The organism is Pseudonocardia ammonioxydans (genome assembly GCF_900115005.1).
Classification (GTDB): domain Bacteria; phylum Actinomycetota; class Actinomycetes; order Mycobacteriales; family Pseudonocardiaceae; genus Pseudonocardia; species Pseudonocardia ammonioxydans.
On sequence record NZ_FOUY01000009.1, the window covers coordinates 1 to 56,786 of the forward strand.

The following is a 56,786-nucleotide window of genomic DNA, read 5'->3' on the forward strand; positions in this document are numbered from 1 at the left end:
CCCCGCCGAGTCGGCGACTACGTCAAAGCAGCACTCGCCCTCACCCACATCGAACACCTACACCTACGGGCTTCTTGTTGAGATCACTTCAATAGTTGCCGCATGCGCCGGGCGCGCCACAGATGAGGTCGGCCCGGCCGGCACACGGGTCGAACCGACCGGGCCTGAGACTTGACCCGTGCGCACCCGGGCCACGTCCTGCCGCGTGCCTACCATCGATCCGGTCGCACGAACATCACGTCGCCAATATCCTCGGACCATGCCCGACGATCACGACATGGCGGAGATGTTCGCGCGCATGGCCCGTGAGCTCGAGTCGGCGACCGACCCCAGCGATACCCGCGACGTGATCACACGCTCGGCCGTCGAGACCGTGCCGGGGTGCGACCATGCCGGCATCTCGCTGATCCAGCGCAACGGCCGGGTCGTCACCGCTGCCGCCACCGACCCCGTCGTCACCCGGATCGATGCCATCCAGTACGAGCTCCAAGAGGGCCCAGGTCTGGGCGCCATCGCCGACCACGCTGTCTATACCATCGACGACGTGGCCGAGGTGTCGACGAAGTGGCCTGAGTTCACCCGGCGGGCCGCCCAGGAGTTCGGTGTGGCCAGCATGCTCTCGTTTCGACTGTTCAGCTCGGGTCAGACCGTCGGCGCCCTGAACCTCTACGGCCGGCACCCGCATGCCTTCACCGACGGCTCCCGGGCGATGGGTGCAATCCTCGCCGCACATGCCGCGCTCTCGATGGTGGCCGCCAATGAGCACGACGAGGCCGTCAACCTGGGGAAGTCGCTGGTGTCGAGCCGTCAGATCGGAACCGCGATTGGCATCGTGATGGTGCGACAGGGGCTCGACCAGGAGACGGCCTTCGCGTTCCTGGTCGACGCCTCCCAGCGGGCCAACAAGAAGCTGCGCGAGCTGGCCGACGTGATCGTCGAGGCGGGAGACATCCCCGGCCGCAGACCCTGACCGGCGCGATCCGGGCCCCCTCCCCCTCTCAGTCGATGTGAGGGGCGGTGCCTGTGACCGCCTGCTCGATCCGGCGACGGGTCGAACCCGAGACATCGAGCGACGGCAGGGCGTCGAGCGGAACCCACTCGACGCGCTTGCTCTCGCTGCTGGTCTGCAACTCACCTCCAATGGCGCTGCCGGTGAGACAGAGCGCGAACTCCTGGCGGACTTCGCCATCGTCGTAGGCGATCACGTGGCGCGGATCGGAGTAGATCCCGACCACGCCGGTGACCTCGATATGGAGCCCGGTCTCCTCCCAGGTCTCTCGCACTGCGGCGTCCCGAACCGACTCGCCGAGCTCCTGGCCGCCCCCGGGCAGGGCCCATCGGCCGTTGTCGGTGCGTTGAATCATCAACACCCGGTCACCGTCGAGCACGACGACGACCACGGCAACGACGAGGCTGTTCGCCGGCGGTGCGGAGGGATCGTCGTAGTAGTCGGTGCGGCCCACCTGCTCAGGATTACCACTTGGGCGGCTTGGCTGTCTCCCAGACGGCGTCGAAGCTGCGCCCATAGGTCTCGAACAACGAGCCGGCCGAGAGACGGCGCAGGTGCAGAGCCGGTGCGTGCGGTGCGGTCAAGCCGTAGACGTGCGGATTGACGATCATCTCGTCGTCGTAGCGGTAGATCGAGTTGTAGAGCGTTGTCGCGTGGCAGCGGATCTCGACTCCCGGGCCGTCGGCGATCCGCTGGAAGTAGGCGAGCGCATTACGGATCTTCGCTGCGATCGCCCCCTTGCCGATGCCCTCGTCGGTGCTGCGTCGGGTGACCTCGCGGCTGGCCGGGTCACCGAACAGGAACCTGATCCGGCCGCCGGCGGCTCCCTTCGCTTCGAGCGCCGGAAGGAGGTTGGGCGTCTCGGTCAGAAACATGCCGACGTAAACGAGGACGTCGATCCGCCCGGTGGCCTGGTCGAGCAGCCGGTCCCACAGCTCGCGCGGGATGGCGCTGCGGCTCGGGTAGACCTGCACCACCTCGGATCCGGAGGCCTCGGTGAGCTTGGCCTCGGACACCGCCGACGGCCACAGGTAGCTCTCGGACTCCCGCAGGAATGCCGCGACCACATGCCGGTTCTTGGGGTAGGGAACCCGGCCCTGGGTGATCCACCGCTCGGCCGACTTGGGGTCGACACCGACATGTTCGGCGAGCGCATCGACGGTCAGGCCGCCTCGGTTGAGTGCGTCACGGAGCCGGTCGTTCGCCACTGCGCCTCCTAGGGACGTCTTGGACGTCCCAGTATTCGATAGACGTCCCCAGAAGTCCAGCGTTGCGGTAGGGCCGTCTCACTGAGCAGCGGATTCTCGGTATCGCCCCAAGCCCGGGGCCATTCATCGAGTCCCTGGAGGACGGTCATGGCAATGATCAAGGTCGACATCACCGGTACCCGCTTCACCGTGGGCGCTGCTCCGCGTCCGAAGAACGACATGGAGGGCCGGCAGCGGACCGACCGTCAGACCGGGACGCCGCTGTTCATCACGCAGCTGGTCAAGGTCGACGCCGAGGGCGCGGAGATCCTCTCGATCACCACCCCTGGTGCCCCGCAGGTCGAGCAGGGCGCCGAGGTGCGTCCGGTGGCACTGGTGGCGATCCCGTGGCAGCAGGGCCAGCGCGCGGGCGTGGCGTTCAAGGCTGACCGGATCGAGCCCACTCAGACGCCGTCGGCCAAGGCCTCCTGACCCGCTGCTCGTCCGCTGCCTGGTCGGTGGAGAGGGCCGGGACTCGCTTCCCCGGTGCCTCGGCCCTCTCCCCGGCGCTGCTCGCGCTCCCCGCTCGCTGCTCGTCTGCCTCGTCCGGAAGGCCACTCGTCATGCCTCGCAACGCCGCACCCGCCCGCACCTTCGGTGCCGGGAAGTCCCGTGTCGATTCCTTCGAGATCATCTCCGCACCGCCCCGCAACCCCGTCATCCGCGTCCTGGCCCTGCTCCTGCGGCTCCGCGCGGAACTGTTGGTCGCCGCCGTCCTGATCACAGCGTGGGTCGCACTCGGCCCGGACCACGTGACCGGTACCGACGGCGTCGCCATCGAGGTCACCGGTACCGGCCTCGACACAACGACCCGTGCCGCGCTGTTCGCCGCCGTGGCGCTGCTGCTGGCCGCGGTGCCGTGGACTCGGCGGTTCCTGTTCCACCGCGCGCAGGCGGTTCTGTCTCGGCATCGGGTCCGCCAGGTCCTCGTGGAGCGCCGGGTCCTCAACTCCCGCTCCCGCGCCTGCCCGCTCACCGTGTGGGCGCGCCCGAACCGGGTCGGCGAGGTCGTGTGGCTGTTCCTGCGCGCCGGCCTCGCCCCGAAGACCATCGAGGAGGAAGCCGAGGAACTGGCCTCGGCGTGCTTCGCCCGCGAAGCCCGGGTCACAGCCTGGTCTTCCACAACCAATGTGGTCCGCGTCGAGATCATCCGCCGTGACCCGTTGGCGCCGAACCTGATCCGCTCGGACCTGTTCCGCTGGGCCGCCGGCAACCCCAGCGACGACGGTTGGCCCGCGCCTGACGCCGGCCAGGACGCGCCGATCCCGGCTCCGCGCCCGGAGCAAACGCGTCCGGTCATCCCGCCGGCCCCGCGCCCAGCGATCGACGGTCCGGCTCCGGATGCCCGTGGTGGGGACTGGTCGGAGTATGTCTGAGCACCCGCACACGCTGCCCTACCCCCTCCAGTCCGCCGATGGGTCGGAGCCCGGTCGTCTGGTACGCCCGCTGCTGGCCCTGGCCCGCTGGGTCGACGAGTACGCGGCTCGCCACCGCGAAGACCGCACCGCCGCGGGCCCGTCGATCTGGGAGCCGATCCACCTCGGCGTCGGCGAGGACGGCCGCCCCCTGCGCCTCCCGCTGATCTATCGCAACATGCTCCTCGCCGGGGAGCCCGGCGCCGGCAAGTCCGTGGGCTTGAACAACATCGTCGCCCACGCCGCCCTGTCGGCGGACTGCCGGTTGTGGCTGTTCGACGGCAAGATCGTCGAACTCGGGCTCTGGCGCTCGTGCGCGGAGCGGTTCATCGCCAACGACCTCGACGACGCCATCCAAGCCCTGCTCGACCTGCAGTCCGAGATGGACTCCCGGTACGCGGTCCTCGACGAGCAGCGGCGCCGCAAGATCGCACCCTCCGATGGGGTGGAGCCGATCGTCGTGGTGCTCGACGAGCTGGCCTACTTCGCCGCCACCGTCGGCACCAAGCGCGAGCAAGAGGCCTTCTCGGTACTCGTGCGCGATCTGGTGGCCCGCGGTCGCGCTGCCGGGATCATCGTCATCGCGGCCACGCAGCGCCCGTCGGCAGACATCATCCCGACGTCGTTGCGGGACCTGTTCGGCTATCGGTGGGCGTTTCGCTGCACCACCGACACCTCCTCGGACATCGTGCTCGGACACGGCTGGGCCGCCCGCGGCTACAGCTCGGCGAGCGTGGCACCGGAGGCCAAGGGCATCGGGTTCCTGCTCGCCGAAGGCGGCATCCCGCGGCGGGTCAAGGCCGCCTACCTCTCCGACGCCGAGGTCTACGCCCTCGCCGATCGTGCCGCTCTGCACCGACTCGCCACGGGCCTCGCCCACCACAACGCCGATGGCCAGGCCGTCGACGACACCCGGAGCCGGTCATGACCGCCACCGGAAGCCGGTCGTCGGTGCCGAACCTGGTGGAGGCCGGGCTCCGCCGCACCAGTGCGGCGATGCGGCACGCCGGCGCCCGCTACGACCGCGGACAGATCACCCTCGATCACCACTGGCAGATGCTCGCCGCGCTGCACACCCGCCGGGTCCGCTGGTGGACGGTGCTCGAACGCCACGTCCTCGACGACCACACCACCCCGATCGTGCTCTACCGCGCTGTCCTCGATGCTCGCGACAACGCCGACCGCGACGCCCGCTACTGGACCCAGCAGGCCGCCACCGCCGCCGAGCGCGAGACCGGGATCGCCGGATGAGCACGGCCGGTCGGGACCACGCCACCGTCGACGCCCTCGCGGCCCGACGGCTGTCCCGCCTGGCCGCAGACACCCCCGGCGCCGAGCTCGTCGCCTCCGCCGGCCGCCGGGACAACCACACGGCCTGGCTCAACCATGTCGCCCCGGCCGCCGGGTGCGCGCACCCGGTCAAGCTCTCCGGCACCGTCTACCGAGTCGAACAGTCCACCGGCCGGATCACCGATGAGCGGCACACCGCACAGATGCCCGACGGGCTGATCTACACCGCCTGCGGCAACCGCCGCGCCTCGGTCTGTCCCTCCTGCGCCGAGACCTACCGCGCCGACACCTTCCAGCTCGTCACCGCCGGCCTGGTCGGCGGCAAGGGCACCCCGGCCACCGTCGCCGGGCATCCGTGCGTGTTCCTGACCGTCACCGCCCCCTCGTTCGGACCCGTGCACGCGCACCGGGTCGACTCCCGCGGCCGGCTGCTCCCGTGCCGCCCGCGCCGGGACGAGACAGCCTGCGCGCACGATGTGTCGCACGCCTGCTGGGAACGCCACCGCGAGGACGATCCGCGGGTCGGGCAGCCGCTGTGTCTCGGCTGCTACGACCACCCGCACCAGGCGGTATGGAACATGCACGTCGGCGAACTCTGGCGGCGCTCGATGATCGCCGCCAACCGCGGACTGCGCCACCTCGAGAAACTCACCAAGGCGAAGCTGCGGCTGAGCTACACGAAGGTCGCCGAGTTCCAGGCCCGCGGTGCGGTGCACCTGCACGCCCTGGTCCGCCTCGACGGCCGCGACCCGGACCCGAATCTGTCCCACCTGACCCTGCCGCCACCACCCGGCGTCTCGGCGGCGCAGGTGGCACTGTTGCTGCGCTCGGCGGTATCCGGGACCGGGTTCGCGACCGAGCCGCACCCCTACCGGCCGTCCGGGTGGTGGATCGAGTGGGGCGCCCAGGTCGACCCGCGCCCGGTCCGGCTCGCGCCGAGCGATCTCGACGACGGTGCTGAGATCACCACGACCGCCGTCGCAGCCTACCTCGCCAAGTACGCCACCAAGGCCACCGAGACCGCCGGGCATCTCTCGACTCGGCTGCGGCCGGACACGGTGCGCTCGTACGCGAACCTGGCCACGCACACCGGCCGCCAGATCGACGCCTGCTGGCGCCTCGGCCAGCGTCCCGGCGGCTGGGACCCCGACGAGTGGTCGACCTCGTGGGGCCGGCTGTGGCGGTGGGCGCACATGCTCGGCTTCGCCGGCCACTTCTCCACCCGCTCCCGGCGGTACTCGACGACGCTGACCGCGCTGCGGCAGGCCCGTCGCGATTGGCAACGCGACCACGCCAGCCCCGGCCCGAACGCCGACGACGTCGAGCGCCTGGACGACGGCGAGGACACGACCGAGGTCGTCATCTCCTCGCTGCACTTCGCCGGCATCGGCTGGCACACCACCGCCGACGCCCTCCTTGCGAACACCGCCGCCGCACAAGCCAGGAATCGGAGGCGTGCCGCTCGGGAGGAACTGACCACGACAGCCGGATGAGAGGAGACGAGGACATGGAACGGCTGTTGCTCACCGCGGAGGAAGTCGCCGAGTGCCTGCACATCGGGCGATCGCGGGTGTACATGCTGATCGCGGCGAAGGAGCTGACCTCGGTCAAGATCGGCAGCCTGCGCCGTATCCCGGTCGACGCCGTGCGCGAGTACGCGGCCCGGCTGGTCGAGCAGGAACGCGAGGCGTCCTGATGCCGCGCAAGATCCGCAAGCGCGCGAACGGCGAGGGGACGATCGCGAAACGTTCGGACGGCCGGTACACGGCGGCCGCGTTCGTCCCGGTCTCCGGTGGCGGCCGACGCCGGGTCTACGTCTACGGCCGCACCAGGGACGAAGTCCGGGAGAAGCTCGACGACCTGATGCGGCAGGCGGACGACGGCATCCCACGGGCCAAGGAGCGGCAGACCGTCGCTGCGTACCTCGACTACTGGTTGGAAAACGTCGTGCGCCCGGAGAAACGGGCGACCACGTTCAACGGCTACGAGTCGATCGTGCGGCTGCACATCGTGCCGGTGATCGGGAAGAAGAAGCTCGACGAGCTGGGGCCGGCCGACGTCCGCAAGCTGCTCGCCGCACTGCGCGAGAAGGAGATCAGTGGCAGCGGTGGCGGTCCGCGGAGGCTATCGGCGCGCATGGTTCAGTTCGCTCACGCCGTCCTGCGGAACGCGCTGTCGAACGCGGTGCGGGAGGAGCTGATCGGCCGCAACGTCGCCAAGCTCGTGCAGGTCTCCAACCCGGAGTACGACGTCGGGACCAGCCTCGATCCGGTCGCGGCCCGCGCGCTGCTCGCCCGGATCGCCGACGACCGGCTGTACGCGCTGTACCTGTGCGCGATCGTGCTCGGGATGCGGCGCGGCGAGCTGCTGGGCCTCGCATGGGATGCCGTCGACCTGGACGCCGGCAAGCTCGCGGTCCGCCAGTCGCTCACCTGGGCCAACGGCCAGGCGCATCTCGGTCCGCCGAAGTCCCGGGCGTCCCGGCGGATCGTCCCGCTGCCTGCGACCGTCGTCGACGCGCTGCGGGAGCACCGGAAACAGCAGGATGACGAGCAGGAGATCGCCGGTGACCGCTGGACGGAAACCGGTCTCGTGTTCACCTCGCCGCTGGGCGGGTCGGTCTCGCCACGCACGCTCGCCGCGCAGTGGCATCAGATCCGCACCGCGGCCGGCCTCGGGCGGATGCGGTTTCACGACCTCCGGCACACCGCCGTGTCGTTGCTGCTCGCGCTCGGCATCCCGCCGCACGTGGTCCGGGAGATCGTCGGGCACAGCGACGTCAAGGTCACGATGACCGTCTACGCGCACGGCAACCTCGACGAGAAAGCTGCCGCGCTTTCGCAGCTCAGCACCGCCGTCACCGGCGGGTTGTTGTCACCGGTTGTTGTCAACGAGGACGAGCAGGACGAGTCGTGATCGGCGATCATGCCGCTGACCTGTGGCGGAAGCGGCGGGATTCGAACCCGCGGTCCTTTCGGACGCCCGCTTTCAAGGCGGGTGCATTCGGCCGCTCTGCCACGCTTCCGCCCGGAAGGGTAACGGGTGCGGCTGGGCGGTCAGCGATCAGCGCGGTGGTAGGTGAGCGCCCCCATCCGGGTCCGCCCGTGCCCGACGACGACCGGGTCGGCGAATCCCGCCTCGGCCAGCAGCTCGGGCACCGGCCGGCCTGCGTCGTGCCCGTGCCCGTGACCGGCTCCTGGGCCGTGCCCACCGCCGAAGCCGAGCCGGCGCGCCGCCGGGTCCAGCCGGTGCAGCAGGGACAGCACCCGGTTCACCGGCTTCATCCGGCCGGCGACACGAGGGTCGTCGTCGAGGTCGACCAGGTGCAGGCTGCCACCGGGCGCGAGCACCCGCCGCACCTCCCGCAGGGCGCCGACCTGCCGATCGGCATCGAGGTGGTGCAGCATCAGCGACGAGAGGACGCGGTCGACGCTGCCGTCGTCGTAGGGCAGCTCCTCGGCGACGCCGACGTCGAGCCGGAGCGCCGCGCCCTCGTCCGCCGCCTTGCGCCGGGCGATCTCCACGGCCTCGGGGTCGGGATCCAGACCGATCACCGTCGCGGACGGCACGGCCCGCTTCGCCCGCAGCACGACGTTGCCCGTCCCGCAGCCGATCTCCAGCACGGTCGAGCCGGGCTGGATCCCGGCCTGGGCGACCAGCCGCCAGTACATCCCGTTCGTGCCCATGATCGTGGCAAAGGCGTCATAGCCCGGCAGCAGCCGCGGGTTGACGAGCGCAGGCAGGTAGTCGGTCGACATGACCCCTCCGTGGTACGAAATTCGTGTGTCGACACCAGCTTCCGGCCGTCTCGAGCGGGACACAATGAAGATTGTGCGGGCCTGATGGGACGATCTTCCGGTGTCCCGCTCCTGGGATTCGCGCACGCGCCGGTCCCGATCGCCGTCGAGCACCGGTCCGGCGCGGGGCTCGCCGAGCTGCCCCGGGTGCGCGGCGCGCACGCCCACGACTTCCTGTGCCTGTTCTACGTCGTCGACGGCCGGTGGGGCCGCCGCGTCGACGGACGGGACTGGACGCTGGAAACCGGCGACGCGTTCGTCGTCGCACCGGGCGCCGTGATCGGCGCCGACGACGGGCGCCCGACCGACGGGGAGGCCTACACCGTCCTGTTCCCGGCGGAGGCGATCGACCCGGACGCCGCCGCGCCGCTGGTGTCGTGGCGCGGGCACCCGCTGCTGGCGCCGTTCGTCGGCAGCCATCGCGGTGGGGCGCAGCGCCTGGTCGTCCCGCCCGCGGACCGGCCCGGCTGGCTGACCCGGCTCGCCGCGCTGGACGCCGAGCTGACCGCCCGTCACGACGGTTTCGCCGAGGCGGCACGCGCCCACCTGACCCTGCTGCTGGTGGCGCTCGGGCGGCTCCAGGACGACGTCCCGGCCGAGGCCGCCGACCCGCTGCTCGCGGCGGTGTTCGAGCAGATCGAGCAGCGGTTCCGGGACCCGGTCTCGCTGCGCGACATCGCCACCACGGTCGGGCTCACCCCCGGCCACCTGACGACGGTGGTCGGCCGCGCGACCGGCCGGACCGTGCAGCAGTGGCTCACCGAGCGCCGGATGCGGGAGGCCAGGCGGCTGCTGGTCGGCACGGACCTGACGGTCGCCGAGGTCGGCAGGCGGGTCGGCTACCGGGACCCGGGCTACTTCGTCCGGCGGTTCCGGACCGCGCACGGCACGAGCCCGGCGGCCTGGCGCGCCGCGTGAAAGTCCCACCGCGCCGGGGTGTCGGTGCGGTGTGGTGGGATCTCCCCGATCGGCAACGGGAGGTCAGCGTGCGGTTCGACGAGAACGCCCGGCTGGACACGTCCGGCGTGGACGACCTGCGCGGCGCCGGTGGCGGCCGTCGCGGCGGCGGGGTCGGCGGCCGGGTCGCCGGTGCGGGCGGCGGGCTCGGCATCGTCGGCATCGTCATCTACCTGCTGCTGTCGAACCTCACCGGCGTCGACCTGGGCGGTGGGCTGGCGGCAGGCGGTGGTTACCCCGGCCTGGACCAGGTCGGGGCAGGGCAGTCCGCGGACGGCTCGTCGCTGGCACAGAACTGCGCGACCGGCGCGTCGGCGAACACCTCCACCGACTGCCGGATGGTCGCCGTGGTGAACTCGCTCGACGACTACTGGGAGGGCCAGTTCTCCTCCGGTTTCGTCCGGCCGCGGACCAACTTCTTCGCCGGCGGCGTCAGCACCGACGGCTGCGGGTCGGCGACCTCGGACGTCGGCCCGTTCTACTGCCCGGCCGACTCCGAGATCTACATCGACCTGTCCTTCTTCGACGAGCTGGAGAGCCGCTTCGGCGCCCAGGGCGGGCCGTTCTCGCAGGCCTACGTGATGGCCCACGAGTACGGCCACCACATCCAGAACCTGCTCGGGACCAACCGGCAGGTCGGCAACGAGACCGGCCCGACCTCGGGTTCGGTGCGCCTCGAGCTGCAGGCCGACTGCTACGCCGGTGTCTGGGCGCACCACGCGACGACCGTGCCCGGCGACTCCGGGCGCCCGCTGATCAGCGAGCTGACCCAGGACGACATCGACGCCGCGCTCGACACCGCCGACAAGATCGGCGACGACCACATCCAGACGCACCTGGGCGGCGGCCAGGTCGACGAGTCCCAGTTCTCGCACGGCAGCTCCGTCCAGCGCGAGCGCTGGTTCACCACCGGCCTGGACACCGGCGACGCCGGCGCCTGCGACACCTTTGCCGCCCGCTCGCTGGGCTGACCCCCCGATCAGCCCGGCTCGCGGGCGGGTACTCAGGCCACGGGGCGGCGGGCCCAGGCCCCGAGCAGCATGCCCGCGATCATGATCGAGTCGGCCGCGCGGAGTTCGGCGCGCATCCGCTGCTTCAGCGTCGCGGGGCCGATCTCGTCCGCGGTCGCGACCCCCAGCCGCTCCATCAGTGGGAGCATCCCGAGGACGACGTCGGCCCAGCCGTAGTCGGGCATCTCCGGGCCACCCCACACCGAGGTCCCCAGCCCCATGGTCGGCGACGGGAGCCCCGCGGCGCGGAAGGTGGTGTGCAGCCGGTGCCCCATCCGTGGCTCGATCCCGGCCCGGCCGAACGTCTCCTGGCAGCAGTCGTACAGCCAGGACCAGAGCGGGGTCGGCGGGGAGCACCACGTGTAGGTCAGGTCGGCCTCGTGGAAGCACACCAGCCCACCCGGCCGCACCCGTTCCACCGCCGCACGCAGCGCCGCCTCGGGATCGGCGAGGTACATGAGCACGACCCGGCCCGTCACCGCGTCGAACCCGCCCTCGACCCCGTCGAGCGTCTCGGCGTCGCCGACCCGGAACTCGACGTTGTCGAACCCCGACCGCTCGGCGTGCTCCCGGGCCATGGCCACCGTCTCCGGGCTCCGGTCGATCCCGACGACGTGCCCGGTCGGGCCGACGAGCTCGCGCGCCAGCAGCGCGACGTTCCCGGCGCCGGATCCCAGGTCGAGCACCCGCGCGCCCGGTTCGAGCCCTGCATCGCTCAGCAGGGAGCGGGTGAACGGATCCAGCAGCTCGCTCTGCGCGAGCAGCCGCCGGTGTTCGCCCTCGCTCTGGGTGAACGGATAGTCCGGACGGACGTCGGTCATCGAGATTCCCCCCTCGTTCGCACGCCGGCGTCGTCGACACCGACGCCGCGACGGTAGGGATCACCGCTGTCCGCGCACTGTCCTCGCGCTCAGCTCACCCGCCCCAGCTGATGGTCGAGGACGGCGACGGCCGAGCTCTCGTCGTGGTCCCCCAGCAACAACCCCTCCGTCAGCCCGCCGATCAGAGCGAGCAGCACCTCGGCCTCGCGGTCGGCGTCGAGGGCCGCCGAGGCCCCGGCGGCGAGCCGCTCGGCGACGGCTGCGCGGATCAGCCGGTTCCCCTCCCGGTAGGCCTCGCGCACGTCGGGGTCGGCGAGGGAACGGATCTGGAAGGCCGAGCCGACCCGGGCGTCGGTGCGGCTGTCCTCGTCGAGCGGGAGCAGCGCGACCAGCAGCGCTCGGGCCTGGGCCCGCGGCGGGTCCGAGGCCGCCGCAGCCAGGTGCATGCGGATCCGGTCGTCCACCCGGAGCTGCACCTGCTGCGCGGCGAAGGACAGCAGCTCGTCACGGGAGGTGAAGTAGTGCTGCACCCGCCCCTTCGAGACACCGGCCTCCTGGGCGACCCGGGCCAGGCTGACCGCCTCCAGCCCCTCGGCCGCCGCCACCCGCCACAGCGCCTGGGCGATCTCGCCGCGCCGCTGCCCGTGGTCGACCACCCTCGGCACGTGCACCTCCGTGACGATCCGATCGGATTGCAAAAACTCCCGGCGACTTTTACGGTCCGATCGTATCGCCAACCGAGGGGGAACCATGCGGGTCGGGCACTTCACCGGACCGGAGGCGCGCGCCGAGTACCTGCGGGCCTACGACGACGCGGTCGCCACCCTGCCCCGGCCGCGTGCGGCCGACGTCGGCACGCCGCACGGCACCGTGCGGGTGCACACCTGCGCCGGCCCGCCGGACCCGGCCCCGCTCGTGCTGCTCCCCGGGACGGGCACCCCGGGCGCGGGCTGGTCGTCCGTGGTGACCCACCTGACCGGACGGCGCACGGTGCACCTGGTCGACCCGCTCGGCGGACCCGGTGCGAGCCGGCAGGAGGTACCGCTGCGGTCGATGGCCGACGTCGCGGGCTGGCTGCGTGCGGTGGTGGACGGACTGGGGCTGACCGCGTTCCACCTCGCGGGGATGTCGCTGGGCGGCCGGTGCGCGTTCGAGCTGGCCCGGCGCAGCCCCGGCGGACTGTGCTCGCTGACACTGGTGGATCCCGTGAACACCCTGGACCGGGTCCCGTTCCGGGTCGCCGCCCTCGCGGTCGGCGCCTCGCCGCGCGCCCCGCGGCCGCTGCGTGGGCTGTTCCGGCGGACGCTCGGGAGCGACGCGGCGGATCCCCACGACCCTGTCGCCCGGGTGGCCGCGCTCGGTCCGGAGTCGTACGCGTCGGCACAGCCGCACCCGTCGCTCCCGGCCGATGCCGACCTGCGGTCGGTCCGGGTCCCCACGCTCAGCCTGCTCGGCGGCCGCAGCACGGTCCTCGACGCCGGCCGGGCCCGCGACCGGGCCGCGCTGCTCCCCCGCGGGACCGCCGAGGTCTGGCCGGACGCGACACACGCGCTGCCCGCCGAACACCCGGAACGGACGGCGGACCGGATCCTCGCCCACGCCGCGCGGGCCGAGCGGGCGGTCGAGGCCGGGAAGAACGGGGAGGCCGACCGCTACCCGGCCGCCGGACGCTCCTGACCCCACCACCCGGCCGGACCGGGCGGGTCGGCGCCGAGGAAACCGGCCAGATCGCCGGTCCAGCCCTCGACCTGCAGCTCCCAGCCGGGCCGGACGAACGCGTCGGGCGTGAGCAGCAACCGGTGCTGCACCTCCCGGTGCCCGCGGGCGGCGTTGAGCACGGTCCCGTCGGGCCGGTACCCGAGACGCCGCGACACCGTCGCGGAGCTCTCGTTGCCCTCGACGTAGTCCGAGCGGGCCGTGGTCGCGCCGAGCGTGTCGAACGCGAACGCGAGCACCGCGGCCCGCATCTCGGTGCCGAACCCGCGGGACTGGAACCGCCGTCCGAGGTAGGAGCCAGTGTGTACCCCGCGCAGCACCCCGAACCGCTCGGCGTAGAGGCTCTGCAACCCGGCCACCGCACCGTCGTGACGCACGACCAGGTGCAGCCCCCACGACGCGGGCGCCGAGCGCGCCCGCTCCGACCAGAAGTGCTGGAGCACACCGCGGCCCAGGTACCGCGGGTCGGCGTCGGTCCACGGCGCGGCGAACGGCATCTCCGAGGCCGGGTGGACACCGGCGTCGTGCAGCATCACGACGAGCTCGCGCAACGAGGCGTCGTCGTCGGGGCGCAGTTCCAGCCGCGGGGTGCGCAGCACCAGGCCCTGCACCGGCCACGGGTCCGGTACTGGGTCCATCGGCGCCGGCAACCAGCTCACGGCCTGTAGACCCTGCCGGATCGCTTCCGCCGGCGCGACGCAATACCGTCAGCGGTCATGAAGGCGATCACCTTGGCGGAGTACGGCGGTCCGGAGCAGATGGCCTGGGAGGAGGTGCCGGACCCGGCGCCGGGGCCCGGCGAGGTCGTCCTCGACGTCGTCGCGTCCGCGGTGAACCGGGCCGACCTGCTGCAGGTGCAGGGCAACTACCCGGTGCCGCCGGGCGCCTCGCAGATCCTCGGGCTGGAGTGCGCGGGCCGGATCGCGGCCCTCGGCGAGGGCGTGACCGGCTGGAACGTCGGCGACGAGGTGTGTGCCCTGCTCGCCGGCGGCGGCTACGCGCAGAAGGTCGCCGTCCCCGCCGTGCAGCTTCTCCCGATCCCGCAGGGCGTGTCGGTCGAGGAGGCGGGCGGGCTCCCCGAGGTCGCGTGCACCGTCTGGTCGAACGTGTTCCTGGAGGGCCGCCTCGCCGAGGGCGAGACGTTCCTGATCCAGGGCGGGTCGTCGGGCATCGGGACGCACGCGATCCAGGTCGCGAAGGCGTTCGGTGCCCGGGTCGCCGCGACGGCCGGGCACGACGACCGGCTCCGGTTCTGCCGCGAGCTCGGCGCCGACATCGTGATCGACTACCACGACGACATCGCCGCCGAGCTGAAGAAGGCCACCGACGGCCACGGGGCCGACGTCATCCTCGACAACATGGGCGCCAAGGGACTGGCGAACAACCTCTCCGCCCTGGCCAAGGACGGCCGCCTGATGATCATCGGCATGCAGGGCGGGGTGAAGGCCGAGCTCAACATCGGGGCGCTGCTCGCCAAGCGTGGTCACATCTCCGCGATGGGGCTGCGCGGACGGCCGGTCGAGGGCCCGAACTCGAAGGCCGAGATCGTCGACGGGGTGCGCGACCAGGTCTGGCCGCTGTTCGGGACGGGGCAGGTGCGCCCGATCGTGTTCGAGCGCCACTCGATGGCCGACGCCGCCGACGCGCACCGCCGCCTCGCCGAGGGCGGCGTGACCGGCAAGCTCCTCCTCGTGAACCCCGACGCCTGATCGCCGGTGGCTCCTCGCTGCACCCCGCCGCCGGCTGGGGCCAGAATGGCGTCATGAGCGACGAGCAGGAGAGCCCGGACGAGCAGGTCATGGTGGTCGGCGCCGACGGCCGCCCGGTGGGCATGGCGAAGATCCCGAAGGGCTCGGGGGACGGTTCCGACGCCGAGCAGCAGGGCCCGGCCGGGATGGTCGAGCAGCCGGCCAAGGTCATGCGGATCGGCACGATGATCAAGCAACTGCTCGAGGAGGTGAAGGCGGCCCCGCTGGACGAGGCCTCCCGCAGCCGGCTCAAGGAGATCCACGAGAACTCCGTCAAGGAGCTGGAGGACGGGCTCGCACCGGAGCTGCGCGAGGAGCTGCACCGCCTGAGCCTGCCGTTCACCGCCGACGAGACGCCCTCCGAGGGCGAGCTGCGCATCGCGCAGGCCCAGCTGGTCGGCTGGCTGGAGGGCCTGTTCCACGGCATCCAGACGGCGCTGTTCGCCCAGCAGATGGCCGCCCGCGCGCAGCTGGAGCAGATGCGTCGCGGCCTCCCGCCGGGCGCGGCACCCGGGCCGGAGCAGGGCGGGATGCCCGAAGGCCTGGGCCGGGGCACGGGGCAGTACCTCTGAACCCCGCTGAGCTGGGGTTTCCGCGCGACCCGGCAGGGGCCTCCCCTGCCGGGTCGCGCGGGACCGTCTGAGTACCCTCGTCGGGTGGCCGTGACCGTGAGCGACAGCGAGCCGGGCGACGTCGTCGACCCGTCCGAGGTGTCGAGCCCACGCAGCTGGCGCCGGGCGTTCGCGGATCTCTCCGCCGGCTGGCGGCAGCGTCCGCTCTGGGGCTACCTGGGCTGGCAGGACATCAAGCAGCGCTACCGCCGCTCCGTGCTCGGTCCGCTGTGGATCTCGATCAGCATGGGCGTGATCGCGCTCGGGCTGGGCATCCTCTACTCGGCGCTGTTCGAGACGCCGATCGCGACGTTCCTGCCGCACGTCGCCGTGGGGCTGCTGATCTGGAACTTCGTCTCCGGCTGCATCCTCGAGGGCAGCGAGGTCTTCATCTCCAACGAGGGCTTGATCAAGTTCCTGCCCGCGCCGCTGACCCTGCACATCTACCGGCTGGTGTGGCGGCAGACGCTGTTCTTCCTGCACAACATGGTCGTCTGGGCCGTGCTGATGATGGTGTTCCCGCGCCCGCTGGGCTGGGCGCTGCTGCTGGCCGTCCCGGCGTTCGCGCTGCTCGCGGTGAACGGCGCCTGGATCGCGATCCTCTCCGGCATCCTGGCGACCCGGTTCCGCGACATCCCGCCGATCATCGCCAGCGTCACCCAGCTGGTCTTCTACCTGACGCCGATCGTCTGGTCGATCGACATCCTCAAGGACAACGAGGCCGCCCGGGAACGGGCCAGCCTGGTCGAGCTGAACCCGGTCTTCCACTTCCTGGAGATCCTGCGTCAGCCGCTGCTCGGGCAGGAGATCGTCGGCCGGTACTGGCTGGTGGCCGGGACGATCACCGTCGTCGGCTGGTTCGCCGCCCTGGTCTGCCTCCGCAACTACCGCTCCCGCGTCGCCTACTGGGTGTGAGTCACTGTGTCTGAACCCCGGATCCGGATCGACCACGCCGCCGTCGACTTCCCGATCTTCGATGCGAAGACCCGATCGCTGAAGAAGGCCGTCCTCGGCAAGGCCGGCGGCCGGATCGGCACCGAGGCCAAGGTGCCGATCATCGAGGCGCTGCGGGACATCACGATCAGGCTCGACCGGGGTGCCCGGGTCGCGCTGGTCGGGCACAACGGGGCCGGCAAGTCCACCCTGCTGCGGCTGATGGCCGGGATCTACGAGCCGACCCGGGGCCGGTCCGCCGTGCAGGGCAAGGTCGCGCCGATCTTCGACCTGGCCGTCGGGATGGACCCCGAGATCTCCGGCTACGAGAACATCATCATCCGTGGCCTCTTCCTGGGCATGACCCGGAAGCAGATGGAGGCCCGGATGGACGACATCGCCGAGTTCACCGAGCTCGGCGACTACCTCGAGATGCCGCTGCGGGCGTACTCGACGGGCATGCGGGTCCGGCTGGCGCTCGGCGTCGTCACCTCGATCGACCCGGAGATCCTGCTGCTCGACGAGGGCATCGGTGCCGTCGACGCCGAGTTCCTCGCCAAGGCCCGCGGCCGGCTGCACGAGCTGGTCGACCGCTCCGGGATCCTGGTGTTCGCCTCGCACTCCGACGAGTTCCTCGCCGACCTCTGCGACACCGCGTTGTGGATGGAGCACGGGACGATCAAGGAGTACGGCCCGCTGCAGGAGGTCCTCGACCATTACAAGGGCCGCACGCCGTACGAGGGCACCGCGTGACCGCTCCGCTCGCGCCCGGCTCGGTGGTCGGGGTGATCGTCACCCGGCACCGCGCCGACCTGCTCGTCGACTCGCTGACCGCGATGGCGAAGCAGACCCACCCGGTCACGCACCTGATCGTCGTCGACAACGGACCGGACCGGCCGGCCCGCGACGCCGTCGACGCGTGCCCGCTGCCGACCACCTGGCTGCCGTCGTGGACCAACCTGGGCGGAGCCGGTGGGTTCGCCCTCGGCATGCTGCACGCGCTCGCGATGGGTGCGGACTGGATCTTCCTCGCCGACGACGACGGCCACGCCGCCGACGAGTCCACCCTCGCCACCCTGCTGGACGTCGCGAACCGCCGCGGTCTCGCCGCGGTGTCGCCCGTGGTCGCCGACAAGGCCGACCCCGAGCGCCTCGCGTTCCCGCTGCGCCGCGGCGTGACCTGGCACCGCACCCGGTCGGCACTGATGGCGGGCGACGGTGACCAGGAGCTCCTGCCGGGCATCGCCTCCTTCTTCAACGGCGCCCTGTTCCGGGCATCGACGCTCGAGGTCATCGGGGTGCCGGACCTGCGGCTGTTCGTCCGCGGTGACGAGGTGGAGATGCACCGCCGGATGGTGCGCTCCGGGCTGCCGTTCGGCACCGCGCTGCACGCCGGCTACCTGCACCCCTACGGCTCGGACGAGTTCAAGCCGATGCTGGGCGGGCGGCTGCACGCCCAGGACCCGGGTGACGACGTCAAGCGCTACTACACCTACCGCAACCGTGGCTACCTGATGGCCCAGCCCGGGATGCGCCGGATCGGCCTGCTGGAGCTGCCGAGGTTCGCCTGGTACTTCCTGGTCACCAAGCGCGACCCCCGCGGGTTCCGCGACTGGCTCCGCCTCCTGAACCAGGGCCGCGCCGAGCGCTTCCACCGCGCCCCCTGACCACTACACACCCGTTTCCTCCACCGCACACCGGCAGCGACGGGTGTGCGGGCGCTGTCCACAACCGATCCGGTTGTCCACAGGCGCGGGTGCTGGGGTCTGTCGGCGTGGGGTGGCGGGGGCACCGTGGGTGGGTGGACGCCCTCATCCAGCCGGGGCCGACTTCGCCTGGCCCGCCCTCGGCGTCGTCGGGGAGTTCGACGGCGGGTGGAGTACGGCAGGAACGGTGTCGCGGCTGCGGTTCGTGCTCGGCGCGCGACAGCCTCACACCCGGTCAGTTCTTGAAGATCACGTACCGCAGCATCACGAAGTTGATGGCGGTCGCGGTGCCCTGGGCCACCACGGCCGCGAGCAGGGTCTCGTAGGGCATCAGCGGCAGCAGGAACAGGACCAGCGAGTTCATGCCGACGTTCACCGCGAACGTCGTGCCGTAGAGCGCGACGAAGCCGGCGAACCGGCTCTTGCCGCCGGTGTCGGCCCCGGAGAAGGTGAACCGCTTGTTCAGCAGGTACGCCGTCGTCGTGCCGAGGATGAAGCCGATCCCCTTCGCCACCGGCACCCACAGCCCCAGGTACAGCAGCACGTGGTACGAGCCGATGTCGACGACGGCACACAGCACGCCGATCACGACGAAGCTGCTGAGCTGCCGGACGAGTCCGTGCCGCGACGCGGCGGCACCGTCGGGAGACGGGTTCTCGGCCCGCGAGGACTCCGTGGCGGTCACGCCCCCGAGGGTAACGGCGGGAAACGGCCCGCCCGACGGCGACCCGCGGCCGAGCCGTCGCACACGTCCGCGACCTGCGCCGCCGCCCGGGCCCGCTCTCCCGCCCCGGGACCTCACGCCGTCCTGCACCCGCCCCGCCTGCCCCCAGGGGCACCCTCGCGGCGCCCGGCGCCCCGAGGGGTCCCCTCGCGGCGGACTGGTACTCACCAAGCACTTTGTGCTACAAACTAGGCATCGCAGCAAACAACTTGCCGGTCGAATCGAGGGGGACCACCGTGCAGGAACACCGCGACACCACCGCCACCGACCTCGGTGACGACCCACCGGTCTCCGCCGCGGACGCGCTCGCGATCATCGAGCAGGAGCAGGCCCGCCAGGAGCCGGACATCTCCGGGTACTTCCTGCTGTGGGGCGCACTCTGGATCCTCATCGGACTGACCTGGTTCGGCTCCGGGACGCAGGTCTGGGCGGCCGACACCGCCGGCATCACGACCGGCGTGCTCGTCGTGGGGGGCTGCCTGACCAGCGCCTGGCTCGGCACGCGGATGAACCGCGGGGTCTCGGGCCCGTCGAGCCGCTTCGGCGCGATGTACGGGGTCGCCTGGGGCGTGGCGATCGTCGGGACTGGCGCCCTGGTCGCCGCACTCGTCGGGCACGCGGGCCAGGCGGCCGCCCCGCTGATCCCCGCGCTGTTCGTGTTCGTGGTCGGCGTGCTGTACACGGTGACCGGGGCCTTCTACCGGGACGGTCTCGACTTCGGGCTGGGCCTGGTCGTGCAGCTGGTCGCGGTCGTCACGGCCTTCACGCCCGCGCCGTGGAGCTCGCTGGTGATGGGGGTCGGCGGCGGTGGCGCCCTGCTGGCCGTCGGGATCGTCCGGCGGGTGCGGCGATGACCGAGCTCGATCCCGTGATCCACGCGCAGGCCCGGCTCCGGGTCACCGCCACCCTCGCCACGCTGGCCGACGGGGACCGGATGACGTTCCCCCGCCTGCAGGAGGCACTGGGGATGACGGCCGGCAACCTGTCCACCCACCTGCGCAAGCTGGAGGACGCCGGCTACGTCGCGATCACCAAGACCCATCAGCGCCGCACCCCGGTCACCTACGTCGAGCTGACGAGAACCGGCCGGAGGGCGTTCGAGGACTACACCGAGACCCTGCGCACGCTGCTGTCGCCGCCGGTCGACGAGGAGGTCGGCTCGTGACCGCCCCCGTCGTCCTGGAGGGCGTGTCCCGGCGTTACGGCGCCACCGTCGCCCTCGACGGCGTCGACCTCGCGCTCGAACCCGGCAGCCTCACCGGACTCCTCGGCCCCAACGGCGCCGGCAAGTCCACACTGGTCAACCTGGTCGCCGGGCTCCGGCGGGCCGACTCCGGCACGGTCCGGTTGTTCGGCGGCGACCCGCGGGACGCCGCCAACCGGGTCGCCCTCGGGACGACGCCGCAGCAGACCGGCCTGCCCGAGACCCTGCGCGTGGGTGAGGTGCTCCGGCTCGTGTCCGGACACTTCCCCGACCCCGTGCCCACCGGCGAGCTGCTGGAGCGCTTCGGCCTCGCCGGGCTGGAGCGGCGCCAGACCGGCGGGCTGTCCGGCGGTCAGAAGCGCAGGCTGGCGGTCGCGCTCGCGTTCTGCGGACGCCCCCGGCTGGTGCTGCTCGACGAGCCGACCACCGGGCTCGACGTCGAGGGCCGTCGCGTGCTGTGGGACGCCGTGCGCGAGTTCCACGCCGGCGGCGGCACCGTCCTGCTGACCACGCACTACCTGGACGAGATCGAGACCCTCGCCGAGCGGGTCGTCGTGCTCTCCGGCGGCCGGATCCGCGCCGACGGCGACGTCGACACGATCCGCGGAGCGGTCCGGCGCAGCCGGGTCACCCTGCGTGCCGCGCTGCTGCCCGACCTGCCCGGGATCGAGCACACCGAGCGCGACGGCGACCGCTGGGTCCTGCACACCGCCGACGCCGACGCGCTCGTCCGCGACCTGGTCACCAGCGGTGCCGCGTTCAGCGACCTCGGCGTGGCCCGTGCCTCGCTGGAGGAGGCGTTCCTGACCCTGGCCGGCACCGGACCGCAGGCCGATCCCGCCGTGCCCACCGGAGGCTCACGATGACCGCCACGAGGCCGACCACTCCGACGACCGGCACTGCCACGACCAGCACGAGGACGGCCGGCACTGCGACGGCCGGCACTGTCACGACCAGCACTGCGACGGCCCGGCCCCGTCCGGCCGTCCCGCTCATCGGCGCGCACGTGCGGTACCTCGTGCTCGAGCAGCTCCGGATCCCGATGGCGGTGCTGTCCTCGGCCCTGTTCCCGGCCCTGTCGCTGCTGTTCTTCGTGCTGCCCTTCGACTGGGCCGACGACCCGGGGGCCGCCACCGCCGCGGTGGCGCAGCTGGCCCTGTTCGGCGTGCTGACCGGGTTCCTGTTCACATTCGGGGTCGGCGTCGCCGACGACCGGGAGAAGCCGTGGGACCCGTACCTGCGCACACTGCCGGCGCCCGCCTGGACCCGGATCGTCGCCCGGCTGATCTCCGGCGCGTTCTTCGCGCTGCTCTCCGTGCTGCCGGTGCTGCTCGTCGGCGCGCTGTTCACCGCGGCGACCGTGCCGTCCGGACGGTTGCTCGCCGCGCTCGGGACGCTCGTCCTGGGCGGGTTCCCGTTCCTGCTCGGCGGGCTCGCGATCGGCTACTCGCTGCCGACGAAGGTCGCCCTGCCGGTCGTGCAGCTGGTGTTCTTCCCGATGGCGTTCGGCGGCGGGCTGCTGCTGCCCCCGGAGCTGTTCCCGGGCTGGATGCAGATCGTGTCGTCGCTGCTGCCCACCCGGGGCGCCCGGGACCTGCTGGTCTTCTCCCTCGGCGGTCCGACCCCGACGGTCCTGGTCGTGGTCGCGTTCGCCGCCTGGACGATCGGGGCGGCACTGGTGGCCGGGTGGGCCTACCGGCGCGACGAGGGACGCCGCTTCCGCTGACCTTCCCGGCTTCCGCTGACGTCCCGGCGCGGTGCCCGACGGCCCCGCCGCCGCGCGCCGCCGGCTCGCCGCACGGCCCCCAGGGGCACCCTCGTAGCGCCACAGGCCCCGAGGGTGCCCCTGGGAGCGGGAGGCCGGTGCGCATCGGGGGCTTCGTCGGGATCGGACGGTTGACACCCGTTCGAGTGATTCGACAGGATCAGCTTCCTCCGACACCCAGCTGTAGCACGTCGGTCCCACCACATCGTTCGACGAGGAGCGATCCCCGATGGCGGAGTACACCCTGTCCCGGCGCGCACTGCTGATGCTTCTCGGCGCAGGTGCCGCCGCCCCCGCACTCGCGGCCTGCGGCAGCAGCGTCGGCGGCGGGTCCGGTTCCGGCGGCGAGGAGGGCGGCCCGGTCAAGGTCGGCCTGGTCGTCCCGCAGTCCGGGGTGTACGCCCCGCTCGGCACCGACATGCAGCGGGGCTGGGACCTCTGGCTGCAGCAGCACGGCAACCGGATCGGCGGCCGGGAGGTCACCACCGTCGTCGCCGACGAGGGCGAGAACCCGCAGACCGGCGTCCCCGCGGTGCAGCGGGTGCTGCAGGCCGACCAGGTCGACCTCGTCGTCGGGCTGGTCAACTCCGCGACCGCGCTCGGGGCCGCACCGCTGATGAGCGAGGCGAAGAAGATCCTCGTGGTGGCGAACGCGGGCGCCGCGGACATCACCGGGAAGGCCCGCACGCCCTACGTCTGGCGGACCTCGTTCCAGAACGCCCAGGTCGCCGCCGCGGCAGGCCCCCACCTCGCGGAGCAGAACATCCCGGGCGGGGTCTTCCTCATCGCCTCGGACTACGCGGCGGGGACCGAGGTGCGGGCCGGGTTCAAGGCCGCCTACGAGGCCGCGGGCGGGCGGATCGCCGGCGAGGCGTCCCCGCCGTTCGGCACCACCCAGGACTACCAGCCGTTCCTCGCGCAGATCCGGCAGTCCGGGGCGGGGGCGGTGTTCTGCTTCTTCGCCGGGGCCGAGGCCGTGCGGTTCGTCCAGCAGTACGCCCAGTTCGGCCTCAAGGACTCCGTCCCGCTCTACGGCTCGGGCTTCCTCACCGAGGGCGGGGTGCTCGACGCCCAGGCCGAGGCGGCGCTCGGCGTGCGCACCTCGCTGTTCTACACCGACCAGCTCGACAACCCGGCCAACCGCGCCTTCGTCGAGGCCTACCGCGCTGCCTACGACGACGCCGTCCCCACCTGCTACTCGGTCTCCACGTTCGACGCGGCCGCGGTGCTGGACCGCGCGCTGGGCGCGGCCACCGCGCTCGACGGCGACAGCGTGAGCGCCGCGCTGGGCGGGGTCGGCTCGATCGACGACAGCCCGCGCGGCCCGTGGACGTTCGACGGCCAGAACCCGCTGCAGACGATGTACCTGCGCACGGTCGAGGGCACGCCGGGACAGCTCGTCAACGCCGTGACCGCCGACCTGGGGCAGAAGGCGCAGGTATGACCGGCTGGCTCGCGGCCAACCTGCTCAGCGTGCTGAACGGGCTGGCGATCGGCGCGCTGCTGTTCGTGCTGGCCGTCGGGTTGTCGCTGGTCTTCGGCATGATGGACGTGCTCAACCTGGCCCACGGCGCGCTGTTCCTGGTGGGTGCCTACGTCGCCGCAGCGCTCGTCGGCGGCGGCGCGTCCTGGGGCGCGTTCCTCGGCGCGCTGGGGCTCGCCGCGGTGATCGGGTTGCTGGCCGGCGGGGGGCTCTCGGCGATGACCGAGCCGCTGCGCCGCCGGTCGCACCTGGACCAGGCGCTGCTCACCCTCGGCGTCGCGCTGATCGTCGCCGAGGTGCTGCAGATCGTCTTCGGCGACGATCCGCTCGCCGTGCCCGCCCCGCCGGGGCTCGACGGCTCGGTGTCGCTGCTCGGGGCCGCGTACCCGACCTACCGGCTGGCCCTGATCGGTGTCGGCGCGGTGCTCGCGGTGGCCGTGCACGTGCTCGTCGAGCGGACCACGCTCGGCGCGCTGATCCGGGCCACCGTCGCCGACCGGGAGATGGTCGCGGCCGTGGGCGTCGACAACCGCCGGGTCAAGATCGCCGTGTTCGCGGCGGGCTCGATGCTGGCCACGGTCGCGGGGGTCCTCGGCGGGCCGATCTACGGCGCGAGCGTGGGCCTGGACTCGACCGTGCTGATCCTGGCGCTGGTCGTGGTCGTCATCGGTGGGCTCGGGTCCGTGCGCGGGGCGCTGGTCGGCGCGCTCGTGATCGGACAGATCGAGTCGCTGGGCCGGGCGCTGCTGCCCGACCTGGCATCGTTCGTCCTGTTCGGAGCGCTGGCGCTGGTGCTGGTCCTGCGCCCGCAGGGGCTGTTCGGCAGCCGGGCGGGGGCGGCGGCATGACCGAGGTGTCCGCCCGCACGGAGGAGGTGCACGGCGCCATGGACGATCCCGGGACCGGTTCCGGGCCACCGCCCGCACGGCCGCGGTGGGTCGTCGCCGTGCCGGTGGCCGCGGTCGTCGTCGTGCTGGCCGCGGTGCCGCTGTTCCTGGCCCCGTTCGCCACGACCACGCTGACCCGGCTGCTGGTGTTCGGCCTGCTCGCGGTCAGCCTGGACCTGCTCGTCGGCGTGACCGGGCTGCCGTCCCTCGGGCACGCCGCCTACTTCGGTGCCGGTGCCTACGCCGCGGGCTGGGTCTCGATCCACCTCACCGCGGCGATCCCGGTGCCGCTGCTGGTCGGCGCGGCCGTCGGCGGGCTCGCCGCCGCGGCGACCGGCTGGGTCGCGGTGCGCTCGGCCGGGGTGTACTTCCTGATGCTGACGCTGGCGATCGGCGAGGTCCTCGCGCAGGTCGCGCAGAGCTGGGACGGCGTGACCGGTGGCGCCAACGGCCTGGCCGGGATCCCGGCCGCCCGCCTCGGCGGCGAGTCCCTGACCGGCGCCGGCTTCCTGTACTGGTACGTCCTGGGGGTCGGCCTGCTCGCCTTCACCGCCGTCTGGTTGCTGGCCCGTTCCCCGTTCGGCGCCGCGCTGCGCGGGATCCGGGACAACGAGCCGCGGATGCGCGCGATCGGCTACCCCACCACCCTCTACAAGTACGGCGCGTTCGTCGCCGCGGGCACCGTCGCCGGGGCGGCGGGCTCGCTGCTCGCCGCCCAGCAACGCCTCGTGACCCCGGACGACCTGGGTTTCACCACGGCCGCGATCATCCTGCTCGCCGTGGTCATCGGCGGCGCGGGCTCGCTGTGGGGCCCGGTCGTGGGCGCCGCGATCGTCGTGCTCGTCCGCGACGCCCTGGGCCCCGGACTCGGCGGGCACGGCGAGCTCGTGCTCGGGATCGTGTTCGTGCTCGTGGTCTACCTGCTGCCCCGCGGCGCGGCCGGGCTGACCACGCTGCGCCCGTCCCGGAGGAGGCGGACATGACGGCCCCCAGTCCGACGGCACTCGCCTGTACCGGTCTCAGTCGGTCCTTCGGCGCCCTGCGCGCCGTCGACGCCGTCGGCCTGACCGTCGAACCCGGCGCCCGGCACGCCCTCATCGGCCCGAACGGCGCGGGCAAGTCCACCCTGTTCCGGCTGCTCACCGGCCGGATGCGCCCCGACGCCGGCACCGTCGACCTCGCGGGGCGCGACGTCACCGGGTTCTCCGAGGTACGCCGCAACCGGCTCGGCATGAGCCAGACACTGCAGCACGCCAGCCTGTTCGCCTCGCTGAGCGCCGCCGAGACCGTCGCGCTGGCCGTGCGCCGGCACGGAACGGCCGGTGGCGGGGCCCGGATCGTCCCCTGGCCGCGCCGGCAGCCCACCGTCGACGCCCGCGCCGGCGAGCTCCTCGACCGCGTCGGGCTCGCCGACCGCGCCCGGCAGCCGGTGCCCGCGCTGGCGCACGGGGAGCGCAAGCAGCTCGAGGTGGCGCTCGCACTGGCCTGCTCCCCGACCGTCCTGCTGCTCGACGAGCCCGCCGCCGGGATGTCGCCCGCCGAGAGCGCCCGGCTGCTCGCCCTGCTCGCCGACCTGCCGGCCGAGGTCACCGTGCTGTTCGTCGAGCACGACCTGGACCTCGTGTTCGACCTGGCCGACCGGGTCACCGTGCTGCACCTCGGCCGGGTCCTGCTGACCGGAACGCCCGACGAGGTCCGCGCCAGCGACGCCGTCCGCGAGGCCTACCTGGGCACCGCCCGCCGCGAGGAGCTGTTCACCGGATGACCGCCGTCGACGTGCAGGCCCTGACCGCGGGCTACGACCGCAGCACCGTGCTCGACGGGGTCGACCTGTCGATCGGCACCGGCGGCGCGCTCGGGCTGCTCGGACGCAACGGCGTCGGGAAGTCGACCCTGGTCATGACGCTGATGGGGCTGGTCGCGCCGACGTCGGGCCGGGTGCTGCTCGACGGGCGCGACGTCACCGGGCTGCGGCCGGACCTGGTCGCCCGGGCCGGTGTGGGGCTCGTCCCGCAGGGCAGGCGGATCTGGGCGCCGCTGACCGTCGCCGAGACGCTCGCCCTCGCCGCCCGCGGCCACGGCCGTCGTGCCGCCGCCGGCCGGTTCACCATCGACTCCGTCTACGAGCTGCTGCCCCGCCTCCGCGAACGGCACGGACAGCAGGCGGGACAGCTCTCCGGCGGCGAGCAGCAGATGCTGGCGATCGCGCGGGCCCTGCTCACCGACCCCGCCGTCCTGCTGCTCGACGAACCGTCGGACGGTCTCGCACCCGCCGTCGTCGACCAGATCGCGGAGCTGCTGCAGACGCTGCGCGGCGAGGGCGTGACGCTGCTGCTGGTCGAGCAGGACCTGCACCTGGCGTTCGCGGTGTGCGAGGAGATCGCGGTGATGGAGAAGGGCCGGATCGTCCACCGGTGCCCGACGCCGGAGTTCCGGGCCGACCGCGCCACCGCGCACCGGTTGCTGGGTGTCGCCTGACACCGACTCAGAAGTGCCGGCCGGCGAAGGTGTAGCGGGTCCGGACGGTCACCGATCCGGCCGACGTGCGGCCGTAGACCCGGAAGTGCGGGCGCCCGTGCACGGCGCGCGACGGCACCTTGGAGCGGATCGAGCCGTACGCCGAGACCAGGCCGTCGACGTCGGCGGTCGCCCCCTCGGGGACGAGCAGCCGGGCCGACCCGGCGCCCAGCTCCAGCTCCACCTCGACCACCGGCATCGGCAGCTCGGCCTCGCAGAAGTCGAGCAGCACCGCACCGATCGAGCTCTGCACCCGCAGCCGGGACGGCACCTGCCAGTCCCCGCGCCGTCGCAGCCCGCCGACGCCGCCGCGCAGCACCGTCGGCGGGCCGACCGGGGTGGCGAGGACGTCGGCGCTGAGGTCCAGCGGGTCACCGGGCAGGTCCGACAGCACCGGCACCAGGTCGGCGCCGAACCGGGCGCCGTAGACGACGCTGAGCCGCTCCTGGAGCTCGTCGACCGAGATCCGGCCCTCGGCCATCGCCCGGTTCAGCCGTTCGGCGGCACGTTCGCGGTCGGCGTCGGAGATCCTGATCTCGCGCCGCTCGCCCGGAAGCCGCGAACCGTCCACGTGTCCAGGGTAGATGTTCGCCGTACGGATGTTCGCCCGGCAAGCCGCGCTCGGTCACCCGACCGGGGCGGCGGCCGGCAGCCGGAACAGCCACACGCCGCCGTCGTACCGGCCCGGGTCGCCCGTCACCCGCCGGGTCCACTCGAGCACGCGGGCCTCGTCCCCGCCGCCGGTGGCCTGCCCGGGCACCATGGCGACCGCGGTGATCCCCAGGTCGCGCAGCTCCCCCGCCGCCTCGGCCGCGTAGGCGTCGCTGGGGTCGTTCTTGCCGTCCGCGACCCACTGCGCCCCGATCTGGTAGCGGTTCCAGCGCGACTGCAGGACGACGTCGTCGTCCGGGTCGGAGGCGATGAAGTAGCCGCCGCGGATGTGGAAGCCCGGCCCGGAGGCGGCCTGCCAGCGCAGGCCCTGCGCGCCGTCGTCCCAGGCGGCGGTGATGCGCGGGTAGATCTCGACGACGTCGGCGGGCCCGAGGACCGCAGCGGTGTCGGTGAAGAACTCCGGGACGGGCGCCGGGCGGACCTCCTGCTCGTCCGCCGGCAGCCAGCTGAGCAGCGCGAACCCGGTCAGGACGAGCGCACCGGCACCGGCCGCGGGCGGCGCGAGCGGCATCCGGTCGATCCACATCGCGACGACGGCGGCCACGCACAGCGTCGTGACGATCTGGATCCGCACCGGCTCGATCTCCGACAGCAGCGGGACCTCGGCGAACGCCAGCCACGGCAGCGGCACCCCGGTGTCGGACCCGGACAGGACGACCCCGGTGCCCAGCGACGCCACCCAGGACAGCGCACCGACCGTGGCGACGACCCGCAGCGTCGTCGACCGCACGACCAGCACCGCGACGACCACCAGCGCCAGCATCGCGACACCGATGTAGCCGCCCTGCTCCCCGATGTGACCGGCGAGGTCGTCGTCCGCGCCGGCGGGGGCCGGCCGGATCGCGGTCAGCCGGGTCGGGACCAGCACGTTGGCGAGGTCGGCGCCGGTGGCGTGCACGTTGCGGATCGCCGCGCGCGGCCGGTTCGGCCCGGCGAGCACCAGGTAGAGCGGGTAGGAGCCGAGCGCCGCGACCACGCCGACGCAGGCCGCCCCGGCACGGACCAGCCCGGGCAGGTGCGCGCGGACCCAGCCGGGGAAGCGCAGCGCCAGCACGACCGCGGCGAGCACCAGGAAGATCACGCCGATGGCGAGGTTCTGGGTGTAGAGCAGCAGCTGGCCCAGCAGGACGAGCCCGGTCAGGCCGCCGACCAGCCAGGGCCGGCGCAGCGGACCGCGCCCGAACAGCACGTGGGCGAGCAGCAGGAGCAGCGGCGGCAGCACCGACCAGGTCAGGTTGAGGTGCCCGGCGATCGCGTGCGCGAGGTGGAACGGCGAGAACGCGTACAGCGCCCCCGCGACGCCCCGCGCGACCCAGCCGCGCACCCCGGTGGCGTGCACGTACGGGCCCAGGGCGGCCACCAGCAGCAGGCCGGACACGACCGGCCCGAGCACGATCCCGGCGTTGAACGCCGTGACCGATCCCGCGAGCGCCGTGAGCGGGGCGAGCAGCGCGGCCAGCAGCGGCACCGCGGTGTTCCACAGCGCGTTCAGCCCGTGCGGCCAGTGCATCCAGTCGCTGAGCAGCGGGTTCTCGCCGTGCGCCACCGCGAACGGGAACCAGTTGAGCCACCAGGCGAACATGTCCGCGTCCGCCGTCACGTGCCCGATCAGCAGCCCGCCGGGGTCGGCGAGCACCCGGCGCTGCAGCCACAGCGAGACGAGCAGGTACCCCACCCCGAGCAGCACGTACCCGCCCGCGGTCGCGCCGCGCCGGTGGACCGCGGGAGGCGTGGGGCGGGCGTGCCGGGGGCCGGAACGCTCGTCGAGCACGGGTCCCAGTGTGGCGCTCCGCGCCCGTGAGTGGTTACCGCGGTCCGCGCAACGGTAACCACTCACGAGGCATTAGCCTTCCCGGCGATGACGGACATGACCGTTCCCTCCAGCATCAGGACCGACGCCCCGGCGCGCCGGACCGCGTCCCTGCACGGCTGGGGACGGACCGCACCCACCCGCGCGCAGCTCGTCACGCCGCGCGACCCCGAGGACGTCGCCGAGGCGGTGCGCACCGCCGGTGACCGCGGGATCATCGCCCGCGGGCTCGGCCGCTCCTACGGCGACCCGGCGCAGAACGCCGGCGGCGTGGTCCTCGACATGCCGGCGCTGAACCGCATCCACGCGATCGACCCGGACACCGGTGTCGCCGACGTCGACGCCGGCGTCTCGCTGGACCAGCTCATGCGCGCGGCGCTGCCGCACGGGCTCTGGGTGCCGGTGCTGCCGGGCACCCGCCAGGTCACGATCGGCGGCGCGATCGGCGCCGACGTGCACGGCAAGAACCACCACACCAAGGGCAGCTTCGGCAACCACGTCGAGTGGATCGCCCTGGTGACCGCCGACGGCTCGGTGCGCGAGCTCACCCCGACCGGACCGGACCGGGATCTGTTCTGGGCGACCGTCGGCGGGATGGGCCTGACCGGGGTGATCGTCCGGGCGAAGGTGCGGCTGCACCGCACCGAGTCGGCGTACTTCGTCGTCGACACCGACCGGACCGACGACCTGGACGGGCTGCTGGAGCTGCTCACCGACGGCTCCGACGACACCTACGGCTACTCCGCGGCCTGGTTCGACACGACTACGACCGGCGCGAAGCTGGGCCGCTCGGTCCTCACCCGGGGCTCGCTGGCGACGGTCGACCAGCTGCCGGAGAAGCTGAGGGCCGACCCGCTGAAGTTCGACGCGCCGCAGCTGCTGACCTTCCCGGACGTCTTCCCGAACGGGCTGGCCAACAAGCTGTCGATGACCGCGTTCAGCGAGCTCTGGTTCCGCAAGGCCCCGAAGCGCCAGCGGGGCTCGATCCAGAACATCACCGGCTTCTACCAGGTGCTCGACGTGTTCGGCGACTGGAACCGGGTCTACGGATCGAAGGGCTTCCTGCAGTACCAGTTCGTCGTCCCGATGGGCGAGGAGGCGGCGCTGCGCCGGATCGTCGAGCGGATCGCGCACTCCCCGCACAAGTCGGGGCTGAACGTGTTCAAGCGCTTCGGTGCGGGCAACGACGCCCCGCTGTCGTTCCCGACCGAGGGCTGGACGGTCACCGTCGACTTCCCGATCGTGGCCGGCCTGTCCCGGTTCTGCACCGAGCTCGACGAGCTCGTGCTCGGCGCGGGCGGCCGGTTGTACCTGGCCAAGGAGTCGCGTACCTCGCCGCAGGCGTTCGCGGCCGGCTACCCGCGGTTCGACGAGTGGAAGGCGATCCGCGACGCCGCCGACCCGGCCGGCGTGTTCGCCTCCGACATGTCCCGCCGCCTCGAGCTGACCCTCTGACTCCGGGAGTTCCCACATGATCGACGCTGTTGGCAACCCGCAGAGCATCCTGCTGCTCGGCGGCACCTCCGAGATCGGCCTGGCCACGGTCCGCGCCTTCGCCGCGGACCGCGCGCTGCGGGTCGTGCTGGCCGCCCGGCCCGGGCCCCGGCTCGACGCCGCCCGCACCGAGCTGGAGAGGCTCGGCTGCGGGGTGGAGACCGTCGAGTTCGACGCCACGAAGCTGGACACCCACGCCGACGTCGTGAAGCAGGCCTTCGCCGGCGGCGACATCGACGTCGCGGTCGTCGCGTTCGGGCTGCTCGGTGACAACGAGCGCGGCTGGACCGACGTCGAGCACGCGGTCGAGCTGGCCCAGGTCAACTACACCGCGACGGTGTCCACCGGCGTGGCGCTGGCCGAGCGGTTCCGCGAGCAGGGCCACGGCTCGATCGTCGCGATCTCCTCGGTCGCCGGCGAGCGGGCGCGGCGCTCGAACTTCGTCTACGGCTCGACCAAGGCCGGGATGGACGCGTTCTACACCGGACTGACCGAGGCGCTGCGCGAGCACGGCGTCACCGTGACGATCGTCCGGCCCGGATTCGTGCACTCGAAGATGACCGAGGGGATGGACCCGGCCCCGCTGGCGACCACTCCGCAGGCGGTCGCCGACGTCGTCGTCGACGCCGTCCGCAACCGCAAGGAGCTGGTCTGGGCGCCGGCGCCGATGCGGTTCGTGATGAGCGCACTGCGCCACGTCCCGCGCCCGATCTTCCGCAAGCTGCCGATCTGACCCCGGCCCTGCCGACCCGGCGCGGGACGCGCGCCGCGGCTCACCAGCCGTCGACGTGCAGCACCGTGTCCAACGGCTGACGCTTCGCCGGCTTGAACGTGTCCCCGGTGTAGTAGGCGACCGGCAGGAGCACGCCCTGGCGGACGTCGTCCGGGACGCCCAGCAGCGCCGAGATCTCCTTCTCGTACTGCAGGTGCAGCGTGGTCCACGCGCTGCCCAGCCCGCGGGCGCGCAGGGCGAGCTGCAGGCTCCACGCGGCGGGCAGCAGCGAGCCCCACATCCCGGACTGGTTGGCCGCCGGCAGCTCCGCCGAGGCCTGCAGCGCACCGATGACGAGCACCGGGACCTCACCCATCCGGTCGGCGAGGTACTGGGCGCTGTCCGCGACCCGGCCCTGGGTGGCGTCGCGGTCGGTGTCGCCGGTGGGCTTCGTCGTCGGGTAGGCGCCGGAGTTGCGGTAGGCGGTGAACGCCTGCCGGTAGTACTCGCCGATCGCCGCACGCTTCTCGGGGTCGGTGACGACCAGCCAGTGCCAACCCTGCTGGTTCGATCCGCTCGGGGCCTGCAGCGCGACCTCGAGGCTCTCCCGGACCACCTCGAGCGGTACGTCGCGGCCCAGGTCGAGGCGCTTGCGCACCGAACGGGTGGTGGTCAGCAGTTCGTCGGGGCCCAGGGGAAGCACGTCACTCATGGGCACCGATCCTGCCGCAGCGGGTGGCGGCGGGCGCGTCAGGCCGGGCGTCGGACGATCAGGACGGCGCGCTCCCCGGCGCCCGGGTCGAGGGTCAGCCTGCCGGACGAGCGCTGGGCCCTGGCCGGTGCGGTGCGCGGGTCGAGCACGACCGGGACACCGCCGTAGGGGCCCCGGGTGAGCCCGTCCGAGCCCTCGCGGACGATCTCGAACCCGGCCTCGACCAGGATCTCCCGGATCCGGACGTGGCCCCGCGGCACCCGTGGCGGCACCCAGCGTGCCCCGGCGAGCTCGCGGCCGCGGCCCTCCGCGTCGGCGGCGACGACGAGTGCGTGCCCGCCGGGCCGCAACGCCCGCAGCCAGCCGCCGGGCCCGGTGTCGGTGTCCAGTGCGGACTCCTCGAGCCGGTCCAGGACCTCCACTGCCGTGAGCGCCGCCGCCGGGCCGGGGAGGTCGCCGACGCTGCGGTACACCGGACAGCCGGGCGCGCCCGCGCGCATCGACGCGGCCTCGGCGTCGGTTCCGGCGAGCCCGGACGCCGGGCCCAGGCGGGTCAGGCCGGACAGCAGCACCCCGCCGACCCCGGCGACGTCCAGGTAGGGCCCGCGGCCGAGATGGTTGCTGACCAGCCGCAGGTACCACTGGCGGGCCGCCGCAGCCGGCGGGGCGGGCGCGGGGTCCGGCAGGTCGGAGCGGGGCGGGGTCGTGGGGATCATCGGTCCACAGGGGTCGGCGGCGCGGGCACCGTCATTCTGACCCGGCACGCGTCCGTGTCCCGAGCCGCACCCCGGGACTGCCCGTGCCCCGAGTCGTCCCCCGGCACCGCCCCGATGCCCCGAGGGGCACCCCGGTAGCGCCAGGCGCCCCGAGGGTGCCCCTCGGAGCGTCCGGGGGCGAGCGCCGGGAGGCCCGGGCGCGGGGGCGGTCGGACGCCGTGGACGAGGCGGTCAGGCGCCGTGGGCGGGGCGCTTGCGCCGGTGCCGTGCCGCGGCGGCGCCGGACGCGGCGACGATCGGGGTCGCGGCGCTGCCGTGCGCGTCGGCACGGCGACGGGTCCCGCGCCCGCACCGCTCGGCACCGCTGCGGGTGCCCGGCAGCGCGGCCGCGGACCGGATCGCGCGCGGTGCGGGCACGACGCCGTCCCGGTCGTCGTCGGCGAGCGAGCGGGCCGCCCGCTGCAGCGACCGCAGCCGCTCCATCCGGTCCGCAGCACCGGGGCCGTCGAGCGGCGGGGTGCTCGGCCCTGCCCCGGGGCCCGGGTCGGCCGGCCCGCCGAGCACCGCCGCCAGAACGATCGTCTCGGGGTCACGACGGGCGTCGTCGGAGGTCAGCCGCCGTCCACCCACACCGTCCACAGAGTTGTCCACAGGGGTGCGTTTCCCCATCGCAAGGTCGGTGGCGAGCGCGGCCCGCTGGACCGGCAGCACCGCGGCCTCCGGGTCGCACCGAGCCGCCGCCGAGTCGAGGCGCACCGGCACCGGCGCCCCGCTCGCCGCTCGACGGCGGGGCAACGCGCGCATCCAGCGCCGGGCGGGGCGCTCGACGAGGGCGTGCAGCAGGTGGGCCACCGGCAGGGTGCCCGCCACGACGACGAGTGCGATCAGGTGCCCGGTCTCCCCGCCCGCCGGGAGCACACCGGTCTCGCTCAGGAACCAGAAGATCTCGAACATCGGGATGTGCACGAGGTAGAGCGCGTAGGAGACGCGCCCGCCGTGCACCATCGGGCGGACGGTCAGCAGCCGGTGCACCGGACCGCGGTCGGCGAGCGCGAGCGACCCGACCAGCACGGGGAACAGCAGCACGGCCAGGCCGTGCCACCCGTCGCCGTACACGCCCCCGAGCACGAGCACGACCGGGACGGCGACGGCGGCGAGCCCGGCCACCCACGATGCGACCGCGGGGACCGACGCGGCCGTGGGCACCGACGCAGCCGTACGGACCGACGCGGCCGCGGGGGCCGACGCGGCCCCTGGGGCGGCCGCGGATGCGGGGGCCGCCGCACCACGCAGCCGTCGGACCGCCAGCACGGCCAGGACCCCGGCCGCGAACCCGCCGAGGATCCGGACCAGCCAGCTGTAGGGGTAGTACGGCGACCCGACCACCACGAACGCCGCCGCCATCGGGGCCACGCACAGCAGCGACCCCGCGGCCAGCACCGTGAACGGCAGGTTCCGCAGCCGGAAGAAGACCAGCGCGAGCACCGGGAAGAGCAGGTACGCCAGCCACTCCGCACTGATCGACCAGGTCGGCCCGACCCAGGACGCACCGTCCAGGTAGGGCTCGTGCCACATCTGCACGAGCAGCAGCTGCTCCAGCCACGCCCGGACGGTCAGCTCCGGCTGCACCGCCTGGTAGGCGATCTGCTCCCCCGAGCCCAGCACCGCGCGGGCCACCAGCCACACCCCGAACAGGTGCAGCACGACCGCGTACGCCGGCCACATCCGTGCCGCCCGGGCCCACACGAACCCGCCCGCGTCGCGCATCCGCAGCCGCGGGCCGAGCTGCTCGAGGTAGGTCCAGGCGATCACGAACCCGCTCAGCACGAAGAACAGGTCCACGCCGAGTGCACCCTGCGTGATCAGCGGGCCCAGCGCGTCGTTGACCATCTCCACCCCGGGCAGCGAGGTGAAGTGGAAGTGGAACGCGACCACCCACAGCGCGGCGACGATCCGCAGCCCGGTCAGCGCCCGCACCTCGCCCCGGGGGCCGGAGTCGGAGGTCACGCGCCGGTCGTCCGGGACACCGACGGTGGCGGGCGTCACCGCGGCCGTGGCGTCGGCCGCGGGGCGCCCGGGGGTGCAGATGCTCACGCCGAGGCCAACGATGGAGCGTCACCACCGTCACCGGTGACACCTGAAGAGGGCCCGAATGTCGCATCCGGTGACGCATTGTGACCAAGAGTGCCGACATCCGGACTTGACTCCCCGGCAGGGCGAAATCGGCTCCGCCGGCGCATCACGGGGGCGTCACGGACGATCTTCGGTGCACGTCTAGCCTCGGCCGGGTGCTGACCGTCGACACGGAGTCCGAGCCTCGGGCCGGGAACCGGTCCGGTGACCGTGGTCCCCGTTCCGCCGACCGGCTCCTCGCGGCCGGTCTCGGCCTGCTCTCCGCGTTGCTGGCGCTGGCGATCCCGTTCCTGCCCGTGGTGCAGAACACCGCGACCGTGACCTGGCCGAACGCCGAGACCGGTACCGCGCCGGTCGACGCGCCGCTGGTCGCCTACCGCGCCGAGTCGTTCTCCGCGACCGTCGCCTGCGACGCGATCCGCAGCCTCGACGACCGGACGTCCGGCCCGGCCACCGTGCTGGCCACGACCCCGGACGCGGCGCCCACCGGCGACACCGTCGGGCTCCGGCTCACCGTCGACGACGGCACCCTCTCCCTGGACAACCGCGGCCTGCGCCTCGCCACCACGGCGCTGCCCCCGCCGGGCGGACCGTGCGATTTCACGTTCACCTCCGACGGCGGCGCGACGACCGCCACGCTGGCCGGGACGACCCTGGCCGAGCCGGGCGGGGACGCCCGTCCGCAGGTCGTGGGCATCTACTCCGACCTCGACGCGGACCTCGACCCGATGGGGTCGACGTCGGTCTCGTTCGACACCGACAACCGCTACGACAGCAGCGCCTCGACGCTGAAGCTGGTCGCCGGTGCGGTCGCCGTCGTCGCGTTGCTCGGGTCGTTGTTCTTCCTGCGCCGGATCGACGACTCCGACGCCCGCCGGGTCGTGCACGGGCGGCGGCTGGCGGTCGGGTTGCGCGGGCGCGACACCGCCCGGGACGTGGTGGTCACCGCCGTGCTCGTCGTCTGGGCCCTGATCGGCTCGATGACCCCGGACGACGGGTACATCCTCGACATCTCCCGTGGCACCGAGACCGCCGGCTACATCGGGAACTACCACCGCTGGTTCGACGTGCCGGAGGCGCCGTTCGGCTGGTTCTACCAGCTGTACTCGCTGTGGAGCGGCATCTCCGACGCGGTGCTGTGGCTGCGCCTGCCGGCCCTGGTGATGGCGCTCGCGTCCTGGTTCCTGATCAGCCGGGCGCTGCTGCCGCGGCTGGGCACCCGGGTTCGGCGCAGCCGGTCCGCGGGCTGGGCGGCGGCCGGGGTCTTCCTGTGCTTCTGGCTGCCGTTCAACAACGGGCTGCGCCCGGAGTCGGTCGTGGTGATCGCCGCCCTGGTGTCGTTCGTGATGCTGGAGCGCGCGCTCGCCACCCGCCGGCTGCTGCCGGTCGCGGGGGCACTCGTGGCCGGGGCGTTCGCCGTCGCCGCCACCCCCACCGGCCTCATCGCCCTCGCCCCGTTCCTGGCCGCGATCCGCCCGCTGCTGGCGCTGCTCACCGAGCGGGTGCGGACCTCCGGCTGGCTCACGACGCTGGCACCGCTCGCGGCGGCCGGCCTGGTCGTGCTGGTGGCCGTGTTCGGCGACCAGACCTGGGCGACGATCTCCGAGGCGACCCGGGTCCGGACCGACATCGGCCCGAGCCTGTCCTGGTACGAGGAGCTCTCCCGCTACGAGCTGCTGTTCTCGGAGACCCGCGACGGCTCGGTGCACCGGCGCTTCCCGGTGCTGCTGCTGTGGCTGTGCATGATCGTCTCGGTCGTGGTGCTGCTGCGCCGCGGCCGCATCCCCGGTGCCGCGCTCGGCTTCTCCCGCCGGCTGCTCGCCAGCACCGCGCTGTCGTTCGCGGTCCTGGCCCTCACGCCCACGAAGTGGACCCACCACTTCGGTGCCTTCGCCGCGCTCGGGGCCGGCGTCGCCGCGCTGGCCGCCCTGGCCACGAGCACGGGCGTGCTGCGGTCGCGGCGCAACCAGGCGCTGTTCCTCTCCGCGGTGCTCGTCGTGACCGGGCTGGCCTTCACCGGTCCGAACACCTGGTGGTACGTCTCCGACTGGGGTGTCCCCTGGTTCGACAAACCCGTGTCGATCGGCGGGGTCCGGGCCACGACGCTGCTGCTGGCGGCGGCGTTCGTCTCGCTGGTGGTCGCGGCCGTGGAGCACCTGCGGTCGGCGTCGGGGATCCCCCGGCCGGTCCGCGAGACCGTCGGACGACGACGGCGCCGGATCGGCCAGGCCCAGGCCGTGCGGCTCGGCTCGGCCCCGGTCGCGATCATCTGCGCGTTCATGGTGCTGTTCCAGGTCGCGTCGCTGGCCAAGGGCATGGAGAAGCAGGCCGACTCGTACTCGCTCGGCGCCGACATCCTCACGGATCCGACCGGGTCCGAGTGCGGCCTCGCCGGACGGGTCATGGTCGAGACCGACCCGGCGGCCAACGTCCTGCCGCCCGTACCCGGCCCGGCCGACGCCACACCGGCGGTCGCGGACGGCTTCGGCCCCGACGGCCTCCCGCCGACCGGCCCGGGGTCGTTGCAGGACAACAGCGGCGACGGCGCGCGGCGGCCGGGCATCACCGGCACCGGCCCGCTCGGCGGCCCGGTGGCGGGCAGCTGGTCGCCGGAGCCGGACGCGGTCGGTGACTACCGCTCCGAGTGGTACGGGCTGCCGGAGACCGCACGGGACGGTTCGGCCCCGCTGGTGCTCGGCATCGCGGGCACCGTCGGCGGCGGGAACTCGCTCGCCCTGGAGTTCGCCCGCGGCGGCGAAGTGATCGACACCATCGAGCCCGACGGCAGCGCGGGCACGGTGACGACCACATCGGACTACGCAGGCGGTGCCGCGGGCGGGCAGTCCTGGCGCGACGTGCGTCTCGACCTCGCCGGGAGCCCGGCCGCCGAGGCCGACTCCGTGCGGGTCGTCGCCCGCGACCGCGGGCTGGGACCGAACTCCTGGATCGCCGTCGCCCAGCCGCGGGTGCCGGAGCTGACCCCGCTCACCGAGGTCGTCGCCGGGCAGCCCGGTTACCTGGACTGGGCGACCTCGTTCGTGCACCCGTGCCTCGAGCGCTTCGGCGTGCACCGCGGAATCGCCGACGTCCCGGCGTTCCGGATGCTCGCCGACATCCAGCAGCGCACGGTCGCCGACGAGTGGGGCCGCGGCTCCAACGGCGGCCCGCAGGGCTGGCTCACCCAGGTCGGCGCCCAGCGCTACGTCCCGACCTACCTGCCGGGCGCGTGGGACTTCGACTGGGGCCAGATCCGGTTGGTCGACCGCTACGAACCACGGGCCGTCCCCGCGGTGGCCGAGCACGGCGAGCGGACCATGTGGGGCTGGCAGCAGGTCGGCGAGGCGGGCGCGCCGCCCCCGCACCCGCCGTCGCTGCCCGGCTGACAGACTCTCGGGGACTTTTCTGACTCTCTGCACGTCCGGACTCTCCGAGTCCCTGAACTTCCGGACTCTCCGAGTCTCTGACGACCGAACCGACCCGAGAGGCGACCGCACGACATGCTGGACACCGCCCGCGCCGACGGCGACCCCGCTCCCGCCGCACCGCAGGCCGGTGACCCGCCCCCCGGGCGGCTGGTGGTGCAGCGCGGTCCGTTCACCGGTCCGACGGCGCTCGTCCCCGAGGACCTCTACGCGGAGGTCCTGCGCGGGGCCGCGCGCCGCGACCGGGACCGGGACCGGATCGAGCTGGGCCCGGCCACGCTCGTCAGCACCAACACCTACTGGGGCCGGCTGCACGCCACCTACTGGCAGCGCTGGACGGCGGTCCCCGAGGTCCGGGTGACGCTGCGGGCGAGCGGCCGCGGCCGGGTGTGGCTGATGGCCTCGGACACCAACAAGGTCGCGCGCGCGGTCGGGGTCGCCGAGATCGACCGGTCCGGCACGACCGACACCACCGTGGAGCTCACCGGCGCGATCGACCGGTTCCTCGACGGCGGCGGGATGTGGCTGGAGCTCGGCACCGACACCGGGTCGATGACCGTGTCGGACGTCGAGTGGGCGGTGCAGGTGCCGCACCCGGCCCGGCCCACCACGATCACCATCTGCACCTACAACCGGGTCGAGGACTGCCTGAACACGCTGCAGGCCCTGCTCGACGACCCGGTCGCGCGCGAGCGGGTCGGTCCGGTCCGCGTGGTCGACCAGGGCAGCGACCCGCTCGAGGCGCGGGACCGGTTCGCCACGATCGCCGCCGGGTTCGGCGAGCAGCTGGTCTACCTGCGGCAGCCGAACCTGGGCGGCGCGGGCGGCTTCACCCGCGGCCTCTACGAGGCGACCGCCGGGGCGCCGGACGACGACCACGACGTCCTGCTCATGGACGACGACGTGCTGCTCGACCCGGAGATCGTCGTCCGGCTGACCGGGTTCGCCGCGTGCACCACGCACCCGACGATCGTCGGCGGGCAGATGCTGAACCTGCTGCACCCCGGCCACGTGCACATCACCGCCGAGTACGCCGAGCCGGAGCGGCTGCGCGTCGGGCGCCCCATCCCGGGCGCGCTGGAGGAGGGCTTCCTGCTCGGCCGCGACGAGCGGCTGCTGCCGATCGTGCAGGAGCGCCGGGTCGACACCGAGTACAACGGCTGGTGGTCGTGCCTGATCCCGGCCCCGGTCGTGCGCGCGATCGGCTACCCGCTGCCGCTGTTCTTCCAGTGGGACGACGTCGAGTTCGGCTACCGCGCCCGCGAGCACGGCTTCCCCACGGTCTCCCTGCCCGGCGCCGGCGTGTGGCACGCCGACTTCGGCTGGAAGGACTGGGACGAGTGGCACCGCTACTTCAACCAGCGCAACGGCCTGATCACCGCGGCACTGCGCACCGGGTTCGACCGGCGCACGGTCACCGGCACGGTGGTCGAGCTGCTGGCCCAGTACCTGGTCGCGATGCAGTACGGGCTCGCCGCGACGCTGCTGACCGCGGTCGAGGACTTCCTGGAGGGGCCCGCGATCCTCGACGACGGTTCCGCGGCCGCCGCGGCCCGGATCCGCGCCATCCGCGCCGCCTACCCGGAGACGACGGCGGTGCCGATCACCGAGGCCGGCCTCGACCCGCGCGAGTCGGTGGTGCACCTGGCCGGGCACACGCCGTCGAAGATGGTCCGGACGTGGCTGAAGCGGGCGGTGCTGCAGGCATCCGGACGGGTGCCGTTCCGCTCCGGCATGGTGCCGGCCGGTGAGGCGCACTGGTGGCACGTGGCGCTGTTCGAGCGGGCGATCGTGACCGACATGGCGGAGACCGGCGTCCGCATCCGGACCCGGGACCGGGAGCGGCTGCGCGAGCTCGCCGTCCGTGGGGTCCGTACGGTGCGACGGCTGCACACCGAGGGCCCCGAGGCCGCCCGCCGGTGGAAGGCCGCCGAGCCCCGGCTCACGGCACGGGAGACGTGGACCCGGCTGTTCGACGCGACGCCCGGGTCCTGACCGGTGCGCTGACTCGCCGGCGCCCGACGAGCACCGCGACCAGCACAACCACCGACGCCACCGGCATCGGGTTCGCGGCGACGAAGCCGAGCGTGAGGTCGGCGACCACCGCCGCACACGCGGCCGCGAACATCCAGCGCGGTCCGGCGGCCGGCTTCGGCCGGTCCGCCGACCAGGGCGTCCGCCCCCAGGGCTTGGCGATCGAGGCCCACGCCTGGAACGCGATCGCCGACGCCATCAGCAGGGTCGTCACGAGCAGGGTCGCCGGCGGCGCGGACGCGGGATCGGCGTGCGCGTCGCCGAGCATCCCGGAGAGCAGGAAGATCCCCAGGTAGAGCTGGACCAGGGTGATCGCGAACTTCACCGTGACCCACCAGTGGTGGAAGAAGCCGTAGGGCGTCGCGGCGGCGAGCACGATCCCGGTCAGCGCGGAGCCGACGGCGAGCGGGGCGAGCAGCACGGCGTCGAGGTGGTCGGCGGCGAGCAGCGCCGGCCCGCGGGCCGCCGGGTCGGCCGTGGCGAGGGCGAGCAGGGCGGCCAGCGAGGCGGCGAGCGCCATCCAGCCCACCGAGGTGAGCACGTGCAGCCAGACGGTGAGCCGGCGCCAGGTCCGGGCCGAGGGCAGGGTTGCTGCGAGGGGCATGCGTCCAGCTCACCCGAGCCGGCGCCGTGTTCCGTCCGGGCCGCACCCGGGTCCGCCCCGGGGCCCGGGTAGTCGTCTCGACGTACGAGCGGCCCGCCGCCCCTCCGCCCACTCCGGACGCTCACGCGTTCCGACACCGCTCACGCCTTCCCGGCGACGCTCACGCGATCCGGTGAGCGTCGGCGTAACCGGTGAGCGTCGGCGGGAGGTGAGCGTCAGCGGGATCGGTGAGCGTCGGCGGGGCCCGCCGTGCCGTTGCCCGGCATGGCCGTGCTCGGGGATCAGCCCAGGAAGTCGCGGCCCGTGTACTCCTTCTCGGCCAGGGTCGGCAGCCGTTCCCAGCCCCACCGCCGTTCGGTGCCGACCCGCAGGTCGTAGCCGCCCGTCGGGTGGTCGTAGCGGACCCGTTCGACGTGCCCCCAGTCCCGCATGGCACGCCCCGGAGCCGGTTCCAGCCGCGACGGCAGCTCGTCGAAGCTCGCGGTCCGGTCGATCCCGGCGAGCACCCCGCCGTTGCCCACGAAGAACGCGTTGTCCTCGGTGGCGCCCTCCAGGCCGTCCCCGACCCGCAGCCGCCACTGCGGCGCCTCGGCGATGCCGTGCCGCACGACGATCTGCTCCGCGCACGGCCACAGCAGCGCCGAGACCTGGTCGGCGAACACCGGGTCCCCGGCGACGACCTCGGCCGCGGGCCGCTCCCGCGCCGGGAGCGGGGCACCGACACCGAGCCAGGTGTCGGGATCGGTGAGCGTGTCCTCGACGACCAGCCGGACCTGGGTCACCCCGATCCCGGCCCCGGTCAGGTCGGCCGGGAGCTCGGTCCACTCCGCGGTCTTCTCCCCGGGCAGCTCCAGCGGGATCCGCGCCGTGTCCCCGGGGGCGCCGGGCGGACCCGTCGCGGCCTCGACGACGAGCGACTGCCCGGACCGCAGATCACCGGTGGCGGGCACGAGCACCGCCGGGGTCCCCTCGGAGACGGGGAACCAGCCGGTCCTCAGGGTGCCGGCGCCGGCGTCGTCGGTGTGCCACAGCGGGCCGGGGCGGGCCGACCGGTCCGGCGGTGGCCCCTCCCGCATCACGCCGGTGAGCTCCGCCGGTCCGGACGCCGGTGCGGCCGGCCCGTCCGGGACCTGCACGGTCACGGCGTCGGCGAGGCCGCACGGACGGCCGCCGAGCGCGGCGAGGTTCATCGACGCCACCGACGGGCCGGGCGCCTGCTGGACCGGGGCGAGCACGAACACCGCCAGCATCAGCGCGACGCCCCCGGCCGCGGCCGTGCGCAGCACCGCACCGTCCGGACCCGGACCGGACGGGTGACCCGCCCGCCGTCGCCGGTGGGCCCACCAGAGCCCGGCCGCGGCGACCAGCAGCCACAGCACCGGGCTGCGCAGGTAGAGCGGCCCCAGGTGCGGGGCGAGGACCTGCTGGTGGATCGGTGCGTCGAGGACCGAGTGGTTGCCGAAGGGCTGGCCCCAGTCCGCGAACGGCCGCCACAGGTTCGGCCCGGCGTAGATCACCGCGGCGACGACGCCGAGCACCGCGGTCCCGACCGCGACGAGGCGGGCCGGGGCCCGGCGCGGCAGCGGCCCGCGGGCCAGCGCGATCCCGAGCAGCAGGGTGGCCGGGGCCGCGACCGCGCCGAAGTGGTTGACCCACTTGGTCGGGCTCGCCGCGACCGCGACCAGGCCGAGCGCGGTGACGGCGAGGGCGAACCCGAGGGCGCGCCCGAGCGGGCCACCGGTGCCGCGCCGGGTCGCGAGCCGGACGGTGCCCAGCACCAGGACCGCGACGGTCAGCAGGACCGGCAGCCGCCGCCCCCACGCGCCCTGCTCGTCGGAGGCGAGCAGGTTGGCGTAGTGCACGTGCTCCTGCCACCAGGAGTACTGGAAGTAGTACCAGCGGTGCACGGCGATGGACTCGCGCACGTCCCCGAGGGTCTGGTCGGCCAGACCCAGCGGGACGACGACGCTCGCGGCGGCGAGCGCCACCGCGACCGTCGCGAGCCGGCCCGGCCACCGGGAGTGGACCAGGTGCCACCACACCTGTGGCAGCGCGAGCAGCAGCGGTGCCGCGGCGACGAGCGCGGCGGGGGCGGTCGTCACCCCGAGCACGGCGACGGCCGTCGCCGGGGCGAGCAGCCCGACCGCACCGGTGCGGCGCGCGGCCGCGACCAGGAACAGCACACCGGCCGCGGCGAGCGTGCCGGCGGGCTCGGGGCGCAGCGAGAGCCCGTAGGGCAGGAACCAGGCCAGGTGCGCGACCGCCAGCGCCGCGACCACGCCGGTGCGGGCCCCCGCGCGGTCGGCCAGCGCGATCAGTGTCAGCCGCAGCAGCACCCACGTCCCGAGCCCCAGGACGACCGGCACCACGCGCATCGGCAGCAGCCCCCAACCGGCGAGCGCACCCCAGGCCTGCATGAGGTAGGGGCCGGTCGCGAACGGGGCCTCGGTGACGTTGAACTGGTAGATCGCGTTGCCGATGCTGCCGGTGTCGGCGCCCTGACGGGCCATCAGCATGTACCAGGAGTCGTCGATGTTGACCGGGCCGAGCACGGCCCAGGCCAGCGTCACCACCAGCACGACCGCGTCGGCGACCCCCGGCCGCGGCGCGACGGCGAGGATCCGTCGGCTGCCGGTCCAGGACCGGAGCGCCACGGCGAGGGTGGCCGCCAGCGCGATCAGGTGCGCGACGAGCAGGCCCACCTTGAGCGGCGACGGCGAGGACTCGTAGCGGGCGTCGGTGTGCAGCTGCACCGCCAGGCCGTCGGCCGCGGGCCCGGCGACGGCGCTCGACAGCTCCGCGACGTGCGGCGGTGCGAGGTCGGGGCGTTCGGCGACGGTCGCGCCGTCGCGGGTCAGCACGGTGCCGTCGGCGTCCGCGGTGACCCGGTAGGTGCAGCCGTCCTCGACCGGGCCGGCGTGCAGCACCTCGGCCCCGGAGCGGATCGTGAACGTGCCGTCGGCGACGGTCGCGGACAGCCCCGGCGCGGTGGCCGGGTCCTCGACGTCGGCGGGCACGGTCCGCAGCACGTCGCCGTCGGGCACCGCGGCCGCGGCCGCGCACGGGATCGTCGCGTCGAGCTGCAGCGGCCGGTACGGCGACAGCGGCAGCACCGTCGACGACGCCGCCCCGGCCTCGGCTCCCGGCGCGGGCCAGGTGACGACCGGGTCGTCGGCGTCGACCGGGGCCAGCGCCGCGGCCAGCCCGAGCAGGCAGGTCAGACCGCCGAGCAGCAGCAGGAGCCACCCCCGGCGCGCGGGGGCCGCCGTCACTCGAAGATCTGCTTCCAACCGTCCTTACCGGTCAGCGTCGGCGTCGCCGCCCGGTAACGCCCGCGCAGGGTCTCCCAGTCGGCGCCGACCGCACGGTGCAGCCGCAGCGACTCGCGGATCATCTGCGTGAACATCCGCGGGTCACGGCGGCGGAAGGTGACCCCGCGGCCGTCCGGGGTGGACACCGTCGCAGAGTCCAGTCCGGCCAGGACGAACCACTGCGCGTTCGACCACGGCACGTTGCGCTGCGGGCGCTCCCGCAGCTCCGGGGCGGGGGTGCGCAGGTTCCGCAGCACGCCGCGGGCCAGGCCGAGTGCCACCTTGGCCTTCCCGACCGGCGGCTCGGGGAACAGCTGGGCCCCGAGCGCGTCCAGCTCGGACGGCGGGACCTGGGTGGCGGAGTCCAGCGGGCGGCCGTCGTCGTACTGCGCCCGCAGCTCGCGGATCTCGTCGAGCACCACCGGCAGCTTCGGGAACAGCGCCTCCGGCCCGGCCAGGAAGTCGGTGAACGCCTTGAGCTGCAGCGCGACCGCCGAGTACTCCATGAGCATCAGGTGGCGCAGCGTGCGCTTGAACGTCTCGCGCAGCATGGGCTTCGGGTCGTCCGGGCCGTGCAGCGCGGCCGCCACCAGCCGGTTGCGGTAGTGGAAGTAGGCCTGCCAGTCCGACGAGTCGTCCTTCTCGATGAAGGACATGTGCCAGATCGCGATGCCCGGGACGGTCGCGGTCCGGTATCCGGCCGCGCGGGCGCGCAGGCCGTACTCGGCGTCGTCCCACTTGATGAACAGCGGCAGCGGCAGCCCCAGCTCCTCGGCGACCTGCCGCGGGATCAGGCACATCCACCAGGCGTTGTAGTCGACGTCGACCCGGCGGTGCAGCCACGGGGTCTGACGGAGTGTGCGCTCCGCCAGGTCGTGGTGCGCCTCGGTCCGCGGCGCGGGCCGCCACAGGAACTGGTTGCGGTCGACGACCTCGCCCATCGTGGACAGCTGCGAGCGGGCCTGCAGCGACAGCATCTGGCCGCCGACGAGCACGGGCTCGCGGGCGAACCGGGAGAACGCCACCGCGCGGAGCACCGAGTCGGGCTCGAGCAGGATGTCGTCGTCCATGTAGAGGATCTGCTCGCAGTCGATCCCGCCCTGGTGCGGGCCGGTGCCGTGGAGCACCTCGTACATGATCCGGGCGTACCCGCCGGAGCCACCGAGGTTCGGCTGGTCGACGATCCGCAGCCGGTCCCCGAGCGCGGCCGCGGCCTGCTCGTAGCCGGCCTCGTCGCGGACCTTCTTCGTGCCCTGGTCCGGCAGGACGATCGCGGTGATCGTCTCGAGGACCTGCGGGTCGGAGCCGAGCGCGGTCAGCGTGGCGACGCAGTCGGCGGGCCGGTTGAACGTCGGCATCCCGACGACGACGGCGGCCCGGCCGGGCGCGTCGTGCGGGGCGTGCCAGCCGCCACCGTGCAGCTGCAGGCCCTCCTCGGCGGCGTCGTCGGCCGAGAGGTCGAACCAGTACCAGCCGCCGTCCTCGAACGGGCGCAGGTCCAGCGCCATCTCCACCCGGCGGCGGCCCTGCACGACCTCGCCCCCGACGAAGATCTGCGAGCCGTCGGCCTTGGTGCGGTAGACGTCGACCCGGCCCGAGCCCTCCAGCTCCAGCCGCAGCTCGATCGCGGTGAGCGTGGACCAGGCACGCCAGTACCCGGCGGCGAACGCGTTGAAGTACGCCCCGAAGGAGACCTCGGTGCCCGGCGGGACGGTCGCGCTGGTCCGGTCCTGCACCCGGGTCCGGCGCCCCGAGGTGGACGACACGGTCAGCGACAGCGGGCGCTCCTGCTCCCCGGGCATCGGTTCGACCGGCGCGAGCGTCGTGCCGGAGCGCTCGTCGAGGTAGAGCGCGCGCACCGCGTACGGATCGGCGGGGCGGGGCAGGATCACGCGCTGCAGCAGCGTCGCGCCGGTCGTCACGTCACCGGACGGCGGGGGCACGGTGTCCCGCTCAGTGCCCATGTCACTGCCTCGCTTGTCCGTGGGGGCGGTGGTCATCGCAGAAACGGCCTCGGGGGTCGGCGGGTTCCGGTCGGGGTCCCGCGCCCGTGCGGCGGCGTCGTCGGGCCGCCCGGGCGGTCAGGGGTCCGGTCGAGCGTAACCGCGGGTCGCGCCGACGGCGGGAGGCGGTCGGGCGCGCCGCGCCGCCGGGGTGGAACGTCCGGTTCGGCGTGCCAGACTGGGTGCCGTGACCAGCACCGGGCAGGATCTCCGGGCCGCGGCCAGCGCCGGGTTGCGCTCGGCCGGGGCACGGTTCGCGCTGGTGCACGGCAGCCGCGCCGCAGGCGGGTCGTACCGCACCACCCGGCCCCGGCCCGATTCCGATCTCGACGTCGCCGCCTGGTGGCCGGGCGACGCACCGGCGTCGTTCGAGGTGGACCTCCCGCCGGAGGTCGACCTGCTGGTGCTCAACGACGCACCGCTGGAGATCGCCGGACGTGTCGCACTCGACGGCGAACTCCTCTTCGACGACGACCCGCCGGCCCGGGTCCGGTGGATCGCCACGACACGGAAGATCTACGCCGATGAGCTCCCCCGGATCGCCCGCTCACACCGGGAGTTCCTCGACGCGATGCGGAGCCGGCATGGTGGATGAGGCGCGGGTCGCCCGGCTCCTGCGGGCGATCGCCGACGACCTCGCCGTCCTGCGGGCGGAGGCGGGCGCGTCCCCTGAGCGGCGCGCCGACCCGCTGTGGCTGCGCGGCATCAAGTACCTCTTCGTGACCGCCATCGAGGGCTGTGTGGACGTCGCGCAGCATCTCTGCTCGTCCGAGGGCTGGGGCCCACCGCGGGACAACGGTGACGCTCTCCGCCTGCTCGGCAGACACGGTGTTCTGCCCGGAGACCTGGCCGACCGGCTCGCCCGCGCGGTCGGCTTCCGCAACGTCCTGGTGCACGACTACGTCGAGGTGGACGACGCGATCGTCCTCGCCCGGCTCGAGGACCCCTCCGACCTGCACGACTTCGTCCGCACGATGGCGGACCGGCTGTAGCTCCCCCGCCTCACCGCACCCGCCACCGCGCGACGGCGTCCTCGTCGAGGGTGACGCCCAGTCCGGGCACGGGCGGTACGGCGAGCATGCCGTCGCCGCCGACGGTCAGCGGCGCGGCCAGCGGGAAGTCCCGGCGGGCCGGGGTCCAGTCCGGCGGGTCGTAGGGGAACTCGAACCACGGACCGCCCCCGACGCCGGCCACGACGTGCAGGTTCGCCAGCATCCCGATGCCGTTGGTCCAGCTGTGCGGGGTGAACGCGCGGTGCCGCAGCAGCGCCAGCTCGGCGAGGGTGCGGGCGCGGCTCATCCCGACGGAGAGGACGACGTCCATCTGGTAGACGTCGAGCACGTCGCGCTCGATCCAGCGCAGGATCTCCGGCACCGAGCGCTGCATCTCCCCCGCGGCGATGCGCAGGCCCGGGTTCTCGGCGCGCAACGTGCGGAACCCGTCGGCGTCGGCGTAGGGCAGCGGTTCCTCGACCCAGAACACGTCGAGGTCGGCGAGCCTGCGCACGATCCGGCGGGTGGTGACCAGGTCCGCTCCGGGGGCGATGTCACCGGCCGTCCGCCACGACTCGTTGAGGTCGACCATGATCGTGAACTCCTCGCCGAGCGCGGCCCGCACGGCGGAGACGGCGGCGATGCTCTGGTCCACCCGGTCCCGGTCGATCCGGATCTTGACCGCACCGAAGCCCTCCTCGGCCACCTGCCGGGCGACCTCGACCCGTTCCGACGGCGGGCGCGGCACGCAGAACGACGCGTACGCCGGGACCCGGTCGAGGGTCCCGCCGAACAGGGTCGCGACCGGCAGCCCGGCGACCTGGCCGGCCAGGTCCCACAGTGCCGCCTCGAGCGGCCAGTAGCCGGCGCCGTGGTGCAGACAGCCCTCGAGGGTGCGCACGTGCCGGGCGATCGCCAGCGGGTCCTCACCCACGAAGAGGTCGCGGAAGGCCTCGAAGCCGTCCATGGTGTCGCCGGAGCCGACGCCGACCGGCCCCGCGTCGGTGTGCACCCGGACGATCGTGGCGTCGAAGCTCCGCCGCGGCTCGGGGTCCCACGCGGCGTGCAGCGGCGGCTCCAGCGGCAATCGGAGCCGGTCCAGCGTGATGTCGGTGATCTTCATGAGGTGAGGGTCTGTGCCGTGGGTCCCGGTCCGGGGCGCGCTCGGGGGGTCCGCGCCCCGGATCGGGTGGCCACCGAGCGTAGGAACGTGTCCGCCGGACGACCAGTCGAGGCCGTGGATCGCAATCCGGGTTGCAATGCCGCCAACTGCCACGACGCGTCGCTAACCTCCCGACGGTGACCGACGCACCGCGCAACACCCGCGGGCTGCGCCGCGACCTCGACCTGCTGGAGGCCCTGGCGTCGGAGGAGGCACGGCACACCGGTGGGCTGGGGGTCGCGCAGGTGTCGCGGCTGACCGGGCGGGAGAAGAGCCAGGTGTCGCGTTCGCTGCGCGCGCTCGACGAGGCCGGACTGGTCGAGCGGGACGCCGACAGCCTGCTCTACCGGCTCGGCTGGCGACTGTTCTCGCTGGCCGCCCGGGCCACCGAGGGCCGGATGGTGACGGCGGCCGAGCCGGTGCTGGCCCGGCTCGCGGTCCGGACCGAGGAGACCGTGCACCTGTGCGTGCTGCGCGACGACGCCGTCCTGACCGTCCGGTCGGTGTCCGGTCACTCCTTCCGGACCACCGGCTGGGAGGGGCTGCGCGCACCGCTGGCGTGCACCTCGGCGGGCCGGGTGCTGCTGGTCGACGCGACGCCGGACGAACTGCACGTGCGGTTCGGCACGCCGGCCGACCTGGCCCCGGACCATCCGCGGTGCCGGACCCGGACGGTGCCCCAGCTGTGGCAGGAGCTCCGGGAGGTCGCCGACCGCGGCTGGGCCGAGGTGCGCGACGAGTTCGAGCCGGGCGTGTCCGGGGTGTCGGCACCGGTGCGGGACTTCCGCGGCCGGGTGCTCGCGGCGATCAACGTGGCCGGGCCGACCACACGGATCGGCGAGGCGCTCGGCGCGCACGGGCGGGCCGTCGCGGCCGCCGCGGCGACCGTCTCGGCGGAGCTGGGCTGGGCTGAGCCGAACCGAGCGTGACCGGGCCGGGCGGAACCGGGCCGAGCAGGGCCGGGCCGAGCAGGGCTGGGCCGGGCCGGGCTGGGCGGAACCGGGCCGGGTTGGACCGGCCGGGCGTCCGGCCGGGGGTGACCGGGGCGCCGGTCAGGGCGCCAGCAGCCGCCGGGCCAGGTCGAGGACAGCGGGCCGGGCGTCGTCGATCCGGACCGACGGGTCCTGCAGCGCGGCACCGACGACGGCGTCCACGGCCCCGTTGAGCATGATCGCCGCCGTCCGCGGGTCGACGTGGTCACCCGCATCCCCGGCGCGCTGCGCCGCGCCGATCAGCCCGGCCAGCGCGGTCCACCGCCGGGGACTACTCGGCGAGTCCTCGGTCAGCCCCCGGGCCTCGGGCAGCGCCTGGGCCATCAGCCCGGCGTGGGCCGGGTGCGCGGCCAGGTGCCCGAGGACGCCGTCGAGGTAGGTCTCGACGGCGGCGCGGGGGTCGGGTGCCGCCTCGACGGCCGCGCCGACGTGCTCGACGAGCTCACCGATCACCTGCTCGTAGGCGGCGGCGATCACCGCGTCCTTGGACGCGAAGTGGTACAGCACGGCTGCCTTGGAGATACCGGCGGCGTCCGCGATGCGCTGCAGCGACACCCCGCGGTAGCCGTGCTCGGCGACCAGCTCGACGGTGACGCCGATCAGCTGCTCACGGCGGAGCCGTTCGGTGAACGTACGGGCGCGGGGTGGCACGACGGTGATCCTACGAAGCGGCGCGGTCCAGCAGGCCCGCGATGTCGGCGGCGATCCGGTCGGGCTGCTCCCCGTTGACCGCGTGCGTCGCCTCCGGGTAGTGGCGGACGTTGCCGGCTCCGAAGGCGCGCTCGGCCACGCCCACCGACGTCGCCGGGTCGTGCATCACCGAGCGGCCGGCCACGACGGCCAGCACCGGCACGGTGATCCCGCGCAGCTGCTCCTCGGAGATGGTGGACGGCTGCGGCTGGCGCATCGCGTAGCCGTACATCCCGGACTCGATCATCTCCGCGACCGGCACGTCCTCCACCGGTGCACCGCCCGCGGTGTAGGAGTTGAACGCGTCGCGCCAGCTGCGCGGCATCCAGGAGAACGCGACCGGGAGCGAACGGACGACCGTCTCGAGCGGGATGTCGCCGTAGACGTGGATCGGGTCGAGCAGCGTCAGGCTCGCCAGCGGCGCGTCCGGCCGCTGCACGGCGAGGTTGGCGGCGGTCCACCCGCCGATCGACATGCCGACCACGTGGAAGCGCTCCGGTGGCAGGGCGCGCAGGGCCTCGTCGAACCACGCGGCCTGGTCGGCGTGCGTGGCGATCGGACGGTCCTGGACGCTGTGGCCGGGCTCGCCGAGCAGGTCGACCACCCACACGTCGCGCAGGGCCAGCAGCGAGGGCAGGTTGTCGGCGAACACCGGCGCACCGGACTTCGTGCCGGGTACCAGCAGCAACGGGTCGGCCCCCGGGTTCGCGCCCGCGAACCGGTAAGCACGGACGACGCCGAAGCCGGTGCGCACGTCGAGCGTCGCGGCCGGGGGCGGGAGGTCGTCCATCGCCCGCGCGTACTTCGCCCGGTAGTCGTCGACCGCCTCGGCCGAGGTGAAGTACCCGACCGGGGACGTGTCACGCAGCGCGAGCGCGCCACCCAGCAGGACGCACACGATCACCAGCAGCGTGGTCAGCAGCCGTCGTCGACGCAGTGACTGAACCATGGTCAGCAGTCTGACCGATTGGTAAGTGTCGTGTCACCCGGTTTCCCGGAACGGCTGGTTACTCCTCGGCCTCGGTCCCGGACAGCGCCCGGCCCTCGGCGAAGTACGGGACGAGCCGGTTGGAGTACATGGTCAGCGCCGACCCGATGGCCATGTGCATGTCCAGGTACTTGTAGGTGCCCAGCCGGCCGCCGAAGAGCACGTTGCGGTTCGCGGTCTCCTTGCGGGCCAGCTCGCGGTAGCGCTCCAGCTTCGCCCGGTTGTCCGGGGTGTTGATCGGGTAGTACGGCTCGTCACCGGACTCGGCGAAGCGCGAGTACTCGCGCACGATCACCGTCTTGTCCTTCGGGTACTCCCGCTCCGGGTGCATGTGGCGGAACTCGAGGATCCGGGTGAACGGGACGTCGGCGTCGTTGTAGTTGATCACCGAGGTGCCCTGGAAGTCGCCGGTCGGCTCCACCGACATCTCGAAGTCCAGCGTGCGCCAGCCGAGCTCGCCCTCGGAGTGGTCGAAGTAGCGGTCCAGCGGGCCGGTGTAGACGACCGGCGTACCGGCGGGGATGCGGTCGCGGACCTCGAAGAAGTCGGTCTCCAGCACCACGTCGATGTTCTCGTGGTCGGCCATCCGCTCCAGCCACGCGGCATAGCCGTCGACCGGCAGGCCCTCGTGGGTGTCGTTGAAGTAGCGGTTGTCGTAGGTGTAGCGGACCGGCAGCCGCGTGATGATCGACGCGTCGAGGTTCTTCGGGTCGGTCTGCCACTGCTTCTCGTTGTAGCCCTTGACGAACGCCTCGTAGAGCGGGCGCCCGATCAGCGAGATCGCCTTCTCCTCCAGGTTCGTCGCCTCGCTGGTCTCCACCTCGGCGGCCTGCTCGGCGATCAGCGCCCGGGCCTCGTCCGGGGAGTGCGCCTTCCCGAAGAACTGGTTGATCAGCGCCAGGTTCATCGGGAACGCGTAGACCTGGTCACCGGCCCGCGCGAACACCCGGTGCTGGTAGCCGGTGAAGTCGGTGAACCGGTTGACGTACTCCCACACGCGCTCGTTGGACGTGTGGAACAGGTGGGCGCCGTACCGGTGGATCTCGATGCCGGTCTCCGGCTCGGCCTCGGAGTAGGCGTTGCCGCCGATGTGGTCCCGGCGCTCGAGCACCAGGACCCGCTTCCCGAGACCCTCGGCCACCCGTTCGGCCACGGTGAGGCCGAAGAACCCGGACCCGACCACGATCAGGTCGTAACCGGCGAGGTCGTGCACGCCTGACGTCGACTGGTGGCTCACGGGGACCGAGGGTAGGACAGGCGTGATCCGGGGCACCGGGCGGCTTCGGTACTCTCGCGGACGGGCCACGGAAGCGGACGTTCCCGGCATTCCCGCTGCATAACCGGCCCCGGCGCCGTGCAGCCCGAGGGAAGGAGGCGGCCCGCCCGTGAGCTGGTTGTCCGCCGTCCCCCTGGTCCTGCTCGCTGCCACGTGGGTGACGCTGCCCGGCCTGCTCGTCGGCGTCGCCGCCGGTCTGCGCGGCATCGCCGCCTGGGGCGCCGCCCCCCTGCTGTCGGTCGGCCTGATCGCCGGGTCCGCGGTGGCCGGGAGCCTGCTCGGCGTCCCGTGGAGCGGTGCGGTGCCGGTGGCGGCCGCGTTGTTGTTCGCGCTGATGGTGGTGGGTACCCGGCGGCTGGTGCTGGGCCGCCCGCTGGTCCCCGGGCCCGCGCAGCTCCGCGACCGCGCCGGCCGGGCGTGGGCGACGCTGCGCGGCGGCGGGCCGGACCACCGCTGGACGGGCCTCGCCGCCACCGGCGGCATGCTGATCGCCTGGGTGCTGGGGTTCCGGGCCGCGATCCGGGGCATGGACCGGCCGGACGCGCTGTCCCAGACGTTCGACGCGAGCTTCCACTACAACGCGGTCGCCCGGATCCTCAGCACCGCCGACGCCTCGTCGCTGACGGTCGGCGGGCTGGTGAACTCCCCGGGCTTCTACCCCTCGGCCTGGCACGGTGTCGTCTCGCTGGTCGTACCGGTGACCCCGGGCCCCGCCGAGATCGTCGTCGCCTCGAACGTGGTCGCGCTGGTCACGACGCTGCTGGTCTGGCCGCTGTCGGTGCTGCTGCTGGTCCGCACGCTGGTCGGGCGCTCGGCCGGTGCCGCGCTGGCCGCGCCGGTGCTGTCGCTGGGCTTCATCGCGTTCCCGTGGACCCTGGTCACCTACGGGGCGCTGTGGCCGAACCTGCTCGGGGTCGCGCTGGTCCCGGCCGCGCTGGCGGCGGTCGCGCTGGCCACCCGGCCCGGGATCGGGCCCGACCCGGTCAGCCCGGCGCGCCCGGGCCCGTTCCCCCCGGGGCGGGTGGCGCGCTGGTTCCCGGTGGTCGCCGCCGTGCTCGCGCTCGGCCTCGCCCACCCGAACGCGCTGTTCGGCGCGGTGGTCGTGGCCGTCCCGCCGGTGCTGTGGGGGCTGGTCGGCGGGGTCCGGCGCGGGCTGCGTGCCGGGCGTGCGCAGGCGGTGCGGGCGATCGCCGTGGTGCCCGTCGTGGTCGCCGTGGCTGGCGCCGTCGCGTGGTTCATGTTCGGGTCCCCGGTGCTCGACGGCATCCGCGGCTACTACTGGGAACCGCAGGTCAGCGTCGGTGCCGCCATCGGCGACGCGCTGCTGCACAGCCCGGACGGCAACACCCCGGCCTGGTCGATCGCGGTGCTGACCGTCGCCGGCGCGGTGTGGGCACTGCGCCGGGCGCGGACGTCCTGGCTGGTCCCGGCGCACCTGCTGGTCTGCGCGCTCTACGTGGTCGGGGCCAGCACGTGGTCCTCGATCTGGACCGGGGTCTGGTACAACGACGCGCCCCGGATCGCCGCGCTCGTCCCGGTGACGGCCGCGCCGCTGGCCGCGCTCGGCCTGGTCGCACTGTGCTCGCTGGCCCGCCGGCTGGCCTGCATCGCCCGCGACGCCCTGACCCGGGCCGCACCGGCAGTGGAGGGCTGGCCCCGGCCCCGGGCCGCCGTGCTGGTGGCGGTCGGGGTGAGCGCCGTCGTCGTCACCTCCGGCGGGCTGTACCAGCGCTCGCACATCGACCAGCTGGCCGGGATCTACCAGACCCCGGAGGAGGTGCTGGTCGGGCCGGAGCAGGCCCAGTTCCTGCGCAGTGCCGGTGAACTGATCCCGGCCGACGCCGTCGTCGCGCAGAACCCGTGGGCCGGCACCGCGATGCTGTGGCCGCTGACCGACCGGCAGGTGCTGTTCCCGCACCTGACCGGCGTGTGGTCGCCCGAGCAACAGCTGATCGCCGAGCGCCTGAACGACGCCGCGACCGACCCGGCCGTCTGTGCCGCCGTCGCCGAGACCGGGGTCGGCTACGTGATCACCGCCCCGCCGACGTTCTGGCAGCCGGACCCGCTGGCCGAGAACTGGCCGGGCCTCGACGACCTCGACGAGGCCGAGGGCTTCGAGCTGCTCGCCGAGGAGGGCGACAACGCGCTCTGGCAGATCACCGCCTGCGACGCCGGGCGAGTCATCGGATCGTGATCACCCGGGCGGGCCCGGCAGGCCTCCGGCCGGTGGCGACACCTCGACGGTAATGTCCGAGCCGCCGACCGCCCGGTGCTCCATGGCCGTTTGCGGTGACCGAGGACGGGCCGGGCATCGGCCGCCGGGAAAGGAGCCGCCTCCCGATGGGCCCATCGACCTGGCTGTCCGCCGTTCCGGTCGCACTCGCCGCGGCAGTGTGGGTGATCGGACCGGGTCTGCTGGTGCTCCGCGCCGCAGGCCTGCGCGGGCTCAGCGCCTGGGGCGCGGCACCGATGGTGTCGGTGGCGCTCATCGCGACGTCGGCGGTACTGGGCACGACGCTCGGGCTCGGGTGGGGTCCTTGGGTACCGGCCGGTACCGCGGTACTCCTCGCACTCGCCGAGGTGGCCTTCCGCGGCTTCCTGGCCCGGCGCCCGGCGGGGAGCCCTCTGCACCGGGGTTGGCGATCAGCTTTGCGTGCGTGGGAACCGGGACGGCAACTCCGTGCCGCGCTCGTCCGGTGGCGCACCCCACGTGGCTTGTTCGCGCGGAGCCCCGACCCGGTAACCACCGCCCTTCCCCAGGTGTGGCGGACCTCCACGCAGCGTGAGGGGGTCGACGGCCACCGGGCGGGACTCGCCGCGTTCGCCGGTACATCCCTTGCCGCCGCGCTCGCCTGGTTGACGGTCGTGCTCGGGTTCGGCCCGGTCGACCAACTCTCGTCGACCTACGACGCCGTCTTCCACTACAACGGCGTCGCGCACATCCTCGGGACCGGCGATGCGTCGTCACTGACCCTGGGGACGCTCACCAGCCCCGGTTCCGCCAGCGCCTTCTATCCGGCCGCCTGGCACGACCTGGTCTCGCTGGTGGCGATGACCGCCGGGGCCGGCGTGCCGGTCGCGACCAACCTCACGGCCTGGTCGGTCGCCGCACTGATCTTTCCGTTGTCGTCGCTGCTGCTGACCCGGCATACGCTCGGCCGGTCGGCAGGGGCCGCGTTCGCCGCCCCGGTCATCGCGACGGCGTTCACCGGGTTCCCGTGGGCACTGATGTCATTCGGCGTGCTGTGGCCCAACCTGCTGGGTGTGGCGCTGCTGCCCGCGGCGCTGACGGTCGTGGCAGCACTGGTCGGCACGGTCAATGAGCCGGTACTGCGTCCTCCGGGTGCAGCCGTGCTCGCCGTCGCAGCACTGCCGGCGCTCGGTTTCGCCCACCCGAACGCCGTGTTCAGCCTCGCCGTACTCGGCCTGTTCCCGATTCTGTGGGCTCTGCTCCGGCTGACCCGTCAGCGGATCCTGACCTCTCGCTTCTGGCAACCGCTGCTCGGGCTGTTCGTGACGCTCGGTGCCGTGGCCGTCGTGGTGTGGCTGATGGTCGCCTCGCCGTTGTTGGCAGGTGTCCGCGGTTTCGACTGGCCGGCTTTCACCTCGACCCCGGAAGCGGTCGTCGAGGTCTTCCTCCTGTCCACCAACAGCCGGCCCGCGCTGTGGCCGATCGGAGTGCTGGTGGTCGTCGGCGCCGTGGCCGCGCTCCGCCGGATCACGACGTCCTGGCTGGTCCCCGCCCACCTCGCGTCCGGTTTCCTCTACGTGTTGGCAGCGTCCCGGGAGGATGCCCTCACCGCCGGCCTGACCGGGGCCTGGTACAACGACTCGTACCGGCTGGCCGCGATGCTCCCGGTGACCGGGGTTCCGCTCGCCGTGCTCGGTGTGGTCACGCTCGCCGGCTTGCTGCGCCAGGTCCTGCTGGCTCGCCCCGCTCCGGTCGGGCCCGCATTGCGCCGACGGGGGGCGTCGGCTGCGCTCGTCGTCGGATGTGTGATCGCGCTGGTCCTCGGCTACGGGGGCCTGCGGGTCGGGCTGCACTCGGTCGTACTCGCGGGGACGTACCGCGAGCCCGCGGACGTGCTGCTGGACTCCGGGCAGCGGCAGTTCCTCGAGGACGTCGCGCCACTGATCCCGGAGGACGCGGTCGTCGCCGCTGACCCGTACACCGGCAATGCGCTGTTGTACCCGCTGACAGGGCGCGAGGTGCTGTTCCCGCA

53 protein-coding genes and 1 tRNA gene (1 of these 54 running past the window's edge) are annotated in these 56,786 nt (G+C 73.6%); 34 read left to right on the forward strand and 20 right to left on the reverse strand.

Features of this window, described 5'->3' with window-relative positions:
• Positions 1–259 precede the first annotated feature (259 nt).
• Entirely contained in the window at positions 260–970 is a 711-nt protein-coding gene (locus BM093_RS10650) for a GAF and ANTAR domain-containing protein (protein WP_093340954.1), read from the forward strand.
• A 28-nt stretch (positions 971–998) separates the two neighbouring features.
• Here BM093_RS10650 and BM093_RS10655 read toward each other — a convergent pair whose 3' ends face one another.
• Complete coding sequence (locus BM093_RS10655) at positions 999–1,463, reverse strand: NUDIX hydrolase (RefSeq protein ID WP_093340957.1); 465 nt, start codon at positions 1,461–1,463, stop codon at positions 999–1,001.
• Between the two features lie 10 nt (positions 1,464–1,473).
• The gene (locus BM093_RS10660) at positions 1,474–2,217 is read right to left on the reverse strand and encodes a DUF5919 domain-containing protein (protein WP_093340960.1); all 744 of its coding nucleotides are present in this window, start codon (positions 2,215–2,217) and stop codon (positions 1,474–1,476) included.
• 147 nt (positions 2,218–2,364) lie between these two features.
• Between BM093_RS10660 and BM093_RS10665 the strand changes: the two genes are divergently transcribed.
• From BM093_RS10665 to BM093_RS10695, 7 genes are all read left to right on the forward strand, one after another.
• On the forward strand, positions 2,365–2,688 hold the full coding sequence (locus BM093_RS10665; RefSeq protein ID WP_093340963.1) for a hypothetical protein: 324 nt from the start codon (positions 2,365–2,367) through the stop codon (positions 2,686–2,688).
• A 131-nt stretch (positions 2,689–2,819) separates the two neighbouring features.
• Complete coding sequence (locus BM093_RS10670; protein WP_093340966.1) at positions 2,820–3,632, forward strand: hypothetical protein; 813 nt, start codon at positions 2,820–2,822, stop codon at positions 3,630–3,632.
• A complete protein-coding gene (locus BM093_RS10675; RefSeq protein WP_093340969.1) occupies positions 3,625–4,599 on the forward strand; it encodes an FtsK/SpoIIIE domain-containing protein in 975 nt (324 codons plus the stop codon). Before BM093_RS10670 ends, BM093_RS10675 begins: the two co-directional genes overlap by 8 nt.
• Complete coding sequence (locus BM093_RS10680; RefSeq protein ID WP_093340972.1) at positions 4,596–4,922, forward strand: hypothetical protein; 327 nt, start codon at positions 4,596–4,598, stop codon at positions 4,920–4,922. The genes BM093_RS10675 and BM093_RS10680 overlap by 4 nt, the downstream gene beginning before the upstream one ends.
• Entirely contained in the window at positions 4,919–6,454 is a 1,536-nt protein-coding gene (locus BM093_RS10685) for a replication initiator (RefSeq protein ID WP_093340975.1), read from the forward strand. Before BM093_RS10680 ends, BM093_RS10685 begins: the two co-directional genes overlap by 4 nt.
• 14 nt (positions 6,455–6,468) lie before the next feature.
• Positions 6,469–6,657 (forward strand): helix-turn-helix domain-containing protein, encoded by a 189-nt coding sequence (locus BM093_RS10690; protein WP_093340978.1) that lies wholly within the window; start codon positions 6,469–6,471, stop codon positions 6,655–6,657.
• Entirely contained in the window at positions 6,657–7,877 is a 1,221-nt protein-coding gene (locus tag BM093_RS10695; protein ID WP_177238386.1) for a site-specific integrase, read from the forward strand. The genes BM093_RS10690 and BM093_RS10695 overlap by 1 nt, the downstream gene beginning before the upstream one ends.
• Positions 7,878–7,900: 23 nt before the next feature.
• Here BM093_RS10695 and BM093_RS10700 read toward each other — a convergent pair.
• Positions 7,901–7,986: transfer RNA gene (locus BM093_RS10700), tRNA-Ser, on the reverse strand.
• A gap of 31 nt (positions 7,987–8,017) precedes the next feature.
• Positions 8,018–8,719: a class I SAM-dependent methyltransferase gene (locus BM093_RS10705; protein ID WP_093340981.1), complete on the reverse strand. Its 702-nt coding sequence runs from the start codon at positions 8,717–8,719 to the stop codon at positions 8,018–8,020.
• An 84-nt stretch (positions 8,720–8,803) separates the two neighbouring features.
• Between BM093_RS10705 and BM093_RS10710 the strand changes: the two genes are divergently transcribed.
• Positions 8,804–9,676 carry an AraC family transcriptional regulator gene (locus BM093_RS10710; protein ID WP_093340984.1) on the forward strand — a complete coding sequence of 291 codons (873 nt, stop codon included), beginning with the start codon at positions 8,804–8,806 and terminating at the stop codon, positions 9,674–9,676.
• A 68-nt stretch (positions 9,677–9,744) separates the two neighbouring features.
• Positions 9,745–10,686: a KPN_02809 family neutral zinc metallopeptidase gene (gene ypfJ, locus BM093_RS10715; protein WP_093340987.1), complete on the forward strand. Its 942-nt coding sequence runs from the start codon at positions 9,745–9,747 to the stop codon at positions 10,684–10,686.
• Between the two features lie 32 nt (positions 10,687–10,718).
• Here ypfJ and BM093_RS10720 read toward each other — a convergent pair whose 3' ends face one another.
• Complete coding sequence (locus BM093_RS10720; protein ID WP_093340990.1) at positions 10,719–11,546, reverse strand: class I SAM-dependent methyltransferase; 828 nt, start codon at positions 11,544–11,546, stop codon at positions 10,719–10,721.
• Between the two features lie 89 nt (positions 11,547–11,635).
• Positions 11,636–12,211: a TetR/AcrR family transcriptional regulator gene (locus BM093_RS10725; RefSeq protein ID WP_177238387.1), complete on the reverse strand. Its 576-nt coding sequence runs from the start codon at positions 12,209–12,211 to the stop codon at positions 11,636–11,638.
• 85 nt (positions 12,212–12,296) lie between these two features.
• Here BM093_RS10725 and BM093_RS10730 point away from each other — a divergent pair, with 85 nt between their 5' ends.
• Positions 12,297–13,223, forward strand: a complete 927-nt coding sequence (locus tag BM093_RS10730; protein ID WP_093340997.1) for an alpha/beta fold hydrolase — start codon at positions 12,297–12,299, stop codon at positions 13,221–13,223.
• On the opposite strand, the gene BM093_RS10735 is transcribed toward BM093_RS10730, so the two are convergent.
• Positions 13,199–13,900, reverse strand: a complete 702-nt coding sequence (locus BM093_RS10735; protein WP_177238388.1) for a GNAT family N-acetyltransferase — start codon at positions 13,898–13,900, stop codon at positions 13,199–13,201. The genes BM093_RS10730 and BM093_RS10735 overlap by 25 nt on opposite strands.
• Positions 13,901–13,978: 78 nt before the next feature.
• Here BM093_RS10735 and BM093_RS10740 point away from each other — a divergent pair, with 78 nt between their 5' ends.
• The 5 genes from BM093_RS10740 (at position 13,979) to glfT1 (ending at position 18,221) form a co-directional block, all read left to right on the forward strand.
• On the forward strand, positions 13,979–14,971 hold the full coding sequence (locus BM093_RS10740) for an NAD(P)H-quinone oxidoreductase (RefSeq protein ID WP_093341003.1): 993 nt from the start codon (positions 13,979–13,981) through the stop codon (positions 14,969–14,971).
• A 53-nt stretch (positions 14,972–15,024) separates the two neighbouring features.
• The gene (locus tag BM093_RS10745; RefSeq protein WP_093341007.1) at positions 15,025–15,582 is read left to right on the forward strand and encodes a bacterial proteasome activator family protein; all 558 of its coding nucleotides are present in this window, start codon (positions 15,025–15,027) and stop codon (positions 15,580–15,582) included.
• Between the two features lie 84 nt (positions 15,583–15,666).
• Positions 15,667–16,536 (forward strand): galactan export ABC transporter permease subunit Wzm/RfbD, encoded by an 870-nt coding sequence (gene wzm / locus BM093_RS10750; RefSeq protein ID WP_093341010.1) that lies wholly within the window; start codon positions 15,667–15,669, stop codon positions 16,534–16,536.
• A gap of 6 nt (positions 16,537–16,542) precedes the next feature.
• Positions 16,543–17,307, forward strand: a complete 765-nt coding sequence (gene wzt, locus BM093_RS10755) for a galactan export ABC transporter ATP-binding subunit Wzt/RfbE (protein WP_177238389.1) — start codon at positions 16,543–16,545, stop codon at positions 17,305–17,307.
• Positions 17,304–18,221: a galactofuranosyltransferase GlfT1 gene (glfT1, locus tag BM093_RS10760; RefSeq protein ID WP_093341013.1), complete on the forward strand. Its 918-nt coding sequence runs from the start codon at positions 17,304–17,306 to the stop codon at positions 18,219–18,221. The genes wzt and glfT1 overlap by 4 nt, the downstream gene beginning before the upstream one ends.
• A gap of 274 nt (positions 18,222–18,495) precedes the next feature.
• On the opposite strand, the gene BM093_RS10765 is transcribed toward glfT1, so the two are convergent.
• Positions 18,496–18,945: a GtrA family protein gene (locus BM093_RS10765; protein WP_093341016.1), complete on the reverse strand. Its 450-nt coding sequence runs from the start codon at positions 18,943–18,945 to the stop codon at positions 18,496–18,498.
• 275 nt (positions 18,946–19,220) lie between these two features.
• Here BM093_RS10765 and BM093_RS10770 point away from each other — a divergent pair, with 275 nt between their 5' ends.
• The 9 genes from BM093_RS10770 (at position 19,221) to BM093_RS10810 (ending at position 26,801) form a co-directional block, all read left to right on the forward strand.
• Complete coding sequence (locus BM093_RS10770) at positions 19,221–19,838, forward strand: hypothetical protein (RefSeq protein WP_093341019.1); 618 nt, start codon at positions 19,221–19,223, stop codon at positions 19,836–19,838.
• Positions 19,835–20,149, forward strand: coding sequence for a transcriptional regulator (locus BM093_RS10775; protein ID WP_093341021.1), 315 nt, complete (start codon positions 19,835–19,837; stop codon positions 20,147–20,149). Before BM093_RS10770 ends, BM093_RS10775 begins: the two co-directional genes overlap by 4 nt.
• A complete protein-coding gene (locus BM093_RS10780; RefSeq protein WP_093341024.1) occupies positions 20,146–21,054 on the forward strand; it encodes an ABC transporter ATP-binding protein in 909 nt (302 codons plus the stop codon). The genes BM093_RS10775 and BM093_RS10780 overlap by 4 nt, the downstream gene beginning before the upstream one ends.
• Positions 21,051–21,914 (forward strand): ABC transporter permease, encoded by an 864-nt coding sequence (locus tag BM093_RS10785; protein WP_093341027.1) that lies wholly within the window; start codon positions 21,051–21,053, stop codon positions 21,912–21,914. Before BM093_RS10780 ends, BM093_RS10785 begins: the two co-directional genes overlap by 4 nt.
• 268 nt (positions 21,915–22,182) lie before the next feature.
• Positions 22,183–23,397: an ABC transporter substrate-binding protein gene (locus tag BM093_RS10790; RefSeq protein WP_093341030.1), complete on the forward strand. Its 1,215-nt coding sequence runs from the start codon at positions 22,183–22,185 to the stop codon at positions 23,395–23,397.
• On the forward strand, positions 23,394–24,284 hold the full coding sequence (locus tag BM093_RS10795) for a branched-chain amino acid ABC transporter permease (RefSeq protein ID WP_093341032.1): 891 nt from the start codon (positions 23,394–23,396) through the stop codon (positions 24,282–24,284). The genes BM093_RS10790 and BM093_RS10795 overlap by 4 nt, the downstream gene beginning before the upstream one ends.
• Entirely contained in the window at positions 24,281–25,306 is a 1,026-nt protein-coding gene (locus BM093_RS10800) for a branched-chain amino acid ABC transporter permease (protein WP_093341036.1), read from the forward strand. Before BM093_RS10795 ends, BM093_RS10800 begins: the two co-directional genes overlap by 4 nt.
• A complete protein-coding gene (locus BM093_RS10805; RefSeq protein ID WP_093341039.1) occupies positions 25,303–26,088 on the forward strand; it encodes an ABC transporter ATP-binding protein in 786 nt (261 codons plus the stop codon). The genes BM093_RS10800 and BM093_RS10805 overlap by 4 nt, the downstream gene beginning before the upstream one ends.
• Positions 26,085–26,801 carry an ABC transporter ATP-binding protein gene (locus BM093_RS10810; RefSeq protein ID WP_093341042.1) on the forward strand — a complete coding sequence of 239 codons (717 nt, stop codon included), beginning with the start codon at positions 26,085–26,087 and terminating at the stop codon, positions 26,799–26,801. The genes BM093_RS10805 and BM093_RS10810 overlap by 4 nt, the downstream gene beginning before the upstream one ends.
• Before the next feature lie 7 nt (positions 26,802–26,808).
• On the opposite strand, the gene BM093_RS10815 is transcribed toward BM093_RS10810, so the two are convergent.
• Both BM093_RS10815 and BM093_RS10820 read right to left on the reverse strand, forming a co-directional pair.
• Positions 26,809–27,411, reverse strand: a complete 603-nt coding sequence (locus tag BM093_RS10815; protein ID WP_093341045.1) for a DUF1707 SHOCT-like domain-containing protein — start codon at positions 27,409–27,411, stop codon at positions 26,809–26,811.
• 54 nt (positions 27,412–27,465) lie between these two features.
• Positions 27,466–29,283 carry a hypothetical protein gene (locus BM093_RS10820; RefSeq protein WP_093341047.1) on the reverse strand — a complete coding sequence of 606 codons (1,818 nt, stop codon included), beginning with the start codon at positions 29,281–29,283 and terminating at the stop codon, positions 27,466–27,468.
• A 96-nt stretch (positions 29,284–29,379) separates the two neighbouring features.
• Here BM093_RS10820 and dprE1 point away from each other — a divergent pair, with 96 nt between their 5' ends.
• Together dprE1 and dprE2 are read left to right on the forward strand one after the other, a co-directional pair.
• Entirely contained in the window at positions 29,380–30,777 is a 1,398-nt protein-coding gene (dprE1, locus tag BM093_RS10825; protein WP_093341390.1) for a decaprenylphosphoryl-beta-D-ribose oxidase, read from the forward strand.
• A 16-nt stretch (positions 30,778–30,793) separates the two neighbouring features.
• Positions 30,794–31,549 (forward strand): decaprenylphospho-beta-D-erythro-pentofuranosid-2-ulose 2-reductase, encoded by a 756-nt coding sequence (gene dprE2, locus BM093_RS10830; protein ID WP_093341050.1) that lies wholly within the window; start codon positions 30,794–30,796, stop codon positions 31,547–31,549.
• Positions 31,550–31,589: 40 nt separating this feature from the next.
• Here dprE2 and BM093_RS10835 read toward each other — a convergent pair whose 3' ends face one another.
• From BM093_RS10835 to BM093_RS10845, 3 genes are all read right to left on the reverse strand, one after another.
• Entirely contained in the window at positions 31,590–32,240 is a 651-nt protein-coding gene (locus BM093_RS10835; protein WP_093341053.1) for a nitroreductase family protein, read from the reverse strand.
• A 38-nt stretch (positions 32,241–32,278) separates the two neighbouring features.
• Complete coding sequence (locus BM093_RS10840) at positions 32,279–32,956, reverse strand: hypothetical protein (protein ID WP_093341056.1); 678 nt, start codon at positions 32,954–32,956, stop codon at positions 32,279–32,281.
• 231 nt (positions 32,957–33,187) lie between these two features.
• On the reverse strand, positions 33,188–35,050 hold the full coding sequence (locus tag BM093_RS10845; protein ID WP_177238390.1) for an acyltransferase: 1,863 nt from the start codon (positions 35,048–35,050) through the stop codon (positions 33,188–33,190).
• A 194-nt stretch (positions 35,051–35,244) separates the two neighbouring features.
• Here BM093_RS10845 and BM093_RS10850 point away from each other — a divergent pair, with 194 nt between their 5' ends.
• Both BM093_RS10850 and BM093_RS10855 read left to right on the forward strand, forming a co-directional pair.
• Entirely contained in the window at positions 35,245–38,472 is a 3,228-nt protein-coding gene (locus BM093_RS10850) for an arabinosyltransferase domain-containing protein (RefSeq protein WP_093341062.1), read from the forward strand.
• Positions 38,473–38,586: 114 nt separating this feature from the next.
• The gene (locus BM093_RS10855) at positions 38,587–40,506 is read left to right on the forward strand and encodes a glycosyltransferase (protein WP_093341065.1); all 1,920 of its coding nucleotides are present in this window, start codon (positions 38,587–38,589) and stop codon (positions 40,504–40,506) included.
• On the opposite strand, the gene BM093_RS10860 is transcribed toward BM093_RS10855, so the two are convergent.
• From BM093_RS10860 to BM093_RS10870, 3 genes are all read right to left on the reverse strand, one after another.
• Positions 40,454–41,149 (reverse strand): hypothetical protein, encoded by a 696-nt coding sequence (locus BM093_RS10860; protein WP_093341068.1) that lies wholly within the window; start codon positions 41,147–41,149, stop codon positions 40,454–40,456. The genes BM093_RS10855 and BM093_RS10860 overlap by 53 nt on opposite strands.
• 281 nt (positions 41,150–41,430) lie before the next feature.
• The gene (locus BM093_RS10865) at positions 41,431–44,421 is read right to left on the reverse strand and encodes an arabinosyltransferase domain-containing protein (protein WP_177238391.1); all 2,991 of its coding nucleotides are present in this window, start codon (positions 44,419–44,421) and stop codon (positions 41,431–41,433) included.
• On the reverse strand, positions 44,418–46,460 hold the full coding sequence (locus BM093_RS10870) for a glycosyltransferase (RefSeq protein ID WP_093341073.1): 2,043 nt from the start codon (positions 46,458–46,460) through the stop codon (positions 44,418–44,420). Before BM093_RS10870 ends, BM093_RS10865 begins: the two co-directional genes overlap by 4 nt.
• Positions 46,461–46,650: 190 nt before the next feature.
• Between BM093_RS10870 and BM093_RS10875 the strand changes: the two genes are divergently transcribed.
• Positions 46,651–47,058, forward strand: coding sequence for a nucleotidyltransferase domain-containing protein (locus BM093_RS10875; RefSeq protein ID WP_093341076.1), 408 nt, complete (start codon positions 46,651–46,653; stop codon positions 47,056–47,058).
• Positions 47,048–47,455, forward strand: coding sequence for a type VII toxin-antitoxin system HepT family RNase toxin (hepT, locus tag BM093_RS10880; RefSeq protein WP_093341078.1), 408 nt, complete (start codon positions 47,048–47,050; stop codon positions 47,453–47,455). The genes BM093_RS10875 and hepT overlap by 11 nt, the downstream gene beginning before the upstream one ends.
• A gap of 10 nt (positions 47,456–47,465) precedes the next feature.
• Here hepT and BM093_RS10885 read toward each other — a convergent pair whose 3' ends face one another.
• Positions 47,466–48,578, reverse strand: coding sequence for a mandelate racemase/muconate lactonizing enzyme family protein (locus BM093_RS10885; protein WP_093341081.1), 1,113 nt, complete (start codon positions 48,576–48,578; stop codon positions 47,466–47,468).
• 176 nt (positions 48,579–48,754) lie between these two features.
• Here BM093_RS10885 and BM093_RS10890 point away from each other — a divergent pair, with 176 nt between their 5' ends.
• The gene (locus BM093_RS10890; protein WP_093341084.1) at positions 48,755–49,546 is read left to right on the forward strand and encodes an IclR family transcriptional regulator; all 792 of its coding nucleotides are present in this window, start codon (positions 48,755–48,757) and stop codon (positions 49,544–49,546) included.
• A 123-nt stretch (positions 49,547–49,669) separates the two neighbouring features.
• Here BM093_RS10890 and BM093_RS10895 read toward each other — a convergent pair whose 3' ends face one another.
• From BM093_RS10895 to glf, 3 genes are read right to left on the reverse strand one after another with little or no spacing between them, the layout of a single operon-like run.
• Positions 49,670–50,260: a TetR/AcrR family transcriptional regulator gene (locus BM093_RS10895; RefSeq protein WP_143105332.1), complete on the reverse strand. Its 591-nt coding sequence runs from the start codon at positions 50,258–50,260 to the stop codon at positions 49,670–49,672.
• A 10-nt stretch (positions 50,261–50,270) separates the two neighbouring features.
• On the reverse strand, positions 50,271–51,248 hold the full coding sequence (locus BM093_RS10900; protein WP_093341090.1) for an alpha/beta fold hydrolase: 978 nt from the start codon (positions 51,246–51,248) through the stop codon (positions 50,271–50,273).
• Positions 51,249–51,306: 58 nt separating this feature from the next.
• Positions 51,307–52,524: a UDP-galactopyranose mutase gene (gene glf / locus BM093_RS10905; protein WP_093341093.1), complete on the reverse strand. Its 1,218-nt coding sequence runs from the start codon at positions 52,522–52,524 to the stop codon at positions 51,307–51,309.
• A 148-nt stretch (positions 52,525–52,672) separates the two neighbouring features.
• Between glf and BM093_RS10910 the strand changes: the two genes are divergently transcribed.
• Both BM093_RS10910 and BM093_RS10915 read left to right on the forward strand, forming a co-directional pair.
• The gene (locus BM093_RS10910) at positions 52,673–54,757 is read left to right on the forward strand and encodes a DUF6541 family protein (protein ID WP_093341096.1); all 2,085 of its coding nucleotides are present in this window, start codon (positions 52,673–52,675) and stop codon (positions 54,755–54,757) included.
• Between the two features lie 146 nt (positions 54,758–54,903).
• Positions 54,904–56,786, forward strand: the 5' portion of a protein-coding gene (locus BM093_RS10915) for a DUF6541 family protein (protein ID WP_093341099.1). Its footprint extends 328 nt past the window's final position; the window shows 1,883 of its 2,211 coding nt (coding positions 1–1,883); its start codon is at positions 54,904–54,906; its stop codon lies beyond the right edge, outside the window.

Coding starts and splice junctions, on each gene's coding strand:
- BM093_RS10650 (WP_093340954.1), top strand. CDS start 260: ATGCCCGACGATCACGACATGGCGGAGATGTTCGCGCGCATGGCCCGT.
- BM093_RS10665 (WP_093340963.1), top strand. CDS start 2,365: ATGGCAATGATCAAGGTCGACATCACCGGTACCCGCTTCACCGTGGGC.
- BM093_RS10670 (WP_093340966.1), top strand. CDS start 2,820: ATGCCTCGCAACGCCGCACCCGCCCGCACCTTCGGTGCCGGGAAGTCC.
- BM093_RS10675 (WP_093340969.1), top strand. CDS start 3,625: ATGTCTGAGCACCCGCACACGCTGCCCTACCCCCTCCAGTCCGCCGAT.
- BM093_RS10680 (WP_093340972.1), top strand. CDS start 4,596: ATGACCGCCACCGGAAGCCGGTCGTCGGTGCCGAACCTGGTGGAGGCC.
- BM093_RS10685 (WP_093340975.1), top strand. CDS start 4,919: ATGAGCACGGCCGGTCGGGACCACGCCACCGTCGACGCCCTCGCGGCC.
- BM093_RS10690 (WP_093340978.1), top strand. CDS start 6,469: ATGGAACGGCTGTTGCTCACCGCGGAGGAAGTCGCCGAGTGCCTGCAC.
- BM093_RS10695 (WP_177238386.1), top strand. CDS start 6,657: ATGCCGCGCAAGATCCGCAAGCGCGCGAACGGCGAGGGGACGATCGCG.
- BM093_RS10705 (WP_093340981.1), bottom strand. CDS start 8,719: ATGTCGACCGACTACCTGCCTGCGCTCGTCAACCCGCGGCTGCTGCCG.
- BM093_RS10710 (WP_093340984.1), top strand. CDS start 8,804: ATGGGACGATCTTCCGGTGTCCCGCTCCTGGGATTCGCGCACGCGCCG.
- BM093_RS10720 (WP_093340990.1), bottom strand. CDS start 11,546: ATGACCGACGTCCGTCCGGACTATCCGTTCACCCAGAGCGAGGGCGAA.
- BM093_RS10730 (WP_093340997.1), top strand. CDS start 12,297: ATGCGGGTCGGGCACTTCACCGGACCGGAGGCGCGCGCCGAGTACCTG.
- BM093_RS10735 (WP_177238388.1), bottom strand. CDS start 13,900: ATGGACCCAGTACCGGACCCGTGGCCGGTGCAGGGCCTGGTGCTGCGC.
- BM093_RS10740 (WP_093341003.1), top strand. CDS start 13,979: ATGAAGGCGATCACCTTGGCGGAGTACGGCGGTCCGGAGCAGATGGCC.
- BM093_RS10745 (WP_093341007.1), top strand. CDS start 15,025: ATGAGCGACGAGCAGGAGAGCCCGGACGAGCAGGTCATGGTGGTCGGC.
- BM093_RS10775 (WP_093341021.1), top strand. CDS start 19,835: ATGACCGAGCTCGATCCCGTGATCCACGCGCAGGCCCGGCTCCGGGTC.
- BM093_RS10785 (WP_093341027.1), top strand. CDS start 21,051: ATGACCGCCACGAGGCCGACCACTCCGACGACCGGCACTGCCACGACC.
- BM093_RS10790 (WP_093341030.1), top strand. CDS start 22,183: ATGGCGGAGTACACCCTGTCCCGGCGCGCACTGCTGATGCTTCTCGGC.
- BM093_RS10795 (WP_093341032.1), top strand. CDS start 23,394: ATGACCGGCTGGCTCGCGGCCAACCTGCTCAGCGTGCTGAACGGGCTG.
- BM093_RS10800 (WP_093341036.1), top strand. CDS start 24,281: ATGACCGAGGTGTCCGCCCGCACGGAGGAGGTGCACGGCGCCATGGAC.
- BM093_RS10805 (WP_093341039.1), top strand. CDS start 25,303: ATGACGGCCCCCAGTCCGACGGCACTCGCCTGTACCGGTCTCAGTCGG.
- BM093_RS10810 (WP_093341042.1), top strand. CDS start 26,085: ATGACCGCCGTCGACGTGCAGGCCCTGACCGCGGGCTACGACCGCAGC.
- dprE1 (WP_093341390.1), top strand. CDS start 29,380: ATGACCGTTCCCTCCAGCATCAGGACCGACGCCCCGGCGCGCCGGACC.
- dprE2 (WP_093341050.1), top strand. CDS start 30,794: ATGATCGACGCTGTTGGCAACCCGCAGAGCATCCTGCTGCTCGGCGGC.
- BM093_RS10835 (WP_093341053.1), bottom strand. CDS start 32,240: ATGAGTGACGTGCTTCCCCTGGGCCCCGACGAACTGCTGACCACCACC.
- BM093_RS10840 (WP_093341056.1), bottom strand. CDS start 32,956: ATGATCCCCACGACCCCGCCCCGCTCCGACCTGCCGGACCCCGCGCCC.
- BM093_RS10855 (WP_093341065.1), top strand. CDS start 38,587: ATGCTGGACACCGCCCGCGCCGACGGCGACCCCGCTCCCGCCGCACCG.
- BM093_RS10860 (WP_093341068.1), bottom strand. CDS start 41,149: ATGCCCCTCGCAGCAACCCTGCCCTCGGCCCGGACCTGGCGCCGGCTC.
- BM093_RS10870 (WP_093341073.1), bottom strand. CDS start 46,460: ATGACCACCGCCCCCACGGACAAGCGAGGCAGTGACATGGGCACTGAG.
- hepT (WP_093341078.1), top strand. CDS start 47,048: ATGGTGGATGAGGCGCGGGTCGCCCGGCTCCTGCGGGCGATCGCCGAC.
- BM093_RS10885 (WP_093341081.1), bottom strand. CDS start 48,578: ATGAAGATCACCGACATCACGCTGGACCGGCTCCGATTGCCGCTGGAG.
- BM093_RS10900 (WP_093341090.1), bottom strand. CDS start 51,248: ATGGTTCAGTCACTGCGTCGACGACGGCTGCTGACCACGCTGCTGGTG.